Origin of the sequence: Streptomyces longispororuber (assembly GCF_014656095.1) — a bacterium.
GTDB classification, from domain to species: domain Bacteria; phylum Actinomycetota; class Actinomycetes; order Streptomycetales; family Streptomycetaceae; genus Streptomyces; species Streptomyces longispororuber.
The window spans coordinates 1-57671 of the sequence record NZ_BNBT01000038.1 but is presented as its reverse complement, the minus strand read 5'-3'; the positions used below and the strand labels follow the sequence as shown (position 1 = coordinate 57671).

Genomic DNA, 57671 nt, shown 5'->3' with positions numbered 1-57671 from the left:
CGCGGACGCACCCCGCATGTCTCCGCCCCGGAGCGACTTGGTACAGGCCAATCGGATGTTGACTCAGCCCGTTTGAGGCTGTCAAGGCATGCAACTGCCAGAAAACGGCAGGTGAACCGGCGACCGGCGGGGGTGCCCGGCCCACCGGCGGTGGACGCTCCCACTCCGCTTCACTCTCCGCTCAGCTCTCGCTCAGCTCTCCGCTTCGTTCCGCGGCCCGTCGCCACAAGGCGACCTTGTCGGACACCCGTGCGCGCGGTGGAATTCCTTCCGACGGACCCGGGCCGGGCTCGAGCGAGCCGAGGAGGACCCTTGCGGCGGTACGAACTTGTCGGACGGCGCGACATCAGGCTGGTCACGGACGCCCCCGTGCCGGAGCCCGGACCGGGGCAGGTGCTCGTCCGCGTCCGGGCGTGCAGCGTCTGCAACCGCAGCGACCTCGCCTACTACCACTACTACGGCCTCAGGGACCACTGCGCGACCGGCTGCTACGGCCACGAGATCGCCGGGGTCGTCGAGGCCGTCGGACCCGGCGTCACCCGGGTCGCGCCGGGGCGGCGCGTGTTCGTGCGCACCCCGCTGACCTCCGGGTACGCCGAGTTCGCCCTGGCGCGGGAGATAGCCGTCGGCGCGCTGCCCGACTCCGTGCCCTTCGAGCAGGGCTCCATGCTGCAACTGCTGCCGCTCGCGGTGCACGCCACGCGCGGGGTCACGCTCGGCGACCGGGTCGTGGTGATCGGGCAGGGGCCGGTCGGCCAGATGGCGTTGCGCATGGCGGTGTGGCGCGGCGCCGCGCACGTCACCGCCGTCGACCTCGACGCGTGGCGCCTGGAGCGCTCCACGCGGGCGGGCGCCGACGCCGTGCGCCGGGTCGACGGCAGCGCGGCGCAACTGGCGGCACTGAAGGAGGAGTTCGCGGCCGAGGGGGAGGAGTACGACGTGGCGGTCGACGCCGTCGGCACGCCCACGACGCTCAACGCCTGCGTCGGACTGGTCCGGCAGAACGGCCTCGTCGTCATGCTCGGCACCCACCACGTCGACACGCACGTCACCGTCGACCTGGTGACGTGGGAGCGCAAGGGCCTGCGCGTGCACAGCTCGGCCGAGCCCGTGGACACCGCGCGCGCCGAGGCGCTGGCCGTCGCCGAACGCCTCGCCCACCGCCGTACGGACCTGCTGCGCCTGCCCGACCTGCACACCCACACGTACGCCCTCGACGAGCTGCCCAAGGCGATGGAGCAGCTCTCCGCCAGCAGGTCGCTGTACCCGGACGCGGAGCGCGCGCCGTACGACGGGCCGCCGCCGAAGACCCTGAAGGTGGTCGTCGTCCCGTGACGGCGGCGGAGCGATGAGGTGGGGCGTCGCCGGGTACGGCGACGTCGTCGAGCGGCGGGTGCTGCCCGCGCTGCGGGCCCTCGACGAGGAAGTGGCGTACCTGTGGGGGCGCGACTCGGAGCGGGCGGCCCGCGTCGCCGCCCGGCACGGCGTGCCCGCTGCGGGCGGCGACGAGCGCGCCCTGCTGCGCGGGGTGGACGCGGTGTACGTGGCGACCCCCGTGGTACGCCATGTGCCGCTGGCGCGCGCCGCCGCGGCGGCCGGGCTGCCGGTGCTCGTCGAGAAGCCGCTCGCCGGAGCCCTGGCCGCGGCCGTCGACGCACGCACCGGCGCGCTGGACGGGCCGTGCGCCGGGGTCGCGTACTACCGCAGGCTCGCCCCGGCCGTCCGCCGGCTGCGGGCGGAGCTGGACGGGTGGACGCCCGCGCGCGTGGACGTGCGGTTCCGCTGCGCCTTCGACCCGGGGCCGGACCATCCGATGCGCTGGCGCACCGACCCGGCCGTCTCGGGCGGCGGGGTGCTCGCGGACGCGGGCAGCCACCGGATCGACCTGCTCGTGCTGCTCTTCGGGCGCCCGGCCGCCGTACGGGGGTCCCTGACGCACCGCTTCCCGCTGGGCGCCGAGCGCCGGGCCGAGGTCGAGCTGCGCTGGGCCTCCGGGGTGCGGGCGCGCCTCCTCGCGGAGTGGAGCGACGAACCGCCCGTGGACCGGATGGAGTTCAGCGGCGGTGGCCGCACCCTGACGCTCGACCCGCTCGACAGCGGCCGGCTGCGGTCCCGGGGCCCGGACGGTTCGTGGGAGGCGACCCTGCCGCCGGCGGCCAACCCGCACGAACCCCTCGTCGCCGACTTCGTCGACGCGGTCGGAACCGGGCGGCCGCCGGTGTGCCCGGTGGCGGACGCCCGTGTCGTCGACGAGGTCATCGTGGCCGCCGGGGACCCGGCCGCGACCTCCCGGAGATAGCGCCGCCACGGCTGTTCGGGCAGGGGCCCGGCCGGTCGGACACGCAGCCCCGTAACGGCGTACCGGACGCTCCGCGCGCGGGGCGACGGGCGCTCCTCACGCCCAGTACCGTGCGCTCCTCACGCCCAGTACCGCGTGCTCCTCAGGCGGCGTACGACGCGCTCCTCACGCGGGGCGCTCCCCGCCTCGCGCGGGATGGTACGCGCTCCTCACGCGGGGCACCCGCGCCCCTCGCGCGGCGTCCCGCGCGCCCTTCACGCCCCGTCGTCCGCCGACCAAGGGCGCAGCCAGCGCGGGTCCGGGGTGTCGTCCCGGCGGACGAAGCGGGTGTCGACGGAGAGGCGCATCGCCTCCGTGGTGGTGTCCAGGGACGCGTGGATGACGCTCGGTACGTGCACCATCAGATCACCCGCCGCGAAGTCCGCGCACAGCCAGCGGCGGCCCAGGCTGCGCGCGGTGAACTCCAGGTCGTGGCAGATCTGGCGCCGGTCACCGGGCCGGTCGGTGGTGTCGCGCAGCGGCTCGTAGGCCTCCGGGGGCAGCGTGTGCGAGCCCTCCAGGTACACCAGGGCGCCCGACCGCGGCGGGCAGTCGCCCACGGGGATCCACATCGTGACGACCCGGGGGGAGCCCCGGTCCATGTAGTCGAAGTCGACGTGGGCGCGCGAGGCCCGGCGGGTGCCCCGGTGGAAGTGGCGCAGGATGCGGCGCGGCAGCATCCGGGCGTCGCCGCCCAGCAGGTCGGCGGCGAGCCGGGCGAGGCGGGGGTCGCCGACGAACCGGTCGAAGGTCCGCGAGCGCACGAAGGCGTGCGCGGGGTGCCCGGCCACGCCGTGCTCGGGCAGCTCCGGTGGCACGTGGCCGGAGAACACGCCCTCCCTGGGGGTGGTGCCCGGCGCGAGGTAGGCGCGGGGCAGCCGCGCGAAGTAGGCGGCGCGCAGCCGCAGGACCTCCTCGCGGTCCAGGAACCCCGGCAGGTACAGGTAGCCGTCCGCGCGCAGCCGCTCCCGCAGGGCGGCGGGGTCCGGCAGCGGGGAGGTGCCGGTGGCGCGCAGCGGCCCGAAGAGCTCCGGCGAGAAGGGTATGGGCACACCGTTCGACGAGAGAAGCACGAGAAGTCCTTACGTCAGGGGTGGTCGAGAAACCGACGGGGACCGGCGCCTGAGGGGGGCACCCGGGCGAGGGGCCGTCGACAGTGGGGCGGCAGACGTCGACGGCGGGGTGGCACCCGGGCCCCGGGCGGTTCAGTAGACGCCTTCGACCGCCTCCCCGCCGCCGGTCGGTCCGTCGCGGAAGGGTTGGACGGCCGCCACGCCGTCCCAGGGGAACCACGGGTGGGGCCCCGTCCTGATGGCGCTGTCCCGTTCGAGGAGGTTGGGCAGGAAGAGGTCTTCGAGGAGGGTGGTGACCCGCACCCGGCCGCGCTCCCCGCGCGCCACCTCGCGCCACGGGTCCTGCGGGTCGACGACCTGCAACACCGCGAAGGGCGGCGGCAGGTGGTAGGAGTGGCCGGTGCCCCCGGGCAGCGTGGGGGCGCCCGGCACCGCGTCGGCCTGCAGCGCGTGGCCCGCCAGCGTGTTGCCGTACGTGTCGATCCACTGGACCCCGTCGAGGTGCTCCTGGCGCAGGAACGCGGCCTCCGCCGCGCTGCACGTGGTGCCGCCCGTGCACACCGCGCGGACGCCGTACGTGTGCAGCGGACGCGGCAGCCGCATGGCGAGTTCGAGGAGCAGCCGCGAGGTCGTGAAGAGCAGCGAGACGCGCTCGGCGGTCAGCAGCGTCAGGGTCTGCTCCACCAGGTGGGAGGTGTACGCGTCGGCCTCGCCGCCCGCGCGCAGGGACGCCTTCACCCAGCGCGGGTCGAAGTCGATGGCGAACACCGCGCCGCGCCAACTGTCCGCGAGGCCCTCCACGAAGTGGCCGTACGCGTGCGGGCCGCTCGGCGTCATCGCGAGGACGTCGCCGCCCGCGACGCCGCGCGCCTCCAGGACGGTGCGGTAGACCTCCACGTCGTACGCGAGACGCGTGACGTTGACGATCCGGCAGGGCGCGCCGGTGGTGCCGCCCGTCTCGAAGACGCGGAACGGCCGGTCGCGGTAGCCGCGCGGGCGCAGGTCGAGGGCGCTCGCGGCGCGCAGCTCGGCCTTGTCGAAGAGGCCGAAGAGCTCCAGGGCGGCGAAGCCGTCGACGTCCTTCAGCGGGTCGAAGCCGAGCCGGGGCAGCCGGGAGACCCAGAACCGCGAACCGGTGTCGGGCGAGAAGTGCCAGCGCATCATGCGCCGCGTCCACGCGTCGAGGTCCACGGCGAGCTCGGGCACACGCCCACGCAGCGTGTCGTACAGGGTGGCGAACGTGACCTGCGGGGCGTGCCCGTCGCGGGCCGTGTCGATCATGGGCCTCCTCCTGGGGTGCGGTGTCACGGGCCGGGGCGCGGACGTGCGGGGCCCGGCGGAGCGGGTGTGCGGCTCACGGCGGCGGGTGCGGGCGGCCCCAGGGCGGCCGTGCGGAACCCGGCGGTCCCTGCGCGGGCCCAGGCGGTCCCTGCGCGGACCCAGGCGGTCCCTGCGTGGGCCCCGGCGGATGCGAGGGCCCCGGCGGGTGCGTGCCCGGCGGGCGGTGGACGAACAGGGAGCCGTCGGCTATCCCGCGCGCGGCGTCGGCGGTGGCGCCGAGCACGGCGGCGAAGGGGAAGGGCACCTCGTGCCCGACGAGCGGGTGCGCGGTGTCGGCCGTGCCCCAGGAGCTGTCGAGGAGGACGAGGTGCGGCCGGACGTACAGCTCGCCGTCGCGGCCGGGCACGACCGCCGGTTCGCGGGTGAGCAGCCGGTCGCCGGGGCGCAGCCGGGTGCGCACGGAGGCGGCGGCCCGCTCGGCCTCGGCGGGGCCGCGGAAGGCGGTGAGCGGCCAGTCGCGGGCGGCGGGGTCGGGGGCCGGGCCCGGGTGCAGGCCGTCGAGCGCGGTGGCCAGGGCCTTCGCCACCGGCTCGGCGTCGGCGGGGTCCAGGCAGACCACGGTACGGACGTTGCTGCAGAACCGGCCCGAGTCGGCGGCGACCAGCGGCAGCAGCCAGGCCACCGCGTCCGCCGTCGCGAGGCCCGGTGGCAGCAGGGCGCAGCCGCGGCCGGGACCGCGCAGGGTGAGCGTGGGCGCGCCGCGCACCGAGGCGGCGAGGCCCGCGCCGCCGTACACGACGTGCCGGTCGGTGAGCTTGACCAGGCCGTGCAGGGCGCGCTGTTCGCCGGGGTAGAAGCCGATCCGCTCCGGGGGCCAGTCCGCCGCGAGCAGCGCGGCGACCAGGCGGGCCGCCGACAGCGGCTCGCGGCGGCTCGGGCGCACCCACACCGCGGCAGAACGCTCGGCCTGGTCGAGGACGGAGTCCAGGCAGGTGAAGGTGTTGCCGGGCAGCGCCACCAGGGCCAGCGCCCCGTCGGCGTCCGGCGGTTCACGGCGGGCGGCGCCCTCGCGCAGCATGCCGCACCAGCGCTCCACCAGCGGCCCCGGGAGGCCCGCGCTCTGCCACAGCGCCGTACGGAACTCCGCCGCGCTCTGCGGGCCGAGGCCGCCGACGGTCACCGTGCCGTGCGCGAACAGGTCCAGCGCGGCGAGGATCCGCGCGCGGCGGCCGGTGAGCGGCGGCAGCGTCGCGCGGGTCGCCTCCCACCGGCGGCGGTCGGCGTGCGCCACGATCTCCGGGACCAGCGCCAGGCGGCGGGCGGGGGAGCCCGGCAGGGGCGCGGTGTCCAGCGAGTCCCGCCACGCCCCCTGCCGGAAGGCGGGGACGACGGGGACCTCCGGCGCGGCGGTCACGACAGCTCGGCGCGCAGGGCCGCGACCACCCGCGTCTGCTCGTCGTGGGTGAGCGTCGGGTACAGCGGCAGCGCGATGTGGTGGCGCGCGAAGAGGCGGGCCCGGGGGTACGGGTCCTCGGCCGGAGCGGATGCCGTGGTTCCGCCGCCGGGGGGCGGTGCGGCCTCGGCGAAGTACGGCTGGTCGCACAGGAGGTGGTCGTACACCTCGCCCGCGAGGGCCACGCCGTGGCGCTCCCGCAGCCGCTGCTTCAGCGCGGCACGGTCGACGGACACGTCCAGGTGGGCGAGGTACTTGTAGTAGTTGCTGCGCGCCTCGGAGGGCACCACGTGCGCCCGCAGGCCGGGCACGTCGGCCAGCAAGGCGTCGTAGGTGTGCGCCAGTTCGCGGCGGGTGGCCAGGGTGCGGCCGAAGCGCTCCAGGTCGACCGCGCCGACGGCGGCGTGCAGCTCGCTCATGCGCCAGTTGCCGCCCGGCCGGTCGTGCAGCGTGGAGCCCTGCGCGCTCTTGCCGTGGTCGCGCCAGCGCCGTACGTGTTCGGCGTCGGCCGCCGCGTCCCCGCCGGGGCAGGTGACCAGGCCGCCCTCGCCGCTGACCGCCACCTTGGTGGGGAAGAAGGAGAACGCGCCGAACCGGCCGAAGGAGCCCGCGAACCGGCCGCGCAGGGTGGCGCCGAGCGCGTGCGCCGCGTCCTCCACGACCGGTACGCCGCGCTCCGCGCACAGCGCGAGGACCTCGTCCAGGGCGGGCGAGACGATGCCGCCGATGTGCACGGGCAGCACCGCCGCCGTGTCCGGATGCCGGTCGAGGGCGGCGCGCAGGGCGTCCGGGTCCAGGCCGAGCCCGTCCGGCTCGATGTCCACGAACGCCACGGCGGCGCCCGCCCGCACCGCGGCCGCCGCCGTGGCGAAGAACGTGTTCACCGGGGCGAGCACGGTGCGGCCCGCCACGCCGATGACGCGCAGGGCGATCTCCAGCGCCGCGGCACCGGACGCCACGGCCACGCTCTCGGCACCGGTCCAGGTCCGCGCGAGCCCCTCGAAGCGGACCAGTTCGGGGCCCTGGGTGAGGTGCCCGGAGGCGAGCGCGGCGTCCACCCGGTCCAGGACCGCGCGCCGGTCGGAGACGTCGAAGTGGACGCGCTGCGCGGGTACGTCGGCGGGGGCGGGCGGCGGCCCGGCCAGCGTCCGGGCGAAGAACTCGGTGGCGTACCGGACGTGCGTGCCGTGGCCCATCGCCAGCTCGTGCACCTCCAGGTCGCCCCCGGCCGCCGTGTGGGCGCGGCGGACGGCCTCGGCGGCGGCGCGCGCGTCGGCCGGTTCGAGGTAGGGGTCGGCGGTGCCGTACTGGAGCTGGAGCGGGGCCGGGGCGAGCGCGCCGTACAGGTCGGGCAGGTCGGCGTACTCCAGGACGCCGGGCAGCACGGCGCCCTCGTAGCCGGTGAGCAGGCGGTGGTACAGCGCCGGGTAGCTGCCCAGGTGGCTTGCCGCGCACACCGGCAGGGGGCGGGGCGCGAGCAGCGCGGTGTGCAGCGCGACCGCCGCGCCCAGGCTGTGCCCGAACAGGCCGACGCGGTCCGGGTCGGCCAGCGGGTGCGCGGCGAGGACGTCGAGGGCGCCCAGCGCGTCGCCGACGAGCGCGCCCAGGAGCGAGCGGCCGGTCAGCGCGAACGCGTGCGCGAGCAGGGCCCCCTCGTCGCGGCCCGCGCGGCGCCCCTCGTCGAGCCCGCCGCCGATGCCGTGCTCGAAGGACAGCGTGACGAAGCCGGCGCGGGCCAGGTGCTCGGCCACGTTGCGGTCGGGGAAGTCCGGGGTGGTCTCACCGGTGAGCTGCTCCATGCGGGCGTTCTTGCCGCCGAGGACCAGCACGGCGGGGCGCGGCCCCGTGGCTTCCTGCGGCGCGGTGACCGTGCCGTGGAAGGTGCCGCGCAGCGGCGATTCGAAGGTCAGGCGCTCGCGGTGCAGGCCGTCGGCGGTGGTCGTGGCGGCGGCCTTGGTGGCCAGCGGGGCGTGCTCGGCGCGGGCGAGGCGGGCGACGACGCCGCGTACGGTGCGGGACCAGGCGGGGTGGGGGGTGGCCGGGGTGAAGCGGAGCGTGGGCTCGGTGGTGAGCAGGTGGTGGGCGTGGGTGCTCTGCATGAGGGTGGGGCTCGCTCCTGTGGGTGCGGGTGGTGTGTGCCTGCGCGGGGCGCCCCAGACCCGCCCCTTCCCGAACCAGGGGGCTCCGCCCCCTGGACCCCCGGATATCGCGCTGCGCGCTCGTCCTCAAACGCCGGACGGGCTGGATTGTTCGCCGAGCGGCAGGTAATTCAGCCCGTCCGGCGTTTGAGGACGAGGCCGAAGGCCGATCACGGGGGGCCCAGGGGCGGAGTGGGTGGATGGGGCGGGTGGGTGGGAAGGGGGCTCAGACGAAGTCGGCGTGGAGGGTTTCGGGGACTTCGAGGGCGTACTGCGTCAGGGCGTCGTCCAGTTTGATCTGCCCCCGCTTGAGCAGTTCGAGCAGCTCGTTCTGCGGCCGGTAGAAGCAGGACTTGCACAGGTCGGTGCGGCGCGGGTTGGTGGCCTCCCACTCGGCGCGCGGACCGCCCTCCAGGACCTGCGGGTAGCCGAGGTCGACGACGTCGCCGATGCGGTACCGGCTGTTGAGGTGCACCTGCGGGCAGGGGTACAGATGGCCGTCGGCGCCGACGGCCGTCACGAAGCGGCTGTAGTGGCAGCGCTCGAAGTCGCCCTCGACGGCCTCGACCTGGTCCATCGGGCCGCGGTCCAGCTTGGGCACCGAGACCTCGAAGGAGTCCGTGGACAGCGCGGCGGCCTCGACGAGGGACGCGGAGATCTCCTCCATGACCGTCTCGATCGTCTCGTGCCCCATCGCGCTGTAGAACTCCGGCTCGAAGCGGACGTAGTGCGCCCCGGAGGCCTGGGCGATCCGCGCCGCCGCCACGATCTCGCGGTAGTTCTGCATCGTGATCACGTAGTTGAACCCGATGCGGAAGTCGGGGGCGACGGCGTGCTCGCGCAGGTGGCCGATGTTGTCGATGAACTTCGAGAACGTCTGCTCGCGGTCGCGCGTGATGTCGTTGAACGTGGCCTCGGTGCCCGCGTTCATGCCGACCCGCACCCAGGTGTGGGTGTTGACGACGGCGTCGGCGACCTTCGGGCGGCCGAGCCGGGAGCCGTTGGTGATCAGGCCGATGCGCAGGCCCACGCCGTGCCCGGCGGCGCAGATGTCCGCGTAGCCCGGGTGGATGGTGCACTCGCCGCTGCCGCAGAAGGTCACCGCGCGGCCGTCGTTCTCGGCGAACTCCTTGAGCAGGGTGATCGCCTTGTCGGTGGTGATGGAGTCCTTGAACGAGAACAGGTCGTAGAACTGCTCCTCGTTCGGCGAATGGAAGTTGCAGAAATTGCAACGCATATTGCAGGCGCCCATGATGCCGATCCGCATGTGGACCGGTTTGATCTCCTCGTCGGCCACGAATCGGCGCAGCAGGTCGCCGTGGGCCAGGACTTTCTGGGGGGAGTGCGCCTGGTCGAGACTCACCTCGGGGAGACCTTCGCGGTTCCGGGGGGCGGCCATTTCGATATCGCGGGCACCTTCAGTGCTGTTCACGAACCCCTCCACACGCTTTTGGCGGTGTTTAGCGTTGTCCGAGCGACCTTCGTGACGGTAGGAGAGCGCTTCCAGAAGTGTCAACGGGTCTAGACAACTAAGAAGTTGAGTAAACATCCAACGCGCGGTGGATTCCGGCCAAATGTGATCGGCACGTGTGGTTGTCATGTGCCGGGGGGTCGCGGCGCAGGTGAGGGGAGGGCGGAGAGCGCGGTGCGGCGCACGGGCCGCCCGGCCTCAGGGGCAGGGGTGGCGGAAGGTGTCCTCGAAGGTCCGGTACGTCGGCGCCGCGCGGGTGCCCCGCGGGGCCGGGTGCTCGACGACCGGCACCGGTTTGCACATCGGCCACTGCCGGGTTTCGGCCGACTGCTCGAAGGCGTACGTGCCGGCGGCGCCCTGGAGGCAGTTGGTGCACAGCAGCCGCCCGTCCCGCTCGACGAGGCCCGCATTGATAAGGGTGTTGTAGACGTCGTCCTTGGTGGGCGTGCGCGCCGGTTCCGGGGTCCTGTCGTCGCCGCCCTGCTTCTCGTTCGCTTCGGAGTACGACTTGTCGTAGGCGTCGGCCAGCAGGGTGAACGCGTCGTGGTACATGATCGCGTAACCGTCGTCGAGGGCCTTCTCGCCGATGCCGTACCGCTCGTCGAGGTCCTTGAAGACCCGCAGGAAGCCGCCGAGGCCCGCGGGCGCGCCCGGGGCGGGCCGCAGACCGCGCGTCCACCAGGCGGGCGTCACCGAGGAGGCCGCGACGATACGCGTCCTCGTTTCCCGCAGCATCTGCGTGAGTTCGTCCGTGGTCAGGGTCGGCTCAAGGCCGATGCCGACTTTCAGGATGCGCACGGGGCGGCTGCGGTCACAAGAAGGCTCCTGTGACAGGCGTTTCACCAGTGCCGGGAGATCCTGATCGCGACCTGCGAAGAAAACCGTGTCGGACTGGGTGAGGCAGATCTTCTGCGCGGCGGACTGGAATCGCTGCGGGATACCGGCGGCGGGCCCGGTCGAACCGAGGAAGGAGGCGGACCGCTGGCGCAGCCCGTAGGCCGTGCCGAATTTCTTCTCCAGGAGCCGGTGGAGATTGCGCGAGTACACGTCGTCGGGGCGGCTGTCGTAGACGAGGAACCCCTTTTCGGCGCCCTTGTTCTTCTTCAGATAGTGATCGAGCGCGTCCACGAACATGCTGTTGTTCGGTGAGGTCTTGAAGAAATAGGGGGCGTTCATGTCGGCGGACGTGATGACCGGGCCCACGGTCGCGATGCGCCGGGCGCTCAGCGCCTTCATCGCGTCCCGGGTCTCGGGCGTGCTGCTCGGCAGCCCCGTCACGCCGACCAGCGGCGAGCGGCGGTCGTCCGCGAGGTCCACGAGGTCGTCGACGACCGGCCGCCACTGGTCGAGGTCCTTGCCGTCGGGCGCCAGCAGGAGCTGATAGTGCGGCCCGCTGCCGCTGTTGGCCCGTATCTGGGCGGCGTGCGCGCCCGCCAGGGCGCGGCGGATCATGTCCGCGGTCATGGCGCTCGCGTCGTCCGACGTGAAGGGCATCATCAGCGCGATCCGCCCGTACGGCATGGGGGCCTGCCCCTGCTCGGGGTCCTCCCAGGCGCGCCGGACGCGCGCGTTCTCGTCCGCGACGGCCCGGATCAGCTCCTCCAGGCCGTCGTCGGCGTCGAAGGCGCCGTCCGTGACGCCCACGCACTCCCCGTCGCGCTGCACCAGGCCGCCCGCGCAGTCGTCGGGGCGCAGCGCCAGGTAGACGACCACGCCGACGGCGACGAGCACCAGCGGCACCAGGACGGCGACGGCCTTGTCGAGGGGGCCGAACCCGTTGCGGCGGCGGCTCAGACGCATGGTTCCTCACAGTTCCGGCAGCGGCAGGGGACGCTTGTCGCGGGCGGCGGCCGGCCAGGTGCGGGCGGCCTGGCCGAGCACGGCCCGCCAGGTCCGGTGGCGCAGCGAGAGGAACGCGAGCTCGGCGCCGATGTCGGCGCACAGGTCGGCTTCCGGTTCCGCGGCCGCGTCGGACAGGTACCACAGGCCGTGCAGCAGCCTGTTGATGCAGCGGTCGATCTCGTCTATGTCGCGGTAGCGGTCGTCGTGCGCGCCCGCGGCCATCGCGGCGCGCTCGTCGGCCCAGTCGGCGGCGGGCGGGGGCGGGGCCGTGGCCGCGTACTTCAGGCACGTCAGCCAGCGCAGCGCGCTCTGCCGGTCCTGCTCCGACTGGAACTCCTCGGAGAGCGCGGCCACCACCGTCCGCGCGTCACCCGCGGCGAGCGTGTGGCGCAGCGCGTCGGCCTCGCTGTCCTCGCCGCGCGTGGTGTGGTGGCGGCGCAGGAAGCCGTGGATCTCCTGCCAGCCGCGGCGCGAGTCGGCGCCCTGCGAGGTGCGCCGGGCCTCGTGCACGAGCAGCGTGTGCAGCAGCGGGTCGGCGGCGAGCGGCCGGTCCTGCGGGGTGTCCCGCTGCCAGTGCTCGGCCTCCAGGTAGTCGGCGGCGGCGTTCGCGGGCAGTTGCTCCGGCCCCTCCAGGCGCAGGTGCGCGGCGAGCGCCTGCGCGGCCGTGCTGTCCCGGGCGAGCGACAGCGGTACGAGCCGGGCGCGCTGGTGCGGCGAGGGCAGCAGCCGCTCCAGGATGGCCCGGCTGACGGGGTGGCCGTCCTCGGTGGTCAGGTCGAGCAGCCGGCGCGGGGACAGCGGAGGCGACCCGGGCCGCTCGCGGGAGACGGCGGCGTGGGCGAGGACGGCGTCGCAGAGCACCCGGCTCGCCAGCGGGTGGCCGCCGGTCAGGGTGTGCAGGGCGGACGCCAGGTAGGGGTGCAGGGGAGCGGAGGCGGCGTCCAGCATCAGCAGGATGTCGGCCCGGCTGAGCGGGGTGAGCGGTACGACGACCAGACCGGCGAAGGGCGCGTGCCCCGTGCGCCGCCAGCCCGTGGAGGTCACCAGGTCGGGCAGCTCGCGGTGGACGGCCTCGGCCGCCTCGGGGGGCGCGTCGCCGAGCCGGGTCGCGACGACGACGAGCGGGTCGTGGCGGGTCAGGCCCGGCCGGGCGCGGTACTCCAGGACCAGGTCGACCAGGCGCGCCCCGGCGGGGGAGTGCGTGTTGTCGAGCAGCGCGAGCGGGCGCGGGTCGCGGTTCAGGCGCTGCCACTTGGTGCGGGCGGCGGCCACGTCCTCCAGGAAGGCGTGGACGAGCGTCTGCTCGGCGGCGTGCCGGTAGTCGCCGCCCCGGTGGAACCAGTCGGTGAGCCGCACCAGGCCCTCCAGGCCACCGGACCCGCCGGAGCCCCCGGAGCTGCTGGGGCCGCCGGGGCCGTCGCCGGGCGCGGATGCCGGGGTCTCGGCGTAGCGGTCCTGGTACCACTGGCGCAGCGGTGCGGCGGTGCGGCCGCGCGTGTACCGCTCGAAGTACTCGGTGAGCACGGCGCGCACGACGGCCCGCCGCTCCGGCCCCGGCCCGCCGCCCTGCCCGAGCCCGCCGACGCCCGGCCCGCCGCCCTGCCCGAGCCCGCCGACGCCGAACCCGCCGCCCTGCCCCGGCCCCCAGCCTTGCCCCGGCCCGCCGCCTCGCTCCGGCCCAGTACCCTGCCCTGGGCCGCCGCCGTGCTCCGGCCCGGGGCCCGGCCCGCCGAAGCCCCGTCCGCCCCCGTCCGGCCCGACGGCTCCCGTACCGCTCACGTCCGGCCCGCCCGGCCCCTGCCCGGCTCCGCCGTCCCGCCCCCCGGTGTCCGCCCCGGCGAGCCGGGCCCGTACCCGGGTGTCCCAGGCCTGTCCGACGGCCGCCTCCGTGCCCGACTCCAGGCGGCAGGCGATGAGCAGCCGCGCGATCCGGGCGGTGGCCCGGCCCCGTTCGTCGCGGCCGTCGTGGTAGCCGCCGAAGACGGCGACCAGACCGGGCAGGAGCAGGGGGAAGCGCCGGCTCAGGCCGGGCGCGAGCGAGCGCACCAGCTCCTCCAGGAGCTCGACCACGAGCCCGGAGGCGGCGGTGTCCACGCGCGCGAGCGGCAGCCGCCCCGCGTAGTGCCGCTCCAGGGCCTCCAGGACCGCGGTGCGCCCCATGCCGTGGCGTCCGGTGAGCAGGACGACCGGCAGGTCCTTGGCGTGCTCCCAGGGCACCCGGGCGCGTTCGGCGTAGGCGAGGCCGGTGAGGCGCGGTACGAGGTGGTGCAGAAGCGGATCGCGTGCGTACAGCCGAGGCGTTTCGGATGTGTGCATCTCGCCGGATACCGCTCCCGTCCGTCGCTGCCTGCCGCCGCCGTCCCTGCCGGGCCGCACCCGGGCCCCGCGCCCTCCTTGCCGGTGTCACCCGGCGCGTGTCAACTGCCGGGAAGGCCCCAGAAGTTACACCCACCACCCTCCCCTGGCCAGGCCTTTCGGGGCAGTGGATCGGGCATATCACGGCGGAACGCGTCCGGCGTCAGGTATACGCGGGGTCACGGCCGGGGCGGCGGTCCCGGACCCGCCCCCGCACGGCCACCCGGACCCCACCCCCGTACGGCCACCCGGACCGGCCAGCTCGCACGGCCACCCGGGACGGTCACCCCGTACGACCACACCCCGTACGGCCACACCCCGTACGCCCACCCGGCACGGCCTCAGTGCCGGGGCCGGAGCAGCAGCTCCACCCCCGCGGGCAGCTCCCCGGTCACCTCGCCGGGGTAGTCGAGGCGGACCCGGCGCAGCGCGAGCAGCCCGGCCAGGTGCACCAGGTCCACGGTGTCGAACAGCGTCAGGTGCACCTCCTCCAGGCCCGGCAGGCGGCGGGCGATCCGCCGCAGCGACACCGTGGCGCCGGGGCGCGCCCGCACCTCCAGGCGGGTGAGCTGCGGGATGCGGGTGCCGGGCGGGAACAGCATGATGCTGAGCTGCTCGTGCGACAGGCGCAGCGTACGCAGGGCGGGCAACTGGGCGAGCAGGGCGTCCCAGTCGTCGGGCCGCAGCCGGTCGCTGGCGTTGTGCAGGCGCAGTTCGCGCAGCTCGGTCAGGGCCGTGATCGCGGCCAGCTCCACCGCGTCGGGCGGCAGCGCGAGCAGCCGGAGCGCCTCGGGCCGCGGCAGGTCGCGCAGGCCCCGCCACGGCACGGCCGCACCGAGCAGCAGCGCGTCGAGGCGCGGGCACGCCGAGAGCCGGGCCAGCGGCTCCAGTTGCGGCAGGTCGGCCAGGGCGAGCCGCTGGAGCAGCGGCAGCCGGGTCAGCGGCGCGGTGTCGCTGACGGCGCGGCAGCCGGACAGGGAGAGCGACTCCAGCGAGGAGAACGCGGCGAGGAAGTCGAGCCGGGTGAGCCGCAGGTTGCCGCGCAGGCGCAGCTCGCGCAGGCCGGACGGGTCGAGCGCGCCGAGGACGTCCTCCGCGGAGAAGTCGCCCTGCAGGGCGACGCGGGCGTACCCGGACAGCGCGCTGAGGGCCTTCAGCTCGGCGGGGGAGCGCACGGTGACGGCCTCGCCCGCGCCCGCCGCGAGGAGCGGTTTGACGATCTCCTCGGCGTAGGCGTCGGTGTCGAAGCGGTCCCAGTGGGCGAGGAGCTGGGCGCGCACCGCGGACTGCCGGGTGCCGAGGAACTCGCGCAGCCGGGCGAGCGCCGCGTCGCCGCCGATGCGGCAGATGGCGTGCACCGTGGTCACCTCGGCGTCGCCGCTGAGGGTGTCCGCGGCGGGCAGCAGGCCGAGCAGCAGCGTGCCGGTCTCGGCCAGGGCCCGGGCCTCGCGCAGACTGCGCGGCGGCAGCAGTTCGGCGGCCCGCTCCTCGACGGTGGCGCGCACGCCGGGGTCGAGCCGGGTCGCGTGGTCGAGCGAGGCGAGGGCGAGCAGCCGCAGCCGGGTGCGCACGGTGTCGTCCTCCTCGCGGTCGGCCCGGCCGGTCAGCCGCGTCAGGAGCTCGGCGCGCTCGTCGGGGCGGGCCTGGGCGACGGCCATCTGCAGCACGTCCTCCCACGGGTCCAGGTGGGCGTGGCCGACGAGCGCCCCGATGTCGTGCTCCTCCAGGGCCGCCTTCGCGCCGAGGAAGTCCTGGAAGGTCCGGTGGATGAACGCCACCGCGTCCTCGGTGAGTTCGCGCAGCACCCCGGAGCGGTCCAGGAGCAGCCGCAGGACGTCCTCGGCGCTCCCGGCCCGGTCGAGCCGCGGCACCGAGGGGCGCAGCCGCTCCACCAGGTCGACGGCGGTCCGCCGCTCCAGCCAGGTGCGCTCGTTGCGGATCAGCCAGTACGCCAGCCGCTTCAGCGGCTCCGTCGCGGACCTCTCGTCGAGCTTCGGGGCGCGCCTGCCGTACAGGTCGCGCTCGCGGTCCCGGCGCTCCAGGAGCATCGACAGCGCGGCTTCGTAGAGGGCGACCCGGCCCTGCGGCAGGAAGCCGCGGCGCTCGCGGTGCAGGGCGCAGATCAGCGCGCACAGCAGCGGGTTGGTGGCGAGGCGGCTCAGCTCCGGGCTGGTGCGCAGCGAGCGCAGCAGGGTGGTGGCGAGGTCCTCGCCGGCGCCCGCCGCCTCGTGCCAGCGCCGTACGAACCGCCGTACGTCGCCGGGCCTGAGCGGCGTCAGCGTGAACTCGCGGAACCCCTCGCGGCCGAGCCAGTCCCGGGGCAGCGCGGAGGGCCGGGTGGTGACCAGCCACAGGTTGCCCGGGAAGGTGGCGTGCAGGGTGACGAGCCAGGCCCGCGCGCGGTGGCGCTCCGCCTCCGGGATCTCGTCCACGCCGTCGATCAGGAGCATGCCGCGCCCGGCCTGGAGCACGCGCACCGCCCAGCCCGCGGGCTCGCTGCCGGCCAGCGGGCAGCCGATCCAGCGCAGGAAGCCCTCGGGCATCGGCAGGTCGGCGTCCTCGCGGGCGAGGGTGCGCAGCGGCAGCACGAACGGCACCCGGCCCAGGAGCTGGGGCAGATGTCCGGGCACCCGGTCCTGCTGGGCCGTGGTGAGGGCGAGCCACTGCACGAGGGTCGTCTTGCCGGTGCCCGCGACACCGCGCAGCAGCACCCGGTCGTGCCCGGCCAGCGCCGCCTCGACGGGGCCCGCGGTGCGCTCGGAGTCGGGGTCCGGGTCGGCGCCGCGCGCGTCCGCCTCGGTGTCGGCGTCGCCGTTGCCGTACCCGGGCACGGGTTCGGCCGGGTCGCGGGCGGGCACCGCCTCCAGGCTCAAGTAGGCGGTCTCCAGGGGCCAGGCGTGGCTCCGCGGGTCGTGCAGGTCGACGCCGTGGATGGTCAGCGTGGCGTGCTGGCCGGCCACGTAGCGGGCGTAGCGGCGCTCGAAGTCGGTGTCCTCGGCGCGGGTCGTGGGCAGCCGTTCCAGGAGCAGCCGGAGCTGCTCCTTCTGCTCGCTCAGGGAGCGGCGCAGCTCGACCTGGGTGCGCGCCTCGAACCCGGGCCGCTTGCTGAACTCGTGGACCAGGTGCAGGCAGGCGGTGACGAGCAGCCGGTCGTGCAGGTGCGCGGCGTCGGCGCTGAGCAGCGCGCGGGTCTCCGGGGCGCTCGCCCGGACCAGGGCCTCGGCGAGCTTCTGCGGGCCGAGGTCGAAGGCCTGGACGTCGTCCATGTCCAGGTCGCCGAGCGCGCGCAGGGTGTGGCCGAGGGCGTAGCCGACGGCGTTCTGCTCGTCGGGCGCGATCGGTGGGTCGTGCGGGCCCGCGGCGCGGACCGCGCGGCGCACCAGCTCCCGGGCGAGCTGGTAGAGGTCGGCCTCGCTGAGGGTGCGGCGGTCGCCGGTGAAGGAGAGCAGGCGGCCCAGGCGCACCGGGCGGTCGCCGAACTCCGCGCCGGGGCCACGGGGCGGCAGCAGCAGGCGCTTCACCAGGGGCACAAGGACCGACGCCGCGATGCGCAGGCCCGCCGTCGTGCCGGCGTCCAACAGCCCAGCCCCCTTCGTCACTTCGCGGTCCGCGAGGCCCGGCCGGGCTCCACCCCGTTCCCCCCGCGCACCCGCCCGACGGGGCCGCACCGGCCCCCCGGGGCCCCACCCACGCACACCGGACGGCCGGGACGCCCCGCCGCCCCGCCCGGGCCCGCCGGAAGCCCGCCGCCCACTATCTCGGCTCGGCTACGGCAGATCCAGCCCCTTCGGTTAGCCTCGCGTGGTGACGACATCTGCTGCATCGCGCCGGGCACCGAGGCTGTTCGCCATCAGTGACCTGCACGTGGCGTACTCCGAGAACAGGAAGTTCGTCGACGAGCTCTGGCCGGAACACGAGGGCGACTGGCTCATTGTCGCGGGTGACACCGCGGAGATGGCGGCCGACATCGAGTGGTCGCTGCGGACGCTGGCCGAGCGGTTCGACACCGTGATCTGGTCGCCGGGCAACCACGAGCTGTGGACGCCGGGCGACGACCCGAACCAGCTCCGCGGCGACGCCCGCTACCGCCACCTCGTCGAGATGTGCCGCGGGTTGGGCGTGCTCACGCCGGAGGACCCCTTCCCGGTGTGGCACGGCGAGGGCGGCCCGGCGGTCGTCGCCCCGCTGTTCCTCCTGTACGACTACACCTTCCGGCCCACCGGGACGTACGCGAAGAGCGACGCGCTGGAGTACGCGTACGAGACCGGGATCGTCTGCACGGACGAGGTGCTGCTGCACCCGGATCCGTACCCGACCCGCGAGGACTGGTGCCGGGCGCGCGTGGAGCTGACGCGGGAGCGGCTCGACGGGCTCGACCCCGCCCTGCCGACGATCCTGGTCAACCACTGGCCGGTCGTGCGCGAACCCACCCGCATCCTGCGCTACCCCGAGTTCGCGCTGTGGTGCGGCACCGAGGCGACCGCCGACTGGCCGGTGCGCTACCGGGCCGCGGCCGTGGTCTACGGCCATCTGCACATCCCCCGTACCACCTGGCACGACGGCATCCGGCACGAGGAGGTGTCCGTCGGCTACCCGCGCGAGTGGAAGCGCGAGTGGCACCCCTCCCCGAAGCTGCGGCAGATACTGCCCGCGCCCGCCACGGCCCCGGGCCGCTAGCGGGCGCGTCAGCACCCTGTCAGCCGCCCCCGTGAAGCCTGTGCCTCCTGAGCACCGATGGAGGCACGTGACGGGGAGGCACCATGGGGCACGTGGTACGAAGCGGTACGGCAGGGCGCGCCACGCGACGGGCGACCCTGCGCCGGGCGGCCCACCGCCGGACGGCCCCGCACCGAGGGGCGCGCCACGGGGCGGTGCGGCGCGGCCCGGGGGCGGGGGAGCGGCACCGTGACGGGGAGGCGGTCCCCTCGTGACGAGCCACCAGACACAGCTCCTCTTCCTCGACCTGGCCCTGATCATCGCCCTCGCCCGCGGCCTCGGCACCCTGGCCCGGCGGATCGGCCAGCCGCCGGTCGTCGGCGAGATCCTCGCGGGCGTCCTGCTCGGCCCGACGCTCTTCGGCGACCTGCTCACCGGCCACCTCTTCCCCGCCGACGTGCGCCCCCTGCTCACCGCGCTCGCGGACATCGGCGTGGCGCTGTTCATGTTCGTCGTCGGCCTCGAACTCGAACACCGGCTGCTGCGCGGCCGCGCCCGGGTCAGCGCGGGCGCCGCGGTCGGCTCCACGCTCGTGCCGTTCGCATTCGGCACCGGCCTCGCCCTGTACCTGCTGCGCGGCCACGGGACCGACCAGCGCGCCCCGTTCGTCGTCTTCATGGGGCTCGCGGTGTCCGTCACCGCCTTCCCCGTGCTGGCCCGGATCCTCGCCGACCGGGGCCTGTCCCGCACGGAGCTCGGCGCCGTCGCGCTCGCCGCGGCCGCGCTCGTCGACGTCGTCGCCTGGACGGCGCTCGCCGGGGTGCAGGCCGTGGTCGGCGGCGCCGGGGACTACTGGCGGGTGGCGCTGATCGTGCCGTTCACCGCGCTGCTCGTGGCCGCGCGGCCGCCGCTGCGGCGCCTGCTCGCCCCGGCGGCGGGCACGGGCGCCGCCGGACCCGGCGCGCACCGGCTCGGCGCCCTGGTCATCGGCGCGCTGCTGTGCGCCGCGGCCACCGAGGCCATGGGCATGCACTACATCTTCGGCGCCTTCCTGTTCGGCGCCGTGCTGCCGCGGGACGCCGTGGCCCCGGTGCGCGACGAGATCTGCGAGCGCACCGGCCACGTCACCTCACTGCTGCTGCCCGTGTACTTCGTCGTGGCGGGCCTCAAGGTCGACCTGCGCGGCGTGGGCCCGGGCGGCCTGGCCGACCTGGCCGCGATCCTGCTCGTGGCCGTCCTCGGCAAGTTCTGCGGCACGTACGCGGGCGCCCGCTCCCAGGGCCTCGCCCCGCCCGCGGCCGGCCGCCTGGCCGCCCTGATGAACACCCGGGGACTCACCGAGCTGGTGATCCTGGGCGTCGGCCTCCAACTGGGCCTGCTCGACCAGGGGTTGTACTCCCTCATGGTCGTCATGGCGCTGGTCACCACCGCCATGACCGGCCCGGCCCTGTCCCTGATCGACCGCCGGGCACCCGCCCGCGCCGCGGAACCGGAGCGTGAGGCCCCGGGTGTCCCGGTCCCGGCGGCCGCCCCCGCCCCCGCCCCGGGACGGACGGGCTCCCTCCGGTAGCCGCGGCGGCGCGTCGCGACGGTTGGCCCCCGCCCGGCCCGCCCCTACGCTGGATAGCCGCCCGAGGGGGGAGCCGCATGAGCGAACGCACCCAGGACCACGGACCGGACCGGCGGGCCACACCGCCCGCGAAGGGCGAGCGCGTCGCCGACTGGGCGGACAGCCGCCTCGGCATCCACACCGTCGCCAAGTCCCAGCTCCGCAAGGTCTTCCCGGACCACTGGTCGTTCATGTTCGGGGAGATCTGCCTCTACAGCTTCCTGATCCTCATCCTCACCGGCGTCTGGCTGACCCTGTTCTTCGAGCCGAGCGGCATGGAGGTCGAGTACAACGGCACGTACGAGCCGCTCAAGGGCGTCCTGGTGACCCGGGCGTACGAGTCGACCGTCGACATCAGCATGGAGGTGCGCGGCGGGCTGCTCATCCGGCAGATCCACCACTGGGCGGCGCTGGTGTTCGTCGCGGGCATGCTCGTGCACATGATGCGGGTGTTCTTCACCGGCGCCTTCCGCAAGCCGCGCGAGATCAACTGGCTGTTCGGCTGGACCCTGCTGCTGCTCGGCATGATCACCGGCCTGACCGGCTACTCGCTCCCCGACGACCTGCTGTCCGGCACCGGCGTGCGGTTCGCGCAGGGCGCCATCCTCTCCCTGCCCGTGGTGGGGACGTACCTGTCCTTCTTCCTCTTCGGCGGGGAGTTCCCGGGCCACGACATCATCCCGCGGCTGTTCGCGGTGCACGTCCTGCTGCTGCCCGGGATCATGCTGGGCCTGATCGTGGCCCATCTGATCCTCGTCTTCTACCACAAGCACACCCAGTTCGCGGGCCCGGGCCGCAGCGAGCGGAACGTCGTCGGCGCGCCCTTCTTCCCCGTCTACGTCGCCAAGGCGGGCGGGTTCTTCTTCCTCGTCTTCGGCGTCCTCGCGTTCATGGGCGCCGTCGCCACCGTCAACCCGGTGTGGGTCCTCGGCCCCTACCGGCCCGACCTCGTCAGCACCGGGGCCCAGCCGGACTGGTACCTCGGCTTCTCCGAGGGGCTGATCCGGGTGATGCCCGGCTGGGAGATCAACCTCTGGGGTCACACGCTGGCGCCCGGCGTCTTCATCCCCTTCATGCTCTTCCCGCTCATCATGGTGGCCATCGCGGTGTACCCGTTCGTGGAGGCCTGGGTCACCAAGGACCGGCGCGAGCACCACATCGCGGACCGGCCGCGCAACGCGCCCGCGCGCACCTCGTTCGGCGTGGCCTGGCTGACGCTGTTCGGCGTGCTCATGGTGGGCGGCGGCAACGACATCTGGGCCACGCACTTCCACCTGTCCATCAACGCCATCACCTGGTTCGTGCGCGTCGCCTTCTTCGTCGCGCCGGTGCTCGCCTACGTCGTCACGTACCGCGTCTGTCTCGGACTTCAGCGGCGCGACCGCGACAAGGTGCTGCACGGCCGGGAGAGCGGCATCATCAAGCGCCTCCCGCACGGCGAGTACGTGGAGGTCCACGAGCCGCTCACCCAGGCCGAGCGGTACACCCTCACCGCGCACGAGCAGCCGCCGACGTACGAGATCGGGCCGCTGGTCGACGGGCACGGCGTGGCCCGCAAGGTCCGGCGCTCCGACCGGCTGCGGGCCCGGCTCTCCCGCGCCATGTACGGCCCCGGCACGTACGTGCCGAAGCCCACGGCGGAGGAGTACCGGCAGGTGCGCAGCGGCGGCGACGGACACCACTGACCGGCACTCCCGGCGCCTGCCGTGCTCATGCAGGGGGCGCGCCGGGCGTCGCGGCGAACTCCCGCAGCCAGGCGGGGCGCACGACCTCCGTGCCCGGGCCCGTGGGCGCCCCCGCAGGCCCGTGGGAGAGGTACTCCGCCCGGTAGCGGCGGCAGTCGCGGTGCCAGACGTGGATGCCCGCCAGCCAGTTCCGCAGCTCGCGCACATGGGCGTCGAGCGCCTCGCGCGCCTTCGCGTCGAGGCCGAGGTCCGCGCACAGCACGGGCAGTTCGTGCTCCACCACGTGCTGGAACTGGCGCAGCCGCGACCGCATCAGGTCGTCCACGACGTGCAGCGCCGTGGGGTAGTCGCAGTCGAAGAAGTCCTGCACGACGAGCAGGGCGTTGTGCACCTCGCCCTCGTACTCGATCTCCTTCTGGTACGAGAACACGTCGTTCATCAGGCAGGCGTAGTCCGCCGCGGCGTTCTCCAGGGCGCGCAGCGTGCCGCTGTCGCGGACCTCGCGGGGCAGCCGCCCGCCGTGGGCGAGGCGGCTGAGGCTCATCGTCAGGTCCGAGCCGAAGGTGAGGCGGCGCATCTCCAGGTAGTCGACCGGCTCGGGGACGCGGTGCTGCGCCTGGTTGGCCAGCTCCCACAGCCAACTGTCCAGCATCGCCACCACGGACTGGCGCAGCACGACCCGGCCCTCCTCGTCCGCGGTGGCCGTGGTGCGCGCCCACAGGTCCCCCAGGCCCCGCTCCAGGGCGTTGACCGGGGGCGGCGGCGGACTGCCGGTGAGCGGCATGAACAGGCCGAGGCGGTCCGTGCACACCTTCGCGCCGAGCAGGTCGCGCTGCCTGCCGAACACCGCGGGGTAGTAGTCGTCGCCGTACGTGCCCCACGTCAGCCAGCACGCGCCCAGGTCGAGCTGCTCGGGCGTCGCGTCCGGGTGCAGGCCCGCGGCGCACAGCGCGAGGTCGTACCGGTCGAGCTTGTGCGCGTCCCACACGTGGGAGGCCGGGACGCCCGGCTGCGGCTCCAGCATGCCCGTGCGGCGGGCCCAGTCCTGGACCTCGCGCCGTGCGCGGTCCAGGTGCGGGCTGAGCGTCGCGGTGAACGGCAGGTCGAACTCCGGGATCAGGGACGGGCCCACGCGCTGGAACGGCACGTGCGCCCGGCGGCGCGCCCGCGCGCCGGTCGCGGAGATCAGCGCCCGTACGCCCGTCGCGGAGGTGCCGACCCCGGCGGGGCCCGGCACCGACGCCGCGACGGCGCCCTCGTTCATGTACCGGCTGGAGCGCAGGTGCCACTCGTGGCCGCCCGACTGCCAGTCCTGGAGGCCCTTGGCGTACGCGAGGACGTCCCGGCACCGGGACGGCGCCAGGGCCTTCTCGGCGAACAGCGGCGCGAGCTCCGTGGCGAACGTGTCCTCGAACTGCTGCATGCGCGAGGTCAGCAGCTCGTTGACGGTGTCCGCCGCCTCCTGCGTCGAACAGCCGAGGAACGTCTCCAGGACGAGCACCCCGTTGCTCAGCTCGCCCTCGTCCTCGACCTCGCGCTGGTACGAGAACAGGTCGTTGCGCAGGTGCACGGCGTCGGCGAACGTGTCCCTCAGGACCCGCAGCGGGCGCGTGTCCGCGACGGCGGCCGGCACCTCGGCCCCCGCCGCGAGCTCCACGAGCCCCGCCGACCACGGCGCGCCGCCCACCTTGCGGCGCATCTCGATGTACTCGACCGGGTTCGCCACGCGCCCGGCGTGGATGTTGGACAGCTCCCACAGCGACTCGTTCAGGAGGTTGCGGGTGCTCTCCGCGAAGCGGGCGCGCCAGGCGGCGGACATCCGGGGCACCGTGCGCCGCCACAGGTCCGCGAGGCCCGCCTCCACCGGGTTGGCGGGAGCGGGCACGGGCGCCGCCGGGTCCGCCGGCATGAACGCGGGCAGCCGGTCGAGGTAGGCCTTGCCGCCCTCGCGGTCCTGGGTGCGCTTGAACAACTCCAGGAAGTGGTCGTCGAAGAAGAAGACCCACACGTACCAGTCCGTGACCAGCGACAGGGTGGGGCCGTCGCAGTCCGGGTGGGTGTACGCGCACAGCAACGCGTAGTCGTGCGCGTCCAGGTCCGCCTGCTCCCACACCCCCGACCCCTCCAGCATGCCCATCCCGCGGGCCCACTTCCGCGCGTGCGCACGTGCCTGTTCCACATGGGGGTTGAGGCGCGCCGGATGCACCATGTAGAAGTCCGGCAGGTCGAAGGGGCGCGTCGGCTGGGGCATGCGGGGTCTCCTCACACGGGGGGCGTATGGGCAGCCAGCCACTACCCTCCCCACCCCGTCCGATGCGGTGCCCGGCACGCGGTCACACCATCGCGTGATACGGAGAGCGGAAAGGCGCGGCGCGCCTCGAACGCCCGTGTGGAGCGGGGCGCTTCTCCGGGCCCTCCGGGGACGGCAGGCGGGGCGGGGCGCGGGGGGACAGGGGGACAGGGGGACGGCAGAGGAGTTGATCACATCCCTTGTGCGGGGAGGCCGCCGCGGGTGAGGGTGAGCCACCGTGACCGAGACCCGTACCGACACCGCATCCCCGCCGGCCGCGGCGGCGCCCGCCCTCAGCCGCCGCATGGTCCTGCTGCTCGCCGTGGCGTGCGGGGTCGCCGTCGGCAACCTGTACTTCCCGCAGGCCGTCAGCCCGCTCGTCGCCTCCGGGCTCGGCGTGTCCGCCGACACGGCGGCGTTCGTGGTGACCGCCGCCCAGTTCGGCTACGCCGTGGGCATCTTCCTCCTGGTGCCGCTCGGCGACCGCGTCCCGTACCGGACGCTCATCACCACCCTGTTCACGCTCACCGGCCTCGGCCTGCTCGGGGCGAGCGCCGCGCCCGGCCTGCCCGCGCTGCTCGGCGCGAGCGTCCTCGTCGGCGTCACCACCGTCATCGCCCCGGTCGTGGCGCCCATGGCGGCGGGCCTCGTCCCGCCCGAGCGGCGCGGCGCCGTCACCGGCACCCTCCTGAGCGGGTCGATCGGCGGCATGCTGCTGTCCCGCGCGTTCGGCGGCGCGCTCGGCGAATGGCTCGGCTGGCGGGCCCCGTACCTCGTCACGGCCGCCGCCGCCCTGGTCATCGCGCTGGTCCTCGCCCGCACCCTGCCGCGCACCGAACCGCCCTCGCGCGGGCGCTACCCCGCGCTGCTCGCCGAGTCCGTACGGCTGCTGCGCGCGGAACCGCTGCTGCGCCTGTCCTGCTTCTACCAGGCGGCCGTCTTCGGCGGCTTCCAGGCGCTGTGGACGGGCGCCGCGCTCCTGCTGACCAGCGACACGTACGCCGCGGGCGCCTCGGCGGTCGGCGTGCTCGCCCTGGTCAACGCGGGCACGATGCTGGCCACGCCGATGGCGGGCCGCCAGATCGACCGGCGCGGCCCGGACGTGGTCAACGCGGTGTGCATGGCCGCCGTGCTGGCGGCGGCGGCCGTCCTCGCGCTCGCCGGCCTCGGCGGCGCCACGGGCCTGGTGGCGCTCGCGGCGGGGTCGCTGCTCCTGGACGTGGCCATGCAGACCGGCATGATCGCCAACCAGGTACGGATCTTCGCCCTCAGCGACGAGGCCCGCAGCCGCCTCAACACGGCCTACATGACCTGCGCCTTCATCGGCGGCGCCGCCGGGTCCTCCCTGGGGGCCCTCGCGTACACGACGTGCGGCTGGCCCGGGGTGTGCGGCCTGATCGCGGCCCTCACGCTGGTGACGGTGCCCACGGCGGCGCGCCGCGCCCGCGGGGCCCGCGCGGGGCGGCGGGGGCAGGGCGGTCGAGGCACCCCCCGGCCCGGGCGGTAGGCGTTCCGGGGTACGTTCCGTACGTACCCGTGGGGCGAGTGCAAGGTGGTGCAGTGGTGAGGCTGACGATTCTCGGCGGCGGCGGATTCCGCGTACCGCTCGTGTACCGGGCGCTGCTCGACGACCACGAGGAGGGCCGCGTCACCGACGTCGTCCTGCACGACGTGGACGCCGCGCGCCTCGACGCGATCGCGCGGGTCCTCGCCGAGCAGGCCGCCGGGGTGCCGGACGCGCCGGCCGTGCGGGTCACCACCGACCTCGACGAGGCGCTGCGCGGCACCGACTTCGTGTTCTCCGCGATCCGTGTCGGCGGCCTGGAGGGGCGCGCCGCCGACGAGCGGGTCGCGCTCGCCGAAGGCGTGCTCGGGCAGGAGACCGTGGGCGCGGGCGGCATCGCCTACGGCCTGCGGACCGTGCCCGTCGCCGTGGACATCGCGCGCCGGGTGGCGCGGCTCGCGCCCGACGCGTGGGTCATCAACTTCACCAATCCGGCCGGGCTCGTCACCGAGGCCATGTCCCGCCACCTCGGCGACCGCGTCATCGGCATCTGCGACTCCCCGGTGGGCCTCGGCCGCCGCGTCGCCCGGCTGCTCGGCGTGGACCCCGCCCGCGCCTGGATCGACTACGTCGGCCTGAACCACCTGGGGTGGCTGCGCTCCCTGCGCGTCGACGGCCGCGACGAACTGCCGCGCCTGCTCGCCGACCGGGAGCTGCTCGGCTCCTTCGAGGAGGGCAAGCTCTTCGGCCCCGACTGGCTCCGGTCGCTGGGCGCCGTCCCCAACGAGTACCTGCACTACTACTACTTCAACCGCGAGGCGGTCGCCGCCTACCAGCGGGCCGAGCGGACGCGCGGCGCGTTCCTGCGCGACCAGCAGGCCCAGTTCTACGACGCCGTGCGCGACCCCGGCGTGCCCGCCTTCAAGGCCTGGGACGCCACCCGCGCGGAGCGCGAGGCCACGTACATGGCGGCGAGCCGGGCGGCCGCCGGGGCGGGGGAGCGGGCCCCGGAGGACCTGGAGTCCGGCGGCTACGAACAGGTGGCCCTGGCCCTGATGCGGGCCATCTCCCACGACGAGCGCTCCACCCTGATCCTCAACGTCCGCAACCGTACGACGCTGGCCGCGCTGGACGCGGACGCGGTGGTGGAGGTCCCCTGCCTGGTGGACTCCGACGGGGCGCACCCGGTGTCCGTGAGCCCGCTGACCGGGCACGAGCTGGGGCTGGTGTGTGCGGTGAAGGCGGTGGAGCGCGAGGTGCTTGCCGCGGTGGAGGCCCGCTCCCGCGCGGCCGCGGTCAGGGCCTTCGCCCTGCACCCCCTGGTCGACTCGGTCACGGTCGCCCACCGCCTCACCACGTCCTACCAGGAGGCCCACCCGACCCTGGCCTACCTGAGGTAACCACCCCGCGCCCGGGTATGGCGCCACGGCGGCAGCCACCCCGGGCAGGGCCCTTCCCCACCCGGCACACCGACCCGCGCGGCCCTTCCCCCACCCACCCACCCTCCCCGTCCCGGGCACACCGACCCGCGCGGCCCCGCTCCCACCCACCCACCCGCCCTCCCCGTCCCGGGCACGCCGACCCGTGCGGCCCCGCTCCCACCCGCCCGCCCCCGCGAGGGGTTGGTGGCTGCCACCCATGGAGACGAGGCACGAGCCGGTAGGGCTGGAACCGTACGAAAGGGCCCCCACCCCACGCAGCCCCGGCCCCCGCCCAACTGCCCATACGAGAAGCACCGGCTGCACGGGGGCTGCGCTCGGAACAGGGGGGCGGAGCCGCATTCCCTTAGGTCACGGCCTGTCCTGGGGCCTTGGCGGTACGGGTCGGAAGCCGTCGTGCAGCGGCGCGGGAAGACGGAGCGGATCCGTAGAGCCGGTAGGAGCGGCGGAGGGTGAAGGGCGTCGCCGCGGGCCGGTAGGTCAAGCCATGCGTACGAGGGGGAGCGGACCATGGTCAGCCACGGGCACGAGCCGCCGCCCGACGCGGACTGCCCCGACGCCGCCGCCCCCGCCTGCCCGCCCCGCGCGCGGGCCGCGGTGGCCTCCCTCGTCCCCGGCAGCAGCGCGCCGTGGATCGAGTCCGCCGCCCGCCGCGGTACGACGATCTTCGCCGACGTGGGCTGGGACGAGTCCGGCCACTGGGACCTCGCCCGCCTGCCCGACCTGCGGCACTGCGAGGCCTTCCTGCCGAACGCGGAGGAGGCCATGCGGTACACCGGCACCCGCTGCCCACGCGCCGAGGCGGCGTACACGGTGGACGGACGCACCGGCCTGAGACGCAGGCGTTACGGGCGGGTGGGTGCTTTGTCGTGCGGCGGTGAAAGGACAACGCACCCGCAAGCCGGTAGGTCGGGGCCGGGCCTGGGAGCGAGGCAGCACGGGTGGGCGGGCGGGTGAATCGCCGCGGAGCGGCGGCAGAGGCAGGGCGGGGCCGCGTGCCGGTGGCCGGGGCTGGGGTGCGTGGCTGGCGCGTAAGCGGTGGCCGAGGTGGCTGTGTCGCCGCGCGTTGGTGGGCCGTGCCGGGCCGGGGACTGGGGTGGCACGGGTGGGTGGGAGGGAGGGGGGCCCGGTCGGGGCGCCCCCGCCAGAACAGGTCAGGACTGGACCTGGTCCAGGAACCCGTACAGGTTCCGCAAGGTCCGCTCGTTCCGCTCCGCGACACCGAGGCTCTCCTCGAACCTCCGCACCAGCACAGACGTCTTCTTCCCCCGCACGTACAGCGAGCAGGCCAGGTCCGCGCACATGTACGCGCCGACCGAGTTCCCCTGCCGCCCCGCCTCCCCCGCGCGCGGGGCGACGAACAGCGTGATCCCCGACCCCGACTGGGGCGTCACGCACACCGAGCAGATGCTGGACTTGAGCAGGCTCCGCTGCCCCCCGCCGGAGGCGCGGAGCGCGACCCCGACGGGGGCGCCGTCCCGTACCGCCACGACGTACCCCCGTTCCGGCGCCTTGGGGTCGCGCCAGCCGAGGAAGTCCAGGTCGTCCCAGGGGGTCTCGGCGAACCCCGGGGGCAGGGTGAGCCGCCGCGCCTCGCCCTTGGAGCAGTTCACGAAGGACGCGCGGATGTCTTTCTCGCCGAGAGGTTCCATGATCCGGAAGTTATCAACCGGCCCGGACGCCCGTCCTCCCCTTTTCCGCCGCCCCACCGGACACACCGGCCACGGTCCCGGCCACAACCCCGCCCACGGCCCCGCCCACGGCCCCGCCCACCGGCGGCCGCCCCGCCCGGAACGGGATCGCGCGCCGCACCCGGAAGCCGAGGGACTCGTACAGCCGGACCGCCCCCGTGTTGCGCGCCGCGGTGTGCAGGAACGGCGTCTCGCCGCGCTCGCGGATGCCGTACGCGACGGCCCGTACGAGCCGCGCCGCGAATCCGCGCCCCCGGTACGCCGGATCCGTGCACACCGCGCTGATCTCGGTGAAGCCCGGCGGCCGCAGCCGCTCCCCGGCCATCGCGACGAGCACCCCCCGGTGGCGCAGGCCCAGGTAGGTGCCGAGTTCGACGGTCCGGGGCAGGAACGGGCCCGGCCGCGTGCGCGCGACCAGGTCCAGCATCTCCGGTACGTCGTCGGGCCCGAGCCGTACCGCCTCGGGGTCCGGCACGGCGGCGAGACCGCCGTCGACGAGCTGCACGCCCGGCAGGTCGGCGGTGAGCTGCCAGCCCTCCGGCACCTCCGCCCCGACGCCCGGCAGCGGCACCACCCCGTCGCCCCCGGCGAAGGCGGCCAGGTCCGCCCAGTCCGCCGCGTCCGGCCGGTCGGGCAGGCCCAGCCAGGGCGAGACGTCCACGGGGTAGCGCACCACGCGCCCGTACCGCTCGGCGAGCGGGGCGTGCGGGCCGGTCAGGGACGCGTACCCGGGGTTGTCCAGCGGGTGCGCGGCCCCGCCGGCCGTCACGGCGCGACCTCGATGACGACCTTGCCCCGCGCGTGCCCGGACTCGACGGCCCGCAGCGCCTCGCCCGCCCGCTCCAGCGGGTACACCGCCGTGATGTGCGGCCGCAGCACGTCCGCCGCGGCGAGCGCGGCCACCGCGTCCAGGACCTCGGCGGTGCGGGCCCGGGCCACGGGCGAGCCGCCCAGCTCGGCGACGATCTGCTTGCCGCCCGCGGTGACCAGCTTCGTACGGTCCGCCACCAGCTCCGCGACGGCCCGCAGGTGCTCGCCGCCGACCAGGTCGAGGACCCCGTCCACGCCCTCGGGCGCCACCGCGCGGACGCGCTCCGCGAGGCCCGGCCCGGGCGCCACGTGCGTCACGCCGAGCGACTCGACGTACTCCCGCTTGCCCTCGCTCGCCGTGCCGAGGACGCGCAGCCCCTCGTGGCGCGCGAGCCGCGCCGCGTTGCCGCCGACCCCGCCGCCGACGCCCGTGACCAGGAGCGTGGCCCCGGCGGGCAGCGCGAGCTGGCGGATGCCGTCGTACGCGGTCGCGGCGGCCACCGGCAGCACGGCGGCCTCCGCGAACGACAGGCCCTCCGGCTTGTGCGCGGCGACCGCCGCCGGCAGCAGGGTGTGCGTGGCGTACCCGCCGGTGAGCGTGGACCCGAACACCGCGTCCCCGACGGCGAAACCGGTGACGCCCGGGCCCGCCTCCAGGACCACGCCCGCCGCCTCGCTGCCGAACACCTCCGGCAGCACGGCGGGCGCCTGGCCGGGCCTGCGGTAGCCGCCGCGCAGCTTGTGGTCGACGGGGTTGACGCCCGCCGCCCGGACGGCGACGAGCAGTTCGCCCGGGCCGGGCCGCGGCGGCTCCCGGTCGACGAGGGCCTCCACCTCGGGCCCGCCGTGCCGGACGAAGACGTACGCCTTGGCCATGTGTTCCTCGCTCCCGTCGATCGACTTCCGACGGTGACAAGGCGGCCGGACCGCCCGGCATTCCTGGACGGCCGCACTGTTCACGCGGGCGCAACACGGGGTGCGGCGCGGGCCGTTGCGCCGCGGGGTGCCGCGCGGGCGGGAGCGACACGCGCCCCCGCGCGGGGGAGCGACACGTGCCCCCGCGCGCGGGGAGCGCCACGGGCCCTCGCCGCACCCGCCGCCCGCCGCCCGCCGCGCGTCGCCGACGGGAAAACCGGGTGAGCCGCGAGGCCCGCCGTCGTTAGCATGCCGGGGCATGACCCCACCCCACCGCCCCAGCGGCGCCCCCGACAGGCCCGTCCTCGACGGCCTGGAGAAGAAGTGGTCCCGGCGGTGGGAGGACAGCGGCGTATACGCCTTCGACGCGGACGCCGCCCGCACCGGGCCGCGCGACGCCGTCTTCTCCATCGACACCCCGCCGCCCACGGTGAGCGGCTCCCTGCACGTCGGCCACGTCTTCTCGTACACGCACACCGACGCCGTCGCCCGCTACCAGCGCATGCGCGGCAAGAACGTCTTCCACCCCATGGGCTGGGACGACAACGGCCTGCCCACGGAGCGCCGCGTCCAGAACCACTACGGCGTGCGCTGCGACCCCTCCCTGCCCCACGACCCCGACTTCACCCCGCCCGACCGGCCCGGCAAGCGTCAACTGCCCATATCACGGCGCAACTTCATCGAGCTGTGCGGGCGCCTCACCGCCGAGGACGAGCGGGCCTTCGAGGACCTGTGGCGCACGCTCGGTCTGTCCGTGGACTGGTCACTGACGTACCGGACCATCGGCACCCGGGCCCGCGCCACCTCCCAGCGGGCCTTCCTCGACGACCTGGCCCGCGGCGACGCCTACCTCGCACAGGCGCCCACCCTGTGGGACGTCACCTTCCGCACGGCCGTCGCCCAGGCCGAACTGGAGGACAGGGAGCGGCAGGGCGCCTACCACACGCTCCGCTTCTCCGGCCCCGACGGCCGCACCGTCCTCGTCGACACCACCCGGCCCGAACTGCTGCCCGCCTGCGTCGCCCTGGTCGCGCACCCGGACGACGAGCGGTACCGCGACCTCGTCGGCACCACCGTCCGCACCCCGCTGTTCGGCGTCGAGGTGCCGGTCGCCGCCCACCACCTCGCGGAGCCCGGGAAGGGCACGGGCATCGCGATGGTGTGCACCTTCGGCGACACCACGGACGTCACCTGGTGGCGCGAACTGCGGCTCGCCACCCGGCCCGTCATCGGCTGGGACGGCCGCTTCCGCGCCGAGCCGCCGACCGGTCTCACCACGCCCGCGGCCCGGTCCGCGTACGCCGCGCTGGCGGGTGCCACCGCGCACACGGCACGCGAACGCGTCGTCGAGCTGCTGCGCGCCGACGGGACGCTGCACGGCGAACCGCGCCCCGTCACGCACACCGTGAAGTACTTCGAGAAGGGCGACGCGCCCCTGGAGATCGTCACCACCCGCCAGTGGTACGTGCGCAACGGCGGCCGGGACGAGCGGCTGCGCGCCGCGCTCCTCGCCCGCGGCGCCGAACTCCGCTGGCACCCGCCGCACATGCGGGCCCGCTACGACGCCTGGGTCGAGGGCCTGAGCGGCGACTGGCTGATCAGCCGGCAGCGCTTCTTCGGGGTTCCCGTCCCGCTGTGGTACCCGCTCGACGGCGACGGCACCCCGGACCACACGCGCCCGATCGTCCCGGAGGCGGCGGCGCTGCCCGTCGACCCCCGCGCGCAGACGCCGCCCGGCTACGCGGAGCACCAGCGCGACCAGCCGTACGGCTTCACCGGCGACCCCGACGTCATGGACACCTGGGCCACCTCGTCCCTGACCCCGCAGATCGCCGGGCGGTGGCTGACGGACCCCGGGCTCTTCGCCGTGGTCTTCCCGATGGACCTGCGCCCGCAGGCCCACGAGATCATCCGCACCTGGCTGTTCGCCACGGTCGTGCGCGCCCACACCGGGCACGGCAGCCTGCCGTGGCGGCACGCCGCGATCTCCGGGTGGATCCTCGACCCGGACCGCAAGAAGATGTCGAAGTCCAAGGGCAACGCCGTCACACCCGTGGACCTCCTCGACCGGCACGGCGCGGACGCGGTCCGCTACTGGGCGGCGAGCGGCCGTCCCGGCACGGACACCGCCTTCGACGTCGGCCAGATGCGGATCGGGCGGCGGCTCGCGACGAAGCTGCTGAACGTCGGGAAGTTCGTCCTCGGCCTCGGCGACGCCTCCGATGCCGGGGGCGGAGCCGGGGCTTCGCCGGCCGGGGTCACCGAGCCGCTCGACCGCGCCCTGCTCGCCGAGCTCGCCACGGCCGTCGAGGAGGCGACCGCCGCGTTCGAGGCCTTCGACCACGCCCGTGCCCTGGAGCGCGCCGAGCGGTTCTTCCGGCGCTTCTGCGACGACTACGTGGAACTGGTCAAGGCCCGCGCCTACGGCGACCACGGCGGCGCGGCCGGGCGGGAGTCGGCGCGCGCCACGTTGCGCACCGCCCTCGACACGGTCCTGTGCCTGTTCGCGCCGGTCCTGCCCTTCGTGACCGAGGAGGTCCGGTCCTGGTACGCGGCGGACTCCGTGCACCGGGCGGCCTGGCCGTCGGCCGCGGCGCTGCGGGCACGCGCCGGGGACGCGGACCCGGCGGTCCTCACGACGGCCGCCGAGGTCATCGCCCGGGTCCGCAAGGCCAAGTCCCTCGCCCAGGTGTCCATGCGCGCCGAGGTCGCCACGCTGGAGCTGCACGGGCCGAGCGCGGTCCTCGGGCGCTTCGCCCTCGCCGAGCCGGACGTCCGGGCGGCGGGGCGGGTGGGAACGGTGTCGGCGCGGGAGGCCGGCGGGGAGCTGCGCGTGGAGGTGCTGCTCACGGCGTTCCACTGAGCGGAACGCGGGACTGGCGGAGCCCACAGGGGGTCGCGGTACTGTGCCCGGGTGACAACGCAATCGAACACACCTGCAGGCTGGTACCCCGACCCCAAGGGCGCTTCCCAGCTCCTCCGCTGGTGGGACGGTTCCCAGTGGACCGACCACACCACCGCGGACCAGCAGGGCACTCCCGCCCAGCAGGGCACTCCCGCCCAGCAGGGCGCCCCGGCCCAGCAGGTTCCGCCGCAGGCCGCCCCCGCGCAGGCGCCGTTCGCCGCGCCGCAGCAGCAGGCGGCCCCGGCGGCCGACCCGGCGAAGGTCCAGCGCCAGGTCCAGCAGCAGGCGGGCATCACGCCGCACGCGCACGGCGGCGGCACCCTGTTCACCGAGCCCGTCCTCGTGGTGAACCAGAAGGCCAAGCTCATCGAGCTGACCAACGAGTACAAGGTCATGGACCAGTCGGGCAACCAGCTCGGCTCGGTCACCCAGGTCGACCAGAGCGCGCTCAAGAAGGTCGCCCGGTTCGTCTCCAGCCTCGACCAGTTCATGACGCACACGCTGGAGATCCGCGACGTGCACGGCCAGCCGCAGCTCCGGCTGACGCGGCCGCGCAAGTTCATGAAGTCGCGGGTGCTCGTGGCGCGCCCGGACGGTCAGCCGGTCGGCGAGATCGTCCAGCAGAACGTCTTCGGGAAGATCAACTTCGCGATGATGGCGAACGGCCAGCAGGTCGGCGCCATCAAGGCGGAGAACTGGCGCGCCTGGAACTTCTCGATCGTCGACCACAGCGACACCGAGGTCGCCCGGATCACCAAGACCTGGGAAGGCCTCGCCAAGACGATGTTCACGACGGCGGACAACTACGTCCTCCAGATCCACTTCCAGCTCCCGGAGCCGCTCCTGAGCCTGGTCGTGGCCACGGCCCTGACGGTCGACACGGCCCTCAAGCAGGACTCCCGCGGCCTGGGCTAGCGGGCACGGGCACCCGGCGTACGGATGCGGCCGCACTCCCTGGGGGCGTGCGGCCGCATCCGTACGTGCGAGGTGCCCGTGCTATCCGCGGTGCGCGGCCAGCACCTCGGCGGGCTCGGGCTGGCCGGGGATCGAGGGCAGGTACTCCGCCACGGCCGGGGGAGCCGCCACGGGCCCGGGCCCGGCTGCGGCCGCGCGGGGCGAGCGGGTCAGGAGCACCACCCCGTACGCGGCGAGGGCGGCGCCCGCCACCGCGAGGGAGATGCCGCCCGCGCCGCCCCGCAGCCGTTCGCCGAGCAGGGCCACGCCGATGACGGACGCGGCCACCGGGTTGGCGAGGGTGACGACGGCGAGCGGCGCGCCGAGGCCGCCCCGGTAGGCGGTCTGCGACAGCAGGAGGCCGCCGACGGCGAACGCCGCCACGAGCAGCGCCACGACCACGACCCGCCCGCTGAGCAGCGGGCCCGAGGTGTCCGTCGCCGCGACCGTCACGGTCTGCGTGAGCGCCGAGGCCACGCCCGAGGCGAAGCCGGACGCGGTGGCGTGCCGCAGCCCCGGACGCGTACCGGGCCGCGACAGCAGGCCGATCACGGCGGCCGTCACCGCGGCGACCGTGACCGCCTCCGGCAGGGTCAGCGTGTCCTCGGGCGCGGGCCCGGACGCGGTGAGCAGCAGCGCGCCCAGGCCGATCAGCGTGAGCCCCGTACCCCGCCACTCGAGCCGCGTGACGCGCCGCCCGGCGAGCCGCGCGCCCAGCGGCACGGCCGCGACGAGAGTGAGCGCGCCGAGCGGCTGCACCAGGGTGAGGGGCCCGTACTTGAGGGCCGCGACGTGCAGCAGCGCGGCGGCGGCGTTCAGCCCGACGGCCGACCACCACGCCCCGCTGCCCAGCAGCCGCAGCAGCCGGGGGCCGGAGTCCGCCAGGCGCGTGGCCAGGCGCTCCTGGGCGACGGCCGCGGCGGCGTACGCGGCGGCCGAGACCAGGGAGAGCACGACGGCCAGCAGCGGGGCGCTCACCGTGCGGCTCCGGCACCGACTCCGGCACCGACTTCGGCCTTCGCCACGGCTCCGACTCCAGCCTTCGCCACGACTCCGGCTCCGGTTTCCGCTCCGGCGCCGACTCCGGCGCCGACTTCGGCCTTCGCCACGGCTCCGGCTTCGGTCTTCGCTCCGGCTCCGGCGCCGGCCCAGGTGTGCGCTCCGGCGCCGGTTCCCGCTCCGGGCCCGGCTGTGGCGCCACCTCCGGCCCCCGCTGCGGCTTCCGTTTCCGCGCGACCCGCCCCGGCCTCGGTCGAGGCCAGGTCCGGTGGGGTCGGGCGCCCGGGGAGCGAGCGGCGCACCACCCGCGACGGGGCCGGGCGCGGCGGTCGCAGCACGGCCAGGGCGATGCCCAGCAGCGCGGTGGCCACGAGCGCGTCGAGCCAGTAGTGGTTCGCGGTGCCGACGATCACCAGCAGCGTGACCAGCGGGTGCAGCAGCCACAGCCAGCGCAGCCGGGAACGGGTCGCGGCGATCAGCCCGACGGCCAGCATCAGCGCCCAGCCGAAGTGCAGCGACGGCATGGCCGCGAACTGGTTGGCCATCGAGTCGCTCGACGGCTTCGCGGCGTACACCGAAGGCCCGTACACCCGCGCGGTGTCCACCAGGTGCGTCGCCGCCAGCAGGCGCGGCGGGGCGAGCGGGAAGGCGAGGTGCAGCGCGAGGGCCGCGGTGGTGAGCACGGCGAGGACGCGCCGCGCCCACACGTAGTGCCGGGGGCGGCGCGCGTAGAGCCACACCAGGAACAGCAGCGTCGCCGGGAAGTGCACGGTCGCGTAGTACGTGTTCGCCACGTGCACCAGGCCGTCGCCGTGCAGCAGCGCGTCCTGGACGAGGCCCTCGCCCGGCAGCCGGACGGCCCGCTCGGCGTCCCACACGCGGTGCGCGTTGCGGAACGCCTCGCCGGTGTGGCCGTTGGCGAGCTGCCTGCCGAACTTGTACACGAGGAAGAGACCGACCACGAGCAGCAGCTCGCGGACGAGCGGCGGCCGGGCGACGGCGCCGTGGGCGGCCGGGTGCGGCGGTGCGCCGGCCTTCCGGGGCCGCCCGGACGGTATCGCGGGATCGGGCCCGGCGGGCGCGGTGCGGGATTCGCGGGCTTTCATGCCCCGCCCCTTTACATGACGACTGGGTGGTGCGGTGACGCGGTGCTGCTGGCGCCGCGCTCACATCGATACGGTGATGTACCGATACGCCAGTGTACCGAAACGGTGGCGTACCGGTACACTGGCGTATCGATAAGGTGTCGGCGCACCGCCGCACCGAGGGGATGAGGAGTCATGACGTCGCGGGAACCGGCACGGGAGTGCGCGCACGGCCGGGCGGTCGGCGCGCGCCGCTCCAAGATCACTCCGGAGCGCGAGCAGGAGTTCTACGACGCCGTCCTCGAGCAGCTCCGTGAGTGCGGGTACGAGGCCGTGACCATGGAGGGCGTCGCCGCCGCCACCCGGTGCAGCAAGTCCACGCTCTACCGGCAGTGGAAGTCGAAGCCCCAGTTCGTGGCGGCCGCGCTGCGCGCCAATCGCTGTGTGCGGTTCGCGGGCATCGACACCGGTTCGGTCGCCGGTGACCTGCGCGCGGCGGCCCGCGCGGCCGCCGCGTGGAGCGAGCGGGACACGATGCTGGTCCAGGCGCTCAGCCACGCGGTGCAGCAGGACGAGGACCTGCGGCGGGCGCTGCGCGAGGCGCTGGTGGAGCCGGAGGTCCAGGCGGTCGACGTGATCCTGCGGCGCGGCGTGGAGCGCGGCGAGCTGCCTGCGGACCACCCGGCCAGGGAGTTCGTCGCGGCGCAGCTCTTCGGCGTGCTGCGGGTCCGCCCCATGCTGGAGGGCAGGAACGCGGACGCGGAGTACCTGACGCGGTTCGTGGACGCGGTGCTGCTGCCGGTCCTCGGCGTGGCGGAGGGCGGGGGGTCCAGGGCGCCCGTGGGAGCTGCCGAGAGCGGGCCCGGGGCCGTGACGGGCGGCGGGCCGGATGCCGCGGCGGCCGACGGCGGCGGACCGGGAGGCGTGGCGATCGACTGCGGTGGTCCGGGAAGCGCGGCGGCCGACGGCCGCGGTCGGGGAAGCGCGGACGCCGTCGGTGGCGGCCCGGGCGGCGGGGCGCCCGCCGGCTGCGGCTGGGACGCCGTGACGCACGACGGCCCGGGCTGTGGGATCGCGAGCCCCGAGACCGCGGCCGAGCGGGCTGCGGCCCGGAAGGTCGTGGCCCAGGGCACGGCCCCGGCCGAAGGCGCGGCCCCGGCCCAGGGGACGGCTCCGGCCGACTGAGACGTGGGCCCCGGTCCGTGGGATGCGCGGACCGGGGCCCGCCCGCGCCGCACCGTGGGGACGGGGGCGGCGCTCCCACCGTCGGGTGGGCCGAGTGCGCTCGGCCCACCCGACGGCGGTTTCCCCCCGGCTCTCCGGGGCCCGCGGCCACCCCGCGCTAGACCTGCTGCCCGTCGCCGCCGCCCCCGCCGCGGGCCTCCTTGATCCCCTTGGTGATCGTGTCCATGGACGACACGGGCGGCGCGTCCTCGTGGTCGTCGACGCCGAAGCGGACCAGCACCATCGTCATGTCGTCGGCGGGGGACTTGAACGCGAGCGACTGCACGTAGCCGTCGGGCCCCTTACGGGTCTCGGCCTTCCAGCGCACGAGGTAACCCTTCTGCCCGGCCACCGTGACCGGCTTCGAGAGCAGCTCCTTGTGCGACTTCAGCGAGCCGCCGTAGATCGTGCCGCCGTAGGACTCCTCCGCGTTCTTCTCGATGTCCGCCTTGGCCGCCGCCTCCGGCGTCGACGCGGTGACCTTCAGCCGGACCGCGGGCGCCGAGAAGGCGCCGCCGCGCACGCACTGCTTGCCGGAGTCGCCGGGGCAGGGGTACTCGCCGGTCTTCACGCCCGCGCCGACACCGCTCGACTCGCCCTTCCAGCCGTCGGGCACGGGCATGCTGATCCCGCTCGCGGTGTCGGTGGCGTACCCCTTCTCCGTCCCGGGCCCCTCGGACGGGCCCGGCGAACCGTCGGGCGACTCGCTCCCGCCGTCGTCGTCGGGGCCCGGCTTCTCGGGCGCGGACGGGGCCGGGGGCTTGGCGCTGTCCTTGTCGTCGTCCTCGTCACCGGCGGTCAGCGCGTAGACACCGCCGCCGATGCCCGCGAGCAGGACCAGCGCGACGCCCACGCCGATCGCCGTACGGACACGGCGCCGCCGCGGGTCCGGCGGCTGCGGGGGGTAGCCCGGGCCGGGGTGGCCGACGGCGCCCGGGGCGCGGACGTGATCGGTCCACGTGGTCCCGTCCCACCACCGCTCGGAGGGCGGGGCGCCAGGGATCTGCCCGGGGTCGGGGTACCAGCCGGGTGGAGTCGCGTGCGTCATGGCCGTCAGGGTAGGACCCCCGCCTGAAAGCCCGATGAGAGGGGCCCGCGGGTTCCGGCCAACTCCCGCGCGTCGGCACGGGTTCGTCCCGGTCGGACCCATATGCGGACCTGCCCTGCATCCGCGGACCCGCCCCGGATACGCGGACCCGTCCCGGACCGACCGCTGTCCCCGCGCCCCCCCACCGGCCCACATCCACGCGGCCCGCACCGGTTCGGGCACGGCGAACGCGTCCGATCCCACGAGCCCGTCCCGCACGGCGGCGACCCAGCCGCCCCGACGCGGTGCCGGTCGACACCGGGACGGCCCTTCGCCAAGGGGCGGACGGCGGACTTCCCCAGGGGCGAACGGCAGACGCGGCTGAACGTACGCCGACCGGCGCGGCCAGCGGACGACCACCAGCGCGGCCGGCGGACGACCACCAGCGCGGCCGGCGGCGGCAACCGCTGCGCCCGGCGGAGGGCAGCCGACGCGGCCCCACAGAGGACAGCGGGCCGTCCGTCCGACCGAACCGGCCATCGCCCGCTCCGCCGAACTGGTCCTCATCCGCTCGGCCCCATCGGGCGCGGCCCGCTCGACTGCACCGGCGCTCGGTCACACCTGCCTCGTCCGCCCCGGCCGTTGTTCGCTTCGCCGGAGGGGCCGTCCACCGCTGGCCGCACCAGCCCCGACCGGCCCAACCATGGTCCGCTCAGCCGCGTTGGCCGTCCACCACGAGGCGGGTCGGCATCGGCACCGGAGTCTCCCGGTCCGTGTCGGTCAGGCCCGGCAGGCGCAGGCCCGCGCGGCCGGGGGTGAGGGAACCGAGGACGCTCGGGTGCCGCGCCCCGGTGCTCGCCGGTACGGTGCCGGGCAGGCCGTGGGCCGTCAGGAACCCCAGGACGGCGAAGGCGTACGACTCCTTCGCCGCCGACGGCAGCCCCAGGTCGTCGGAGCGGCGCACCGGCACTGAGGGGCCCAGCTCCTCGCGCAGCATCGCCATGAGCGCGGGGTTGCGGACGCCGCCGCCGGAGGCGAGCACCTCCGTCGCCCCGGCCGCGCGCACCGCCGCCGCGACCGTCAGCGCCGTCAACCGCGTCAGCGTCGCCACCACGTCCTCGGCCGCCAGCCCCTCGAACCCGCGCAGCGCCTGGCGCAGATAGGCCGGGTGGAACAGCTCCTTGCCCGTCGTCTTGGGCGCGGGCAGCGCGTAGTACGGCTCGTCGAGCAGCCGGGCGAGCAGCTCCCCGTGCACGGTGCCGCGCGCGGCGAGCTCGCCCTCCCGGTCGTACGCCAGGTGCGCGGCCCGGCCCTCGGGGGTCAGCTCCCGCACCGCCGCGTCGATGAGCGCGTTGGCCGGGCCCGTGTCGTAGGCGGTGCCGTCCGGGGCGGTGATGTTGGCGATGCCACCCAGGTTAAGCGCCACCGGGGTGCCGGGCCGGCCGCGCAGCCACATCTGGTCCACCAGGCTCACCAGCGGCGCGCCCTGGCCGCCCGCCGCGACGTCCCGCGGCCGGAAGTCCGCGACCACCGGCAGGCCCGTGGCCTCCGCGATCCACGCGGGCTGGCCGATCTGCAGGGTGCCGCGGACCTGCCCGTCGGCCACCCAGTGGTAGACGGTCTGCCCGTGCGAGGCGACCAACTCGGCGCGCCCGTCGCACAGTTCCCTGTCCGCCTCCACGGCCGCGGCGGCGAAGGCCTGCCCGATGAGCGTGTCGAGGCGGCACACGTCGGCCAGCGTGGTGGCCGCCGGGGGCAGGGCGGTCGCCAGGGCCGAGCGGAGCGCGTCGTCGTAGCCGCGGCTGATGAGGCCCAAGGGGGTCAGGACCAGGCGGTCGCCGTCGAGGTCGAGGTCGACGGCGCCGGCGTCGATGGCGTCGTAGGAGGTGCCGGACATCAGGCCGATCACACGCACGGAGTCTCCTCTTTCCGGTCTTCCGGTTCCGCCAGCCCGCGCGCCGGGCACGGCCCTTCCCACTATGCCCCCACACCGCGGCCCCTCACGGAAGCGCCCCCTCGGCCCCGGATCAATGCGCTTTCCCCACGCGCCCCTTACGGCGCCGCACTGCCACCGGGCGCGCGCGCCAGACCCGGCACAGCGCCTCCGCGGGCCCGGTACCGTCACGCCTACAGCCCGGTGCCACCCCCTTGACGCCCGCGCGAGCGCCGCGTGCGCCCCCGCCGCCCCGGGCTCGTCCGTACGGGGGCGTCGAGCGGGGCGCTCACCCGGGGTGGCCGGGGCTCACCGGTCTCCTCGAACCCGTCGGGGCGGGGGGCAGGGACAGGCCGCGCCAGTGGCTGACACTGCCCCAGGCTCCCCGCAGGGCACGCGCCTTGAGCAGCCACAGGGACAGGTCGTACGCGGAGCTGTAGCCGATCGCGCCGTGCAACTGGAGCGCGGCCCGCGCCGAGCGGTACGCCGCCTCCGCCGCCGCGACCTTGGCGGCCGCCACGTCCCCCCACCCTTCCTCGTGGAGCGTCACCGCCGCCCCGAACACCAGCGGCCGCGCGAACTCCAGCCCCACCAGCACGTCCGCGAGGCGGTGCTTGACGGCCTGGAAGGAGCCGACCGGCACCCCGAACTGCGTCCGCTGCTTCACGTACGCCACGGTCCGGTCGAGCAGCGCCGCCCCCACGCCGAGGCACTGCGCGGCCGTGGCGAGGGCCGCCCACCGCAGGGCCCACCGCGCCGCCCCGGCCACCGCGGGCCCGGAGGCCAGCACCTCCCCGCCGGGCAGGGGCTTGGCGAGGCGCCGCGGCGGGTCGCGGGACGCCCGCACGCGCACGGTGCCGGGCGCGAGCCGCACCTGCCCGGCCTCGACGGCGAGGACGAGCGACGCGGCGTCCGCGTCGAGCACGTACGGCCCGGTCCCGGGCAGCGCGAGCGTCGCCCTGGTCTCGCCCGCCACCAGGGAGGGCAGCAGTCGCTTCGCGGGCGCGGTCACGCCCCGCTCGGCGAGCCGGGTGAGGAGCGCCGCCGCGGCCGCGGTCTCCACCAGCGGCCCGGGCACCGCGTGCCGCCCCAGCTCCACGAAGGCGACGGCCACGTCGACGGGCAGCGGTCCCACGCCCTCGTACTCCTCGCCCGCCACCAGCGTGAACACCCCGGTGTCCGCGAGCCGCCGCCACACCGCCGCGCCCGGCGCGTGGTCGCCGGCGGCCCAGGCGCGTGCCACCGCCGGGGTGTCCGCGGCCGTCAGCAGGCCGTCGAGGGAGCGCGCGAACGCCCGCCGCTCGTCGTCCAGGAGGAACCTCATCAGCGCCGCCCCCTGGGCAGGCCGAGCAGCCGCTCGGCGACGATGTCGCGCTGGATCTCGTTGGTGCCCGCGTAGATCGGCCCCGCGAGGGAGAAGACGTACCCCTCGGTCCACGCCGAAGGATCCCCACAGCCACCCTCCGCGCCCTGGCCCTCCGCGCCCTGGCCCTCCGCGCCCTGGCCCTTCGCGCCTTGATCCCCCGCGCCTTGGCCCTCCGCGCCTCGATCCCCCCTGTCTTGGGCCTTCGCGTCTCGGTCCCCCACTCCCTGCCCCTCCGTGCCCGGGGCCGCGGCCCCGGCTTCCGCCCCCGTCAACTCCCCCTCCGCACCCAGCAGGTCCAGCGCCGCCTCGTGCACCGCGATGTCGTACTCCGACCAGAACACCTTGTTCAGGCTGGACTCCGCGCCGAGCGTGCCGCCCGCCCGGATGCGCGAGGCGCCGGCCCAGGTGAAGAGCTGGTACGCGCGGGCGCCGATCACCGCGTCGGCCACCCGGTCGCGCAGCGCCGTGTCGGCCGGGTCGCCGTACGCGTGCCACAGCCGCACCAGGCGGTCCGCCGTGGCGAGGAAGCGGCCGGGGGAGCGCAGCGTCAGGCCGCGCTCGGCGCGGGCCGTCGACATGGCGATGCGCCAGCCGTCGCCGGGCGCCCCGATCACGTCCTCGTCCGGGACGAAGACGTCGTCCAGGAAGACCTCGGCGAAGGCGGGCTTGCCGTCGAGCCTGCCGATCGGGCGGATCGTCACGCCCTCGGCGTCCAGCGGGAACATCACGTACGTCAGGCCCTGGTGCGGCCGCTCCGCGCGCGGGCCGCTGCGGAAGAGACCGAACGCGCGGTCGGCGAACGCGGCCCGCGACGACCAGGTCTTCTGCCCGCTCAGCCGCCAGCCGCCCGCCACCGGCCGGGCGGTGGCCCGCAGCGACGCCAGGTCCGACCCGGCCTCCGGCTCCGACCAGGCCTGCGCCCAGACGACCTCGCCCCGCGCCATCGGGGGCAGCACCCGGGCGCGCTGCTCCGCGGTGCCGTGGTCGAAGAGCGTCGGCGCCAGCAGGCTGATGCCGTTCTGCGAGACGCGGGCGGGGGCGCCCGCGGCGTAGTACTCCTCCTCGAAGAGGAGCCAGGAGACGAGGTCAACGCCCTGCCCGCCGTACTCCTCGGGCCAGGCCACCACGGACCAGCGGTCCGCCGCCAGCTCGCCCTCCCACGCGCGGTGGGCGGCGAAGCCCTCCTCGGTCTCCAGGGACGGCAGGGGAGAGCGGGGCACGTGCGCCGCGAGCCAGGCGCGCGCCCGCAGCCGGAACTCCTCTTCCCACGGGGTGAAGTCGAGGTCCATCCCCTGCTCCCGTCTCTCGCCGCACACGCGGCCACTCGCCGCTTCCGTCCGCTCCGCCGCGCAGCACCCACCGCCCGCCGCCCGTCGGTACCGACTCTTCCCTAACAAGTGTTTGGTAGATTATCGTGTGGAGGGTCGGACGTCGAGCACTCGATCGGGGGACGCCATGGCAGCACCGACGTACGTGCCCGGACACGGCCTGCTCACCGGCCGCGCCGCCGTCGTCACCGCGGGCGCCGGCGCGGGCATCGGCGGCGCCACGGTCCGCCGCTTCCTGGAGGAGGGCGCCCGCGTCGTCATCGGCGACGCGCACGCGCGCCGCACGAAGGAGGCGGTGGCCGCGCTGGCCGCCGAGTTCGGTGCCGCCCGCGTCGACGGCGTGCGCTGCGACGTGACGGACGAGTCCGAGGTGGCCGCGCTGTTCGACCTGGCCGAGCGGAGCCACGGCGGCCTGGACATCGTGGTGAACAACGCGGGCCTCGGCGGGACGGCGGCCCTCACGGAGATGACCGACGAGGAGTGGCACCGAGTCGTCGACACCACCCTGACCGGCACGTTCCGCTGCACCCGCGCCGCCCTGCGCCGCCTGCGCGCCACCGGCGGCCAGGGGGTCGTGGTGAACAACGCCTCGGTGCTCGGCTGGCGCGCCCAGGCGGGCCAGGCGCACTACGCCGCGGCGAAGGCCGGTGTCATGGCCCTCACCCGGTGCGCCGCCCTGGAGGCCGCCCCGCACGGCATCCGGGTCAACGCGGTCGCGCCGAGCCTCGCCCTCCACCCCCACCTCGCCAAGGTCACCTCGGCGGAGGTGCTGGACGAGCTCACCGCGCGTGAGGCCTTCGGGCGGCCCGCCGAGCCCTGGGAGATAGCCAACGTGATCGTCTTCCTCGCCAGCGGCTACTCCTCGTACATGACGGGTGAGACGGTCTCCGTCAGCAGCAGGCACCCCTAGGCGGAGAATGAGCGCGTGCCGACCCAGAAGCAGACCCCGAACCAGCAGAGCCGCCAGGACCAGGAGAGCCGTCAGGACCAGCAGAGCCGCCAGGACCAGCGGCAGGCCCCGGACCGGAAACCGAGCCGCAAGCGGACAGACCAGAGCAACCGGGCCAACCCGACCAGCCCGGCCACCACCAGCCCGGCCAAGGACCAGGGCGAGCGCCGCTCCGAGCTCCTGCGCATCGCCGCGGACGTCTTCGCCGAGCAGGGCTACAAGGCCACCACCGTCCGCAAGATCGCGGACGCCGCGGGCATGCTCGCGGGCAGTCTCTATTACCACTTCGACTCCAAGGAGTCGATGCTCGAGGAGATCCTGCGCACCTTCCTAACCGAGCTGTGGGACGGGTACGAGGCCGTCCTCGCCGCGCCGCTCGGCCCGCGCGAGACGCTGGAGGCGCTCGTCACCGAGTCCTTCCGGGAGATCGACCGGCACCGCGCGGCCGTGGCGATCTACCAGAAGGAGTCCCGGCACCTGGTCGCCCAGACCCGCTTCGAGTACCTCCTGGAGTCCCAGCGGCGCTTCGAGAAGACCTGGCTCACGACGCTCGAACGGGGCGTCGCCGACGGCGTCTTCCGCGCCGACCTGGACGTCCGGCTCACCTACCGGTTCGTCCGCGACACCGTCTGGGTCGCCGCGTCCTGGTACCGGCCGGGCGGCGGCCACAGCCCCGAGGAGATCGCCCGCCAGTACCTGTCGATGGTGCTGGACGGCATCGCCGTCCGCGCCTAGCCCGGCGCCGCCGCGCGGCGCCCGTCACGCGAGGAGTACGCAGCCATGGCCGAGGCCTACATCGTCGAAGCGGTCCGTACGCCCGTCGGCAGGCGCGGCGGCGGACTCGCCGCCGCGCACCCCGCCGACCTCGGCGCCCACGTGCTCACCGCGCTCATGGAGCGCAGCGGCGTGGACCCCGCCGCCGTCGACGACGTCGTGTTCGGCTGCCTGGACGCGGTCGGCCCGCAGGCCGGTGACATCGCCCGTACGAGCTGGCTCGCCGCCGGGCTGCCCGAAGAGGTGCCGGGCGTCACCGTCGACCGGCAGTGCGGCTCCTCGCAGCAGGCCGTGCACTTCGCCGCCCAGGCCGTCCTCTCCGGCACCCAGGACCTCGTCGTCGCGGGCGGCACGCAGAACATGTCGATGGTCCCCATCGCCTTCGCCTCCCGGCGGGCCGCCGAGCCCCTCGGCCTCACCGAGGGCCCCTTCGCGGGCAGCGCGGGCTGGCGCGCCCGGTACGGGGACAAGCCCGTCAACCAGTTCCACGGCGCCGAGCTGATCGCCGAGGAACGGGGCATCTCACGGCGGGAGATGGAGGAGTACGCGCTCGGCTCCCACCGGCGCGCGCTGCGGGCGCTCGACGAGGGCCGCTTCGACCGCGAGGTCGTGCCGTACGGGGACGTGACCGCCGACGAGGGGCCGCGCCGCGACACGACCCTGGAGAAGATGGCGGCCCTCAAGCCCGTCCTCGACGGCGGCCGGATCACCGCCGCCTGCTCCTCCCAGGTCTCCGACGGCGCCGCCGCCCTCCTCATCGCCGGTGAACGCGCGGTGCGCGACCACGGCTTGACGCCCCGCGCCCGCGTCCACCACCTCTCCGTGCGCGGCGAGGACCCCATCCGCATGCTCACCGCGCCCATACCGGCCACCGCGCACGCCTTGCGGAGGACCGGCCTGACGCTCGACGCCATCGACCTCGTCGAGATCAACGAGGCCTTCGCGCCGGTCGTCCTCGCCTGGCTGCGGGAGACCGGCGCCGACCCCGGGCGGGTCAACGTCAACGGCGGCGCCATCGCCCTGGGCCACCCCCTCGGTGCCACCGGTGCCCGGCTGATGACGACGCTCCTGCACGAACTGGAGCGCACCGGCGGCCGGTTCGGCCTCCAGACCATGTGCGAAGGAGGGGGCCAGGCCAACGTCACGCTCGTCGAACGCCTGTGACCCGCGCCCCCGCCCCGGTGCGCCGTCCCGGGCCGGGCGCCGCCGCCCGCGGCCCGTACCCCGCGGGTGGCCCGGCATATGACCGGGTGTCACCCGTGCGGGAGGAGCTGGCCGGACCTCGCTCCGTGACGGGCCCGACCCGGCTAGTCTCAAGTTCTGTACGTCGATTGAGCGACCCCGGGAGGTAGCGCGATGACGCAGGGACGGCCCGGAGGTGGCGCCTGGTCCCCGCTGTGGGAGCGCGACGAGGAGACCCGCGCTGCCGAGCGGGCCGTGTCCGCCCTGTGCTCCGACCGGACCACCGAGGGCGGCCTCCTCGTCTTCAGCGGCGAGGCCGGCATCGGCAAGACCGCGCTCATGGCCGAAGTGCGCCGCATCGCCCACGACCGGGCCACCGTCTGGGCCGCGCGCGGCGGCGAGACCCTCCAGTCCGTGCCCTTCAACGTGGTGCGCCAGCTCCTCCAGCCCGCGCTCGTCGCCTTCTCGCCCGACGAGGCCCGGGCCTACCTCGGCGACTGGTACGAGATCGCGGGCCCCGCCCTCGGCATAGCCGAGCCCGGCAGCGGCAGGCCGGACCCGCAGGCCGTGTGCGACGGCCTGGTCGCCGTGGTCTCCCGGCTCGCCCGACTGCACTGGCCGCTCGTCCTGCTCGTCGACGACGCGCACTGGGCCGACCAGGAGACGCTGGCCTGGCTCGCCGCGTTCGCGGAGCGCCTCGACGACCTCCCCGTCCTCGTCGTGGTGGCCCACCGGCCCGGCGACGCCGAGGGCGAGCGCGCCCGCCTCCTCGACCGCATCGGCGAGGCGGCCCGGCCCGCGACCGTGCTGCGCGCCCTCACCCCGGACGCCACGGCGGGCCTGACCCGCGCCACGCTCGGGGAGCACGCCGACGACCCCTTCTGCCGCGAGGTGTGGGCCGTCACCGGCGGCAACCCGTACGAGTCCGTGGAGCTCCTCGCCAAGGTGCAGGACAGCGAGCTGGAGCCGGCCGAGAGCTCCGCCGCCGAACTGCGCGCCCTGAACCGCACCGCGCGCGGCCGCGGCCTCGTCGCCCGCCTGGAGGAGCTCGGCACCGACGTCGTCCGCCTCGCCTGGGCCGCCGCGATCCTCGGCTCCGCGATCTCCGTCGACCTCGCCGCGTCCCTCGCCGGGATGCGCCGCGACGAGGCCGAGCGGTGCGCGGAGCGGCTGCGCGCCGCGCGCATCGTGACCGGCGGCGAGGAGGGCCTGGAGTTCGTGCACCCGCTGATCGCCTCGGCCGTGTACGACTCCATCCCGCTCGCCACCCGCACCGCCATGCACGGCCGGGCCGCCTGGGCCGTCACCCGCTCCGGCCTCGGCGCGGCGGCCGCCTCCCGGCACCTGCTCGAAGTCATCCCCGACGACGATCCCGAACTCGTGGAGCAACTGCGCCAGGCCGCCACCGAACACCTCGCCGTCGGCGCGCCCGACGCCGCCCGGCGCTGCCTGGAGCGGGCCCTGGACGAGCCGCCCCGGCCCGACGTGCACGCCCACGTGCTCTACGAACTCGGCTGCGCCACCCTGCTCACCTCGCCCGCCACCACCATCCGCCATCTGCGCCAGGCCCTGGCGACGCGCGGCCTGAGCCAGGAGCTGCGCGTCGACGCCGTGTGCCGCCTCTCCCAGGCACTGGTCCACAACGACCAGCTCGGCGAGGGCCTGCACGCCATCGCCGAGGAGGCGGCCCGGCTGCCCGAGGGGCCCGCCCGGCTCCGCCTCCAGGCCGTGCACTTCATGTGGGAGGGCATCCACGCGGGCGAGGAGGACTCACCCGGGCGCTCCCGCCGCCTCGCCGCGCTCGCCGGCCCCCTGACCGGCCGCGACAACGCCGAGCGGGCCCTGCTCATCCTGCGCGCCTTCGACGCGATGACCCGCGGCGAGAACGCCGAGGAGGTCGTCGAGCTGTGCGACCGCGCCCTCGTCAACGGCCGCCTCGCGCCCGGCCTCGGCTGGACCGACGCCGAGTGGAGCTTCGAGCTGCGCCTCATGCTCGGCGGCTCGTACGCGTTCGCCGACCGGCTCGACCGCGCCGAGAGCCTGTTCACCGAGGCGGTCAAGGCCTGCGAGACGGCGGGCTGGGGCGGCGGCCACCTCGCGCTCGCGCACGCCTTCCTCGGCTACGTGTACCGCCGCCGCGGACGGCTCAGGGACGCCGAGAAGTCGCTCCGCGAGAGCCTGCGCCTTGCCGACCGCGTCGGCCAGGGCCAGCTCCCGATGCACTGGGAGGCGGCCAGCATGCTCATCGACACCCTGCTCGCCCGCGGCCACGCCGAGCAGGCCGAGACCGTCGCCGAGCGCTACGGCTTCGCGCCGCCCTCCGCGTCCACGATCTACGTCCCCGACGCGATGTCCGTCCGCGGCCGGCTGCTCCTCGCGCTCGGCCGCCGGGAGGAGGGGCTGAACGAACTGGAGGCCACGGCGAAGGCGCTGACCGCGCGTGGCCAGTACAACACGGTGCTCGCGCCGTGGGCGTACGACCTGGCGCGGGCGCTCGCCGCCGAGGACCCGCGGCGCGCCGCCGACATCGCCGCCGACGCCCGCGTCCAGGCCGAGCGCTTCGGCACGGACACGGCCATCGGCGAGGCCCTGCGGTGCGAGGCCGCGCTGGCGTCCGGCGCGCGCTCCACCGCCCTGTACGCCAAGGCCGTGGCCTATCTGGAGGCCTCGCCCTGTGCGTACGAGCACGCCGTCGCACGCGTCGAGTACGGGTTGGCCGCGGGCAGCGTGGAGGAGCTGCAGCGGGGGCTCGCGCTGGCGCGGAGCTGTGGGGCGGACGGGTTGGCGGCTCGTGCCGAACGGGGGCTGGCGGGGGCGCCTTGAGCGGGGGCATCGGCCTTCGGCCTCGTCCTCAAGCGCCGGACGGGCTGGATCTTCGCGCTTCGCGCTCGTCCTCAAGCGCCGGACGGGCTGGATCTTCGCGCTGCGCGCTCGTCCTCAAGCGCCGGACGGGCTGAAACTTCGCGCTCGTGCTCATGTGCTGGGCGGGCTGAAAGTTTGTGCTCGTGCTCATGTGTTGGGTGGGGCGTTCGGGTGTGGGGGGAGTAGGCGTGTGAGGGTTTCGTGGGTTTCTTGCATGATGCGGGTGATGAGGGTTTCGCAGGTCGGGAGGTCGTCGATGAGGGCTGCTACCTGGCCGGCGGCCATGATGCCGTGGTCGGGGTCGCCGTTCACCAGCGCCGACTTGAGGAGCATGGGGGTGTTCGCGGCCAGGAGCGTCTGAGTCCAGGTGAGGTGCTTGGTGCGGCGCAGGGCGCGGCCCTCGCGGAGCAGGTCGGGCCAGGTGCGGCCGGAGAGGCGGCGGAACGCGGCGGCGTGCCGGAGGGCGTGGCGGAGGGTGCGGAGGCGGCCGGCGCGCTCCAGGGCCGTCACCAGGTCCGTGCGGAGCATCCGGTGGGGCAGGCCGTCCACCCGGGTGGTGAGGGTGACGTCCTTGGCCGTGGCCGCCAGATAGCGGGCCTTCACCGCGTCGGGGACCGGCGAGTCCGCGGTGAGCAGGAAGCGGGTGCCCATGGCCACGCCCGCCGCGCCGTAGGCGAGGGCCGCCACCAGGCCGCGGCCGTCGTGGAAGCCGCCCGCCGCGATCACGGGGATGTCCACGGCGTCCACGACCTGCGGCAGCAGCACGGTCGTGGCTACGTCACCGGTGTGGCCGCCGCCCTCGCCGCCCTGGACGAGGACGGCGTCCGCGCCCCACGCCGCGACCTTCTCCGCGTGCCGGCGGGCGCCCACGGACGGGATGACGAGGACACCGGCGTCCTTGAGCTCGGCGACGAGGTCCCGGGACGGGGCCAGGGCGAAGGACGCCACGCGTACCCCTTCGGCGGCGAGCAGCCGGACGCGGTCGCGCGCGTCGACCGCGTCCGCGCGCAGGTTCACCCCGAACGGGGCGTCCGTGCGGGACTTCACCTCCCGTACCGCCGCGCGCAGTTGCTCCAGGGTCATCGTGGCGGAGGCCAGGATGCCCAGCGCCCCCGCCGCGGCCGTCGCGGACACCAGGCGGGGGCCCGCGACCCAGCCCATGCCGGTCTGCACGATCGGGTGCCGCACCCCGACGAGCCGGGTCAGGGGCGTCCGCAGCAGCGGCACGGCCGTCATGAGGGAACCTCGCGCTCGCGCAGGCCGGTGGGGTCCAGGACGTCGCGGATCAGGTGGAGCTCGGCCGGGGTGGGCGCGCGGGTGACGTCCGGGTCGTCGGGGACGCGCAGGTCGAAGGCGGTCGCCTCGCGGATCTGACGCGGGGTCACGCCCGGGTGCGCGGACACCAGCCGCATCGAGCGGTCGGGGGTCGCGAAGTCGAACACGCCCAGGTTCGACACGACGCGGCGCAGCTCGTGGAAGCGGGTCGCCGACGGGCCCGCCGCCGCGGCGCGGTCGTACCCGACGCCGCTGACCATGTCGACCCGTGCGACGAACACCCGCCTCGCGTGCTTCGGGATCCAGTAACTGACGGGGTGGTTGAGGGTGTTGGCGGGCGCGCCGCGCACGCCGATGAGCTGCCGGGCGGGGCGGTGCCAGTCGCCCACGCAGGAGATGTTCTGGTTGCCGAAGCGGTCGATCTGGCTCGCGCCCATCATGACGTGCCGCCGCCCGCCCAGCACCATCGTCAGATGGCGGCGGTACGGCAGCCAGCCCTCCGTGACCTCCGGGCGCGCCCCCAGCGCGGGCACGTCGCCCATCAGGAGCGCCTCGCCGTCCGTGAGCAGCAGACCGGGCGCGAACGTCAGCTTGGCGAGGCGGGCGCCGAGGGCCGGGACCGTGCCCATGGGGGAGGCCAGGACCTCCCCGTCGCCGCGCCAGGCCTCGGCGCACGCCACGACGCAGTACTCGGCGCGGGTGGCGCCCGGGGGAGTCGCGGGAAGCGTCATCGCTGCTCCTTGTGCCAGGCCCGGACGGCGAGGTGGTAGTCCTCCTCGTCGCCGGACAGGAAGCGGCGGTGGAACGCCGCCCAGGCCGCCGGGTCGGCCGCGGCGGTGGCGTAGGCCTTCTGGAACGGCTCGTCGCGGCCGTAGTCCGGGGCGCAGGAGGTGAAGTGCGCTCCCTTGGGTGTCTGGGTCACGCCCGTGACGCTGTGCCGGGAGACGAGCAGGGTCTGGGGCGCGGCGTGCCGGGCCGGCTCGCCGGGGGCGACGAGCCGCTCGCAGGACACGTACGCCGCGTCGGCGGCCTCGCAGAACAGGTCGTCGAAGTACGGGTCGGGCCCCAGGTACTGGCCGTTGCCGCGGTGGTCGGCGCGGTTCAGGTGCACCAGGGCCGCGTCCAGGCGCAGGGCGGGGACCGCGACCAGTTCCTCGCCGTCCTCGTACGGCGACGTGACGGTGCGCAGGCCGGGGTTGACGCGCAGCACGTCCGAGCCGGGGCCCGCGCGCACGGGCAGGAACGGCAGCCGCTGGGCGGCGGCGGTCAGGCCCTGCAGGAACATCGCCTCGTCCAGCTCGACCAGGTCGATGCCGCCGCGCTCGCGGGCCGCCCGGAAGTGCGGCTCCAGGGGGATCGAGTCGAGCGTCACGAAGGCCGTGACCAATGTGCGGATCTTCCCCGCGGCGGCGAGCAGCCCCACGTCCGGGCCGCCGTACGCCACCACCGTCAGGTCGGTGACGGGGGAGCGCAGCAGCGCGCGCACCAGCGCCATCGGCTTGCGGCGCGAGCCCCACCCGCCGATCCCCAGCGTCATCCCGCTCTCCAAGCGCCCCACGATCTCCTCGGGCGTCATCGTCTTGTCCAGGGGGTCCGTCTTCTCCTGGGCGTCCGTCCGTCGCGCGGTGCCCGCCGTGTCCCGGGTGTCCGGGGTGCCAGGAGCGCCCATCGCGTCCGTCATGCCGTGCCCTCCTCACCCTGGGCGCCCTGCGGACCCCGTACGCCCCGCTCGCCGAAGCCGGCGCGGACGCGGGCGGCCACCCCGCTCAGGCCCGCCTCGAAGGTGAAGCCCTGCTCGAAGCGGTAGCTCCGGCGCACGTCCACCGGGTCGATGCCGTTGATCGCGGCCTTCGCCAGGCGCAGCAGCGTGCCGTCCTTGCCGGCTATCTCGCGGGCCAGCTCCAGGGCCGCCGCGGGCAGTTCGGCGCGTGGCACCACCCGCCACACCGAGCCGTGCGCGTGCAGCTCGGCGGCGGTGACCGTACGCCCCGTGTAGTACAGCGCGCGCATCAGGTGCTGGGGGACCAGGCGGGCCAGGTGCGTGGCGGCGCCGAGCGCGCCCCGGTCCAGCTCCGGCAGGCCGAACGTGGCGTCGTCGCTCGCCACGACCGCGTCCGCGTTGCCCACGAGGCCGATGCCGCCGCCCAGGCAGAAGCCCTGCACGGCCGCGACGACCGGCACCGCGCAGTCGTACACCGCGGCGAAGGCCTCGGCGCAGCCGTGGTTGACACCGATCAGCGCGTCGTGGCCGGGGTCGTCGCGCAGCTCCTTGACGTCCACGCCCGCGCTGAACCCCCGGCCCTCGGCGGTGAGGACCACGCAGCGCACCGCCGGGTCGCGGCCCGCGGCGCGCACCGCGTCCGCCAGCGCGAACCAGCCCCGCACCGGCAGGGCGTTGACCGGGGCGTGGTCCACCGTGACCACGGCCACGCCCTCCCTCGGGGGCGAAGTGGAGACAGGCATCAGAGGATCCGCTACCTTTCGACCAGCGCCTTCAACCAAACATTTGTTAGTTCCTCAGGAAGGTAGCAGCGATGACTGACAATCGACAGGTGGTCGTGGTCACCGGCGGTACGCGTGGCGTCGGCGCCGGGATCGCCCGCGGCTTCCTCGCCGCCGGCGCGCGCGTCGTCGTCTGCGCCCGCAACCCGCCCGCCGAGCCGGTCCGGGCCCCGCGCCGGGGAGCCCGCCGCGAAGGCCCGCCCGCCACCGCCGAGTTCCGCCCGGTCGACCTGCGCGACCCCGACGCCGCTCGCGCCTTCTGCCTCGGCGTCGCCGCCGACCACGGCCGGATCGACGTCCTGGTGAACAACGCCGGAGGCACCCCCTTCGGCCTGCTCGCCGACACCCCCGCCGCCCGCCAGGCGAAGATCGTGCAGTTGAACCTGCTCGCGCCGCTCTACGCCTCCCTGGCCGCCCATGAGGTGATGAGCCGTCAGGGGAAGGGCGGCGCCGTCATCATGATCGGCAGTGTCAGCGGCACCCGTCCCTCACCCGGCTCCGCGGCCTACGGCGCCGCCAAGGCGGGCCTGGAGAACCTGGCCCGCACGATGGCGGTGGAGTGGGCGCCGCACGTACGCGTGAACACCGTCGTGCTCGGCCTGGTGCGCACCGAGAGCGCCCATCTGCACTACGGCGACGAGGACGGCGTCGCCGCCGTGGCCCGCACCATCCCCCTGGCCCGCCTCGCCGAGCCCGCGGACGCCGCCGACGCCTGCCTCTTCCTCGCCTCCGACGCCGCGCGCTACATCAGCGGCGCCGCGCTCCACCTGCACGGCGGCGGCGAGCGGCCCGCGTTCCTGGACGCCGCGACCGTCAACCACTGACCCCGCGGCCCGCCGCCCCCGCCAGGAGCAGCCCGGCCCCCGAGGCACGTCGCCCCCCCCATACGCCAGCCGTCCCGTACGAAGGAGAGTCTGTATGACCACCACCGCCGCATCCGGGATCTGTGCGGGCCGCGTCGTGATCGTCACCGGCGCGGGCCGGGGCCTCGGCCGCGCCCACGCGCGCGCGTTCGCCGCCGAGGGCGCGCGGGTCGTCGTCAACGACCTGGGGGCCGCCCTGGACGGCTCGGGGGCCTCCGGGGACCCCGCCCAGGACACCGTGGCGGAGATCCGCGCCGCGGGCGGCGACGCCGTCGCCCACGGCGGCGACGTCGCGACGCCCGAGGGGGCGGAGTCCCTGGTGCGGGCCGCCGTGGAGGCGTACGGACGCCTCGACACGCTCGTCAACAACGCGGGCTTCCTGCGCGACCGCATGCTCGTCAACCTGGACGAGGACGACTGGGACGCCGTCCTGCGCGTGCACCTGAAGGGGCACTTCCTGCCCCTGAAGCACGCGGCCCGGCACTGGCGGGCCGCCGCCAAGGCCGGAGGCGCGCCGCACGCGTGCGTGGTCAACACCAGCTCGGGAGCGGGCCTGGCGGGCAGCGTGGGTCAGGGCAACTACAGCGCCGCCAAGGCGGGCATCCTGGGGCTCACGGCGGTCGCCGCCGCCGAACTCGCGCCCTACGGGGTACGTGTGAACGCCATCGCGCCCGCCGCGCGCACCCGGATGACCGAGCGGACCTTCGCCGAGGCCATGGCCGCACCCAGGGAGGGCGGGTTCGACGCGATGGCCCCGGAAAACGTGTCCCCGCTGGTCGTCTGGCTGGGCTCGGCCGCCTCCGCCGGGGTCACGGGCCGCGTCTTCGCGGCCGAGGGCGGTCGCATCACCGTCATGGAGGGCTGGCGCCCCGGCCCCAGCGCCGACAAGGGCACCCGCCGCAGCCCCGCCGAGGCGGGCGACACGGCCCTGGAACTGCTCTCCAGGGCCGAACCGCCCCAGCCGGTGTACGGAGCGCGCTGACCTGGCCGCCCTCGCCCGCGACGCCCACGGGCCCGCCGACCCGCTCACTGGAACGACAGCTCCCTGGAACGACAGCTCACCGGAACGACAGGAACACCGCGACCCGCCGTCCGCGCCCCTCACGCCTTCGTGAACACCACCCACACCGGCCCCGGCGCGAAGGCCAGCGGCCTGCCGTCCGCCGTGGTGAACTCCGTGCCGTCCTGGGGCGACGTCCGCCGCCAGCGCGCCTCGTAGGCGCGGCCGTCCCGCAGCACCCGCGCGGTGCCCGCGCCCACGGTGCGGCTGAAGGGCGAGGAGTTGCCCCAGCCGTCGCGGAAGCGCGAGTCGCGGATGTCGACGCGCTGCTCCACCACCGTGGCCGCCGACAAGGCCTTGCCCGACGGCGTCCGGGCGGGCGTGCCGTCCATCGCGATGTGCCAGCGGCCCTCGTACTCGACCCAGGTGAACGCGAAGTTCGCCGAGGGGAAGTCGACCGTGTGCCGCGTCGCCGGGGTGCCGCCCGCCGGTGCCGCCCCGAAGCGGAACCCCGTGCTCTTCAGGCCGGCCTCGTCGACCCGCGCCCCCAGGGCCTTCGGCCGGACGTAGAGGTTGTGCGGCGAGGGCCGCGACTCGTCCCGGTGGTACGCCTTCTCGGTGCTGTCCTCCGGCGGCAGGGCGCGCAGCGGGGCCGCGTCGATCAGCGGGAGCAGCTTGGACTGTGCCCCGGAGAATGCCAGCGCCGGGCCGTCGAACTGGCGCAGCAGCTCCAGGTCCGTCTCACGCGCGCTGCGCACCGGGCCGACCACCGGCGGCAGCTTGCGGGCGTACACCGCCATCAGCCGGCTGAGCCCGGACTCCACCTGCTCCACGTAGACGATGTCGGCCGCCTCCAGACCGGTCCCCGGGCGGGCCGGCTGGACGTTGTCGATCTTCACGGCGAGAACCCGGCCGTCGGCCGGCTTGCCGGGCGGACCCTGCCGTACGGCTTCCTTCCTCGGCTTCTCGGGATTCTCGGCCTGCTCCGCCAGTGTGCAGGCGGGCGCGAGTGCGGCGAGCGCCGTCACCAGGACCGCCGCCCGCCGCACTCGCGCTCCTCGCGCCGTGGTGTGTGCCACGCGTGTTCGCCATGTCATGCCGGGGGTCTACCCGAACCGACCGGGAGATCTATCAGCAATTACCCCTTTTCGACCCAATTTCCGCCCCATGTCGGCCTAGCTCTCAGCCCAGGTCGAAGGCGTTCGGCAGGCCGAGGCGGTAGCGGGCGCGGTCGGCGCGCTTGAGTCCTTCCAGCTCCGGGGCGCGGTAGAGGGGCTTCACCGTGCACCGCTTCGCGTCCGAGCCCACCCGGTCGAGGAGGGCGTTGACGGCCTGGCGGGCGGCGGCGTTGGCGCCCTCCATGGTGGCCAGGTCGATGTCCACGGCCACGTAGTCGCCCGCCAGGAAGAGGTTGGGGACCTTCGTGGCGGCCGAGGGGCGGTTGTGCAGGGTGCCCACGGGGTGGATGAGCAGCTCGTCCTCGTTCGTGGGGTTCGGGCCGCCGATGCCGTCGACGCCCGGGTCCAGGTACCAGGAGTGCAGCTTGCTGTCGCTCAGGACCTGTTTGCCGGTGTCGTTGAGGTGGGCCTTCAACTGCGCCCACACCTCGCGCGCCACCTCCTCGCGCGTGCACTTCTTCGCCGTCTTGCCATACAGGATGCCCGGCTTGTCCCACTCGGAGATGTCCACGGACAGGCAGTCGAGGACGGTGCCGTCGCCGTAGTCGGCGGGGAAGTCGCGGCCCTTCCAGTGCGCGGCCTGCGCGATGCCCGTCAGCGACCACGCCGAGTCGACGCAGTTGAAGTGCCCCTCGACGATCTTCGGCCGCTCCGTCAGATAGAACTGAATGCCCGTCATCCAGTCCGTCCGCAGCTTGTCGCAGCGCGCGAGCTGCGGATCGGCCGCGCGCAGCGCCGCGCCCCAGGTCCTGCGGGCGTGCTCCACCGGCATGGCCTGCACGTAGTGGTCGGCCGTGACGTCCTGGCGGGCGCCCCGGGGGTCCTCGATGACCGCCTTGGTGACGCGTCCGCCGCCGTACGCCACCTCGCGCACGGTCCAGCCGACGCGGAAGTCGACGCCGAGCGATCTCAGGTGCTCCACCCAGGGGTCGATCCAGGCCTCGTTGGTCGGCGCGTTCAGGATGCGGTCGGGCGGGCCGTCCGCGCCCCGGCCGAGCGCGTTGAACACGAAGGCCTCGCCGAGCGTGCCGACGGTGCGGGTGCTGGCCACCTCCGCCTTGGTCGCCACGATGTTGCGGGTCACGCCGATCGCGAGGATGCGCCGGTAGTCGTAGCTCATCCGTTCGGCCCGTACGAAGTCCCACCAGGGCTCGGCCTCCCACTGGTCGTCACGGCGCTCGTCGCAGCTCGTGAGGAAGACCAGGGCGCGGTTCACGAAGTACGCGACCTCGTGCGCGGGGATGCTGAACGCCGTGTCGAGGAACGCGGTCAGCGCGCGGGCGATGTCGTCCGGGGTGAGGTCGGCCGGGGTGCCGTCCCGGCCCGGGATGGGCATCCGGATGTCCTCGCGGCCCCCGGAGCGGGCGAAGCTCATCTCGGGCGGCGCGACCAGGTTGTCCCAGACGCCGTTGCGGTTCCCGGGGAAGGGGATGCGGCGCATCGTGTCCGGCAGGTTGTGGTAGATCCCCGGGATGAAGCGGAAGCCGTGCTCGCCCGGCAGCGGGGCGCGGGTGCCCTTCGCGCTGTCCGGCACGCCGAAGCTGCGGGCCTTGCCGCCGAGCGCGCGGCGCTCGTAGACGGTGACGGCGAAACCGCGCTCGGCGAGCTCGTGCGCGGCGGTCAGGCCGGCGACGCCGCCGCCGAGCACCGCGCCGGCTGGGCCGGCCGGGGGCGGGGCGCGGGGCGCCCGCGGCAGGGCGCCGAGGCCCAGCGTG

The 57671-nt window shown here is 75.2% G+C and carries 39 protein-coding genes and 2 pseudogenes; 17 read left to right on the top strand and 24 right to left on the bottom strand.

All coding sequences use genetic code 11. The features are described 5' to 3' along the window. Window positions 1–312: 312 nt before the first annotated feature. Together IE330_RS15065 and IE330_RS15060 are read left to right on the top strand one after the other, a co-directional pair. The gene (locus IE330_RS15065) at window positions 313–1335 is read left to right on the top strand and encodes a zinc-dependent alcohol dehydrogenase (protein WP_190136495.1); all 1023 of its coding nucleotides are present in this window, start codon (window positions 313–315) and stop codon (window positions 1333–1335) included. Between the two features lie 13 nt (window positions 1336–1348). Continuing rightward, complete coding sequence (locus tag IE330_RS15060) at window positions 1349–2299, top strand: Gfo/Idh/MocA family protein (RefSeq protein WP_190136494.1); 951 nt, start codon at window positions 1349–1351, stop codon at window positions 2297–2299. Between the two features lie 254 nt (window positions 2300–2553). Here the strand turns inward: IE330_RS15060 and IE330_RS15055 are convergent, their stop codons facing one another. The 8 genes from IE330_RS15055 to IE330_RS15020 form a co-directional block, all read right to left on the bottom strand. Next, window positions 2554–3390 carry a phytanoyl-CoA dioxygenase family protein gene (locus tag IE330_RS15055; RefSeq protein WP_229925653.1) on the bottom strand — a complete coding sequence of 279 codons (837 nt, stop codon included), beginning with the start codon at window positions 3388–3390 and terminating at the stop codon, window positions 2554–2556. A gap of 153 nt (window positions 3391–3543) precedes the next feature. After that, window positions 3544–4692 (bottom strand): acyl-CoA synthetase family protein, encoded by a 1149-nt coding sequence (locus tag IE330_RS15050; RefSeq protein WP_190136492.1) that lies wholly within the window; start codon window positions 4690–4692, stop codon window positions 3544–3546. 73 nt (window positions 4693–4765) lie between these two features. Further along, window positions 4766–6106, bottom strand: coding sequence for a hypothetical protein (locus IE330_RS15045; RefSeq protein WP_190136491.1), 1341 nt, complete (start codon window positions 6104–6106; stop codon window positions 4766–4768). Further along, the gene (locus tag IE330_RS15040) at window positions 6103–8244 is read right to left on the bottom strand and encodes a DegT/DnrJ/EryC1/StrS family aminotransferase (protein WP_190136490.1); all 2142 of its coding nucleotides are present in this window, start codon (window positions 8242–8244) and stop codon (window positions 6103–6105) included. The genes IE330_RS15045 and IE330_RS15040 overlap by 4 nt, the downstream gene beginning before the upstream one ends. Window positions 8245–8509: 265 nt before the next feature. Beyond that, window positions 8510–9646 carry a radical SAM protein gene (locus IE330_RS15035; RefSeq protein WP_229925652.1) on the bottom strand — a complete coding sequence of 379 codons (1137 nt, stop codon included), beginning with the start codon at window positions 9644–9646 and terminating at the stop codon, window positions 8510–8512. Between the two features lie 306 nt (window positions 9647–9952). Next, on the bottom strand, window positions 9953–11554 hold the full coding sequence (locus tag IE330_RS15030; protein WP_190136489.1) for an ABC transporter substrate-binding protein: 1602 nt from the start codon (window positions 11552–11554) through the stop codon (window positions 9953–9955). Between the two features lie 6 nt (window positions 11555–11560). Further along, window positions 11561–13912, bottom strand: a complete 2352-nt coding sequence (locus IE330_RS15025; RefSeq protein ID WP_190136488.1) for an ATP-binding protein — start codon at window positions 13910–13912, stop codon at window positions 11561–11563. 380 nt (window positions 13913–14292) lie between these two features. Beyond that, window positions 14293–17529 (bottom strand): NACHT domain-containing protein, encoded by a 3237-nt coding sequence (locus IE330_RS15020; RefSeq protein ID WP_190136487.1) that lies wholly within the window; start codon window positions 17527–17529, stop codon window positions 14293–14295. 226 nt (window positions 17530–17755) lie between these two features. Here IE330_RS15020 and IE330_RS15015 point away from each other — a divergent pair, with 226 nt between their 5' ends. From IE330_RS15015 to qcrB, 3 genes are all read left to right on the top strand, one after another. Further along, complete coding sequence (locus tag IE330_RS15015) at window positions 17756–18628, top strand: metallophosphoesterase family protein (RefSeq protein ID WP_190136486.1); 873 nt, start codon at window positions 17756–17758, stop codon at window positions 18626–18628. 250 nt (window positions 18629–18878) lie between these two features. Next, window positions 18879–20177, top strand: coding sequence for a cation:proton antiporter (locus tag IE330_RS15010; protein WP_190136485.1), 1299 nt, complete (start codon window positions 18879–18881; stop codon window positions 20175–20177). 77 nt (window positions 20178–20254) lie between these two features. Further along, a complete protein-coding gene (qcrB, locus tag IE330_RS15005) occupies window positions 20255–21901 on the top strand; it encodes a cytochrome bc1 complex cytochrome b subunit (RefSeq protein WP_190136484.1) in 1647 nt (548 codons plus the stop codon). Window positions 21902–21926: 25 nt separating this feature from the next. Here the strand turns inward: qcrB and IE330_RS15000 are convergent, their stop codons facing one another. Beyond that, window positions 21927–24152: a terpene synthase family protein gene (locus IE330_RS15000; RefSeq protein WP_190136483.1), complete on the bottom strand. Its 2226-nt coding sequence runs from the start codon at window positions 24150–24152 to the stop codon at window positions 21927–21929. Between the two features lie 277 nt (window positions 24153–24429). Between IE330_RS15000 and IE330_RS14995 the strand changes: the two genes are divergently transcribed. The 3 genes and pseudogenes from IE330_RS14995 to IE330_RS14985 form a co-directional block, all read left to right on the top strand. Continuing rightward, on the top strand, window positions 24430–25698 hold the full coding sequence (locus tag IE330_RS14995) for an MFS transporter (protein WP_373314654.1): 1269 nt from the start codon (window positions 24430–24432) through the stop codon (window positions 25696–25698). Window positions 25699–25754: 56 nt separating this feature from the next. Further along, window positions 25755–27095: a 6-phospho-beta-glucosidase gene (locus IE330_RS14990; protein ID WP_190136482.1), complete on the top strand. Its 1341-nt coding sequence runs from the start codon at window positions 25755–25757 to the stop codon at window positions 27093–27095. A gap of 522 nt (window positions 27096–27617) precedes the next feature. Next, window positions 27618–27965, top strand: a pseudogene (locus tag IE330_RS14985) (sugar kinase); the annotation flags it as partial. A 323-nt stretch (window positions 27966–28288) separates the two neighbouring features. Here IE330_RS14985 and IE330_RS14980 read toward each other — a convergent pair. From IE330_RS14980 to IE330_RS14970, 3 genes are read right to left on the bottom strand one after another with little or no spacing between them, the layout of a single operon-like run. Then, window positions 28289–28786, bottom strand: coding sequence for an FBP domain-containing protein (locus IE330_RS14980; protein WP_190136481.1), 498 nt, complete (start codon window positions 28784–28786; stop codon window positions 28289–28291). A 13-nt stretch (window positions 28787–28799) separates the two neighbouring features. Further along, the gene (locus tag IE330_RS14975) at window positions 28800–29594 is read right to left on the bottom strand and encodes a GNAT family N-acetyltransferase (protein WP_190136480.1); all 795 of its coding nucleotides are present in this window, start codon (window positions 29592–29594) and stop codon (window positions 28800–28802) included. Continuing rightward, window positions 29591–30511, bottom strand: coding sequence for an NADP-dependent oxidoreductase (locus tag IE330_RS14970; protein ID WP_190136479.1), 921 nt, complete (start codon window positions 30509–30511; stop codon window positions 29591–29593). Before IE330_RS14970 ends, IE330_RS14975 begins: the two co-directional genes overlap by 4 nt. A 298-nt stretch (window positions 30512–30809) precedes the next feature. On the opposite strand from IE330_RS14970, the gene valS reads away from it, so the two are divergent. Further along, window positions 30810–33413 carry a valine--tRNA ligase gene (valS, locus tag IE330_RS14965; RefSeq protein ID WP_190136478.1) on the top strand — a complete coding sequence of 868 codons (2604 nt, stop codon included), beginning with the start codon at window positions 30810–30812 and terminating at the stop codon, window positions 33411–33413. Window positions 33414–33464: 51 nt separating this feature from the next. After that, window positions 33465–34370, top strand: a complete 906-nt coding sequence (locus IE330_RS14960; RefSeq protein WP_190136477.1) for an LURP-one-related family protein — start codon at window positions 33465–33467, stop codon at window positions 34368–34370. A gap of 81 nt (window positions 34371–34451) precedes the next feature. On the opposite strand, the gene IE330_RS14955 is transcribed toward IE330_RS14960, so the two are convergent. Next, the gene (locus IE330_RS14955; RefSeq protein WP_190136476.1) at window positions 34452–35387 is read right to left on the bottom strand and encodes a DMT family transporter; all 936 of its coding nucleotides are present in this window, start codon (window positions 35385–35387) and stop codon (window positions 34452–34454) included. Continuing rightward, on the bottom strand, window positions 35384–36514 hold the full coding sequence (locus IE330_RS14950) for a phosphatase PAP2 family protein (protein ID WP_190136475.1): 1131 nt from the start codon (window positions 36512–36514) through the stop codon (window positions 35384–35386). The genes IE330_RS14955 and IE330_RS14950 overlap by 4 nt, the downstream gene beginning before the upstream one ends. A 174-nt stretch (window positions 36515–36688) precedes the next feature. Between IE330_RS14950 and IE330_RS14945 the strand changes: the two are divergent. Next, window positions 36689–37306, top strand: a pseudogene (locus IE330_RS14945) (TetR/AcrR family transcriptional regulator); the annotation flags it as partial. 529 nt (window positions 37307–37835) lie between these two features. Here IE330_RS14945 and IE330_RS14940 read toward each other — a convergent pair. The 4 genes from IE330_RS14940 to IE330_RS14925 all read right to left on the bottom strand — a co-directional run bounded on the left by IE330_RS14940 (window position 37836) and on the right by IE330_RS14925 (window position 43332). Beyond that, window positions 37836–38765 carry a DUF2510 domain-containing protein gene (locus IE330_RS14940; protein ID WP_190136474.1) on the bottom strand — a complete coding sequence of 310 codons (930 nt, stop codon included), beginning with the start codon at window positions 38763–38765 and terminating at the stop codon, window positions 37836–37838. Between the two features lie 691 nt (window positions 38766–39456). Beyond that, window positions 39457–40659, bottom strand: coding sequence for an anhydro-N-acetylmuramic acid kinase (locus IE330_RS14935; RefSeq protein WP_190136473.1), 1203 nt, complete (start codon window positions 40657–40659; stop codon window positions 39457–39459). Window positions 40660–40966: 307 nt separating this feature from the next. Further along, complete coding sequence (locus tag IE330_RS14930) at window positions 40967–42001, bottom strand: acyl-CoA dehydrogenase family protein (RefSeq protein WP_190136472.1); 1035 nt, start codon at window positions 41999–42001, stop codon at window positions 40967–40969. Beyond that, a complete protein-coding gene (locus tag IE330_RS14925; protein WP_229925651.1) occupies window positions 42001–43332 on the bottom strand; it encodes an acyl-CoA dehydrogenase family protein in 1332 nt (443 codons plus the stop codon). The genes IE330_RS14930 and IE330_RS14925 overlap by 1 nt, the downstream gene beginning before the upstream one ends. Before the next feature lie 166 nt (window positions 43333–43498). Between IE330_RS14925 and IE330_RS14920 the strand changes: the two genes are divergently transcribed. From IE330_RS14920 to IE330_RS14905, 4 genes are all read left to right on the top strand, one after another. Continuing rightward, on the top strand, window positions 43499–44281 hold the full coding sequence (locus IE330_RS14920; RefSeq protein ID WP_190136471.1) for an SDR family oxidoreductase: 783 nt from the start codon (window positions 43499–43501) through the stop codon (window positions 44279–44281). 219 nt (window positions 44282–44500) lie between these two features. Beyond that, window positions 44501–45055, top strand: a complete 555-nt coding sequence (locus IE330_RS14915) for a TetR/AcrR family transcriptional regulator (protein WP_190136502.1) — start codon at window positions 44501–44503, stop codon at window positions 45053–45055. A gap of 45 nt (window positions 45056–45100) precedes the next feature. Beyond that, a complete protein-coding gene (locus IE330_RS14910) occupies window positions 45101–46258 on the top strand; it encodes an acetyl-CoA C-acetyltransferase (protein WP_190136470.1) in 1158 nt (385 codons plus the stop codon). Window positions 46259–46450: 192 nt separating this feature from the next. Continuing rightward, window positions 46451–49099: an ATP-binding protein gene (locus IE330_RS14905; RefSeq protein WP_190136469.1), complete on the top strand. Its 2649-nt coding sequence runs from the start codon at window positions 46451–46453 to the stop codon at window positions 49097–49099. Window positions 49100–49285: 186 nt separating this feature from the next. Here the strand turns inward: IE330_RS14905 and IE330_RS14900 are convergent, their stop codons facing one another. The 4 genes from IE330_RS14900 to IE330_RS14885 form a co-directional block, all read right to left on the bottom strand. Next, the gene (locus tag IE330_RS14900; protein ID WP_190136501.1) at window positions 49286–50356 is read right to left on the bottom strand and encodes an NAD(P)H-dependent flavin oxidoreductase; all 1071 of its coding nucleotides are present in this window, start codon (window positions 50354–50356) and stop codon (window positions 49286–49288) included. 14 nt (window positions 50357–50370) lie between these two features. Continuing rightward, a complete protein-coding gene (locus IE330_RS14895; RefSeq protein ID WP_190136468.1) occupies window positions 50371–51144 on the bottom strand; it encodes a CoA-transferase subunit beta in 774 nt (257 codons plus the stop codon). After that, a complete protein-coding gene (locus tag IE330_RS14890; protein ID WP_190136500.1) occupies window positions 51141–51989 on the bottom strand; it encodes a CoA transferase subunit A in 849 nt (282 codons plus the stop codon). The genes IE330_RS14895 and IE330_RS14890 overlap by 4 nt, the downstream gene beginning before the upstream one ends. Before the next feature lie 101 nt (window positions 51990–52090). After that, complete coding sequence (locus IE330_RS14885) at window positions 52091–52876, bottom strand: enoyl-CoA hydratase family protein (RefSeq protein WP_190136467.1); 786 nt, start codon at window positions 52874–52876, stop codon at window positions 52091–52093. 71 nt (window positions 52877–52947) lie between these two features. Between IE330_RS14885 and IE330_RS14880 the strand changes: the two genes are divergently transcribed. Both IE330_RS14880 and IE330_RS14875 read left to right on the top strand, forming a co-directional pair. Next, on the top strand, window positions 52948–53739 hold the full coding sequence (locus tag IE330_RS14880) for an SDR family oxidoreductase (protein WP_190136466.1): 792 nt from the start codon (window positions 52948–52950) through the stop codon (window positions 53737–53739). A 94-nt stretch (window positions 53740–53833) separates the two neighbouring features. Next, window positions 53834–54760 carry an SDR family oxidoreductase gene (locus IE330_RS14875; RefSeq protein ID WP_190136465.1) on the top strand — a complete coding sequence of 309 codons (927 nt, stop codon included), beginning with the start codon at window positions 53834–53836 and terminating at the stop codon, window positions 54758–54760. A gap of 119 nt (window positions 54761–54879) precedes the next feature. On the opposite strand, the gene IE330_RS14870 is transcribed toward IE330_RS14875, so the two are convergent. After that, window positions 54880–55875: a DUF3048 domain-containing protein gene (locus IE330_RS14870; RefSeq protein ID WP_190136464.1), complete on the bottom strand. Its 996-nt coding sequence runs from the start codon at window positions 55873–55875 to the stop codon at window positions 54880–54882. Between the two features lie 85 nt (window positions 55876–55960). Then, on the bottom strand, window positions 55961–57667 hold the full coding sequence (locus tag IE330_RS14865; protein ID WP_190136499.1) for a hydroxysqualene dehydroxylase: 1707 nt from the start codon (window positions 57665–57667) through the stop codon (window positions 55961–55963). Between the last annotated feature and the right edge of the window lie 4 nt (window positions 57668–57671).

Bases quoted from the DNA above. Each gene is read 5' to 3' on its own strand.
- IE330_RS15060 (WP_190136494.1), top strand. From the start codon at position 1,349: ATGAGGTGGGGCGTCGCCGGGTACGGCGACGTCGTCGAGCGGCGGGTG.
- IE330_RS15050 (WP_190136492.1), bottom strand. From the start codon at position 4,692: ATGATCGACACGGCCCGCGACGGGCACGCCCCGCAGGTCACGTTCGCC.
- IE330_RS15040 (WP_190136490.1), bottom strand. From the start codon at position 8,244: ATGCAGAGCACCCACGCCCACCACCTGCTCACCACCGAGCCCACGCTC.
- IE330_RS15030 (WP_190136489.1), bottom strand. From the start codon at position 11,554: ATGCGTCTGAGCCGCCGCCGCAACGGGTTCGGCCCCCTCGACAAGGCC.
- IE330_RS15025 (WP_190136488.1), bottom strand. From the start codon at position 13,912: ATGCACACATCCGAAACGCCTCGGCTGTACGCACGCGATCCGCTTCTG.
- qcrB (WP_190136484.1), top strand. From the start codon at position 20,255: ATGAGCGAACGCACCCAGGACCACGGACCGGACCGGCGGGCCACACCG.
- IE330_RS15000 (WP_190136483.1), bottom strand. From the start codon at position 24,152: ATGCCCCAGCCGACGCGCCCCTTCGACCTGCCGGACTTCTACATGGTG.
- IE330_RS14980 (WP_190136481.1), bottom strand. From the start codon at position 28,786: ATGGAACCTCTCGGCGAGAAAGACATCCGCGCGTCCTTCGTGAACTGC.
- IE330_RS14970 (WP_190136479.1), bottom strand. From the start codon at position 30,511: ATGGCCAAGGCGTACGTCTTCGTCCGGCACGGCGGGCCCGAGGTGGAG.
- valS (WP_190136478.1), top strand. From the start codon at position 30,810: ATGACCCCACCCCACCGCCCCAGCGGCGCCCCCGACAGGCCCGTCCTC.
- IE330_RS14950 (WP_190136475.1), bottom strand. From the start codon at position 36,514: ATGAAAGCCCGCGAATCCCGCACCGCGCCCGCCGGGCCCGATCCCGCG.
- IE330_RS14940 (WP_190136474.1), bottom strand. From the start codon at position 38,765: ATGACGCACGCGACTCCACCCGGCTGGTACCCCGACCCCGGGCAGATC.
- IE330_RS14930 (WP_190136472.1), bottom strand. From the start codon at position 42,001: ATGAGGTTCCTCCTGGACGACGAGCGGCGGGCGTTCGCGCGCTCCCTC.
- IE330_RS14925 (WP_229925651.1), bottom strand. From the start codon at position 43,332: ATGGACCTCGACTTCACCCCGTGGGAAGAGGAGTTCCGGCTGCGGGCG.
- IE330_RS14920 (WP_190136471.1), top strand. From the start codon at position 43,499: ATGGCAGCACCGACGTACGTGCCCGGACACGGCCTGCTCACCGGCCGC.
- IE330_RS14910 (WP_190136470.1), top strand. From the start codon at position 45,101: ATGGCCGAGGCCTACATCGTCGAAGCGGTCCGTACGCCCGTCGGCAGG.
- IE330_RS14905 (WP_190136469.1), top strand. From the start codon at position 46,451: ATGACGCAGGGACGGCCCGGAGGTGGCGCCTGGTCCCCGCTGTGGGAG.
- IE330_RS14895 (WP_190136468.1), bottom strand. From the start codon at position 51,144: ATGACGCTTCCCGCGACTCCCCCGGGCGCCACCCGCGCCGAGTACTGC.
- IE330_RS14890 (WP_190136500.1), bottom strand. From the start codon at position 51,989: ATGACGCCCGAGGAGATCGTGGGGCGCTTGGAGAGCGGGATGACGCTG.
- IE330_RS14885 (WP_190136467.1), bottom strand. From the start codon at position 52,876: ATGCCTGTCTCCACTTCGCCCCCGAGGGAGGGCGTGGCCGTGGTCACG.
- IE330_RS14880 (WP_190136466.1), top strand. From the start codon at position 52,948: ATGACTGACAATCGACAGGTGGTCGTGGTCACCGGCGGTACGCGTGGC.
- IE330_RS14875 (WP_190136465.1), top strand. From the start codon at position 53,834: ATGACCACCACCGCCGCATCCGGGATCTGTGCGGGCCGCGTCGTGATC.
- IE330_RS14870 (WP_190136464.1), bottom strand. From the start codon at position 55,875: ATGACATGGCGAACACGCGTGGCACACACCACGGCGCGAGGAGCGCGA.